48 protein-coding genes, 5 tRNA genes and 1 pseudogene (1 of these 54 cut by a window edge) are annotated in these 56,701 nt (G+C 71.0%); 36 read left to right on the top strand and 18 right to left on the bottom strand.

What is annotated here, in order from left to right:
* Positions 1–48: 48 nt before the first annotated feature.
* Positions 49–333, bottom strand: a complete 285-nt coding sequence (locus AB0D59_RS30345) for a hypothetical protein (protein WP_362572035.1) — start codon at positions 331–333, stop codon at positions 49–51.
* On the opposite strand from AB0D59_RS30345, the gene AB0D59_RS30350 reads away from it, so the two are divergent.
* From AB0D59_RS30350 to AB0D59_RS30375, 6 genes are all read left to right on the top strand, one after another.
* Positions 332–1,078, top strand: coding sequence for an HAD family hydrolase (locus AB0D59_RS30350; protein ID WP_362572038.1), 747 nt, complete (start codon positions 332–334; stop codon positions 1,076–1,078). The genes AB0D59_RS30345 and AB0D59_RS30350 overlap by 2 nt on opposite strands.
* Positions 1,079–1,169: 91 nt before the next feature.
* Positions 1,170–1,241 (top strand) — tRNA-Gln (locus tag AB0D59_RS30355).
* Positions 1,242–1,280: 39 nt separating this feature from the next.
* Positions 1,281–1,353, top strand: a tRNA-Glu gene (locus AB0D59_RS30360).
* Positions 1,354–1,375: 22 nt separating this feature from the next.
* A tRNA-Glu gene (locus AB0D59_RS30365) sits at positions 1,376–1,448 on the top strand.
* A gap of 21 nt (positions 1,449–1,469) precedes the next feature.
* A tRNA-Gln gene (locus AB0D59_RS30370) sits at positions 1,470–1,541 on the top strand.
* A 28-nt stretch (positions 1,542–1,569) separates the two neighbouring features.
* Positions 1,570–1,642: transfer RNA gene (locus AB0D59_RS30375), tRNA-Glu, on the top strand.
* Positions 1,643–1,710: 68 nt separating this feature from the next.
* Here AB0D59_RS30375 and AB0D59_RS30380 read toward each other — a convergent pair.
* A complete protein-coding gene (locus AB0D59_RS30380; RefSeq protein ID WP_362572041.1) occupies positions 1,711–2,355 on the bottom strand; it encodes a MerR family transcriptional regulator in 645 nt (214 codons plus the stop codon).
* A gap of 90 nt (positions 2,356–2,445) precedes the next feature.
* Here AB0D59_RS30380 and AB0D59_RS30385 point away from each other — a divergent pair, with 90 nt between their 5' ends.
* Entirely contained in the window at positions 2,446–2,955 is a 510-nt protein-coding gene (locus AB0D59_RS30385; RefSeq protein ID WP_362572044.1) for a DUF4188 domain-containing protein, read from the top strand.
* A gap of 186 nt (positions 2,956–3,141) precedes the next feature.
* Here the strand turns inward: AB0D59_RS30385 and ndgR are convergent, their stop codons facing one another.
* On the bottom strand, positions 3,142–3,858 hold the full coding sequence (gene ndgR / locus AB0D59_RS30390; RefSeq protein WP_003993203.1) for an IclR family transcriptional regulator NdgR: 717 nt from the start codon (positions 3,856–3,858) through the stop codon (positions 3,142–3,144).
* Between the two features lie 205 nt (positions 3,859–4,063).
* On the opposite strand from ndgR, the gene leuC reads away from it, so the two are divergent.
* From leuC to AB0D59_RS30410, 4 genes are all read left to right on the top strand, one after another.
* Complete coding sequence (leuC, locus tag AB0D59_RS30395; RefSeq protein ID WP_362572047.1) at positions 4,064–5,494, top strand: 3-isopropylmalate dehydratase large subunit; 1,431 nt, start codon at positions 4,064–4,066, stop codon at positions 5,492–5,494.
* A gap of 6 nt (positions 5,495–5,500) precedes the next feature.
* A complete protein-coding gene (leuD, locus tag AB0D59_RS30400) occupies positions 5,501–6,094 on the top strand; it encodes a 3-isopropylmalate dehydratase small subunit (RefSeq protein WP_362572050.1) in 594 nt (197 codons plus the stop codon).
* A 288-nt stretch (positions 6,095–6,382) separates the two neighbouring features.
* Positions 6,383–6,613, top strand: a complete 231-nt coding sequence (locus tag AB0D59_RS30405) for a hypothetical protein (RefSeq protein WP_362572053.1) — start codon at positions 6,383–6,385, stop codon at positions 6,611–6,613.
* A gap of 140 nt (positions 6,614–6,753) precedes the next feature.
* Entirely contained in the window at positions 6,754–7,377 is a 624-nt protein-coding gene (locus AB0D59_RS30410; RefSeq protein ID WP_362572056.1) for an HU family DNA-binding protein, read from the top strand.
* A gap of 169 nt (positions 7,378–7,546) precedes the next feature.
* Here the strand turns inward: AB0D59_RS30410 and AB0D59_RS30415 are convergent, their stop codons facing one another.
* Together AB0D59_RS30415 and cofC are read right to left on the bottom strand one after the other, a co-directional pair.
* On the bottom strand, positions 7,547–7,750 hold the full coding sequence (locus tag AB0D59_RS30415) for a hypothetical protein (protein ID WP_362572059.1): 204 nt from the start codon (positions 7,748–7,750) through the stop codon (positions 7,547–7,549).
* Positions 7,751–7,759: 9 nt separating this feature from the next.
* Positions 7,760–8,398 carry a 2-phospho-L-lactate guanylyltransferase gene (cofC, locus tag AB0D59_RS30420; protein WP_362572061.1) on the bottom strand — a complete coding sequence of 213 codons (639 nt, stop codon included), beginning with the start codon at positions 8,396–8,398 and terminating at the stop codon, positions 7,760–7,762.
* 177 nt (positions 8,399–8,575) lie between these two features.
* Between cofC and AB0D59_RS30425 the strand changes: the two genes are divergently transcribed.
* From AB0D59_RS30425 to AB0D59_RS30435, 3 genes are read left to right on the top strand one after another with little or no spacing between them, the layout of a single operon-like run.
* Positions 8,576–9,340 (top strand): 1-acyl-sn-glycerol-3-phosphate acyltransferase, encoded by a 765-nt coding sequence (locus AB0D59_RS30425; protein ID WP_362572064.1) that lies wholly within the window; start codon positions 8,576–8,578, stop codon positions 9,338–9,340.
* A complete protein-coding gene (locus AB0D59_RS30430) occupies positions 9,337–10,347 on the top strand; it encodes an NAD(P)H-dependent glycerol-3-phosphate dehydrogenase (protein ID WP_362572067.1) in 1,011 nt (336 codons plus the stop codon). The genes AB0D59_RS30425 and AB0D59_RS30430 overlap by 4 nt, the downstream gene beginning before the upstream one ends.
* A 59-nt stretch (positions 10,348–10,406) precedes the next feature.
* Positions 10,407–11,564: a D-alanine--D-alanine ligase family protein gene (locus AB0D59_RS30435; protein WP_362572070.1), complete on the top strand. Its 1,158-nt coding sequence runs from the start codon at positions 10,407–10,409 to the stop codon at positions 11,562–11,564.
* A 117-nt stretch (positions 11,565–11,681) separates the two neighbouring features.
* On the opposite strand, the gene AB0D59_RS30440 is transcribed toward AB0D59_RS30435, so the two are convergent.
* Both AB0D59_RS30440 and AB0D59_RS30445 read right to left on the bottom strand, forming a co-directional pair.
* Positions 11,682–12,176 (bottom strand): DUF3515 domain-containing protein, encoded by a 495-nt coding sequence (locus AB0D59_RS30440; RefSeq protein ID WP_362572073.1) that lies wholly within the window; start codon positions 12,174–12,176, stop codon positions 11,682–11,684.
* 20 nt (positions 12,177–12,196) lie between these two features.
* Positions 12,197–12,430, bottom strand: a complete 234-nt coding sequence (locus AB0D59_RS30445; protein WP_352219363.1) for an Lrp/AsnC ligand binding domain-containing protein — start codon at positions 12,428–12,430, stop codon at positions 12,197–12,199.
* Positions 12,431–12,636: 206 nt separating this feature from the next.
* Here AB0D59_RS30445 and AB0D59_RS30450 point away from each other — a divergent pair, with 206 nt between their 5' ends.
* Positions 12,637–13,602 carry a thiamine-phosphate kinase gene (locus AB0D59_RS30450; protein WP_046733970.1) on the top strand — a complete coding sequence of 322 codons (966 nt, stop codon included), beginning with the start codon at positions 12,637–12,639 and terminating at the stop codon, positions 13,600–13,602.
* On the top strand, positions 13,599–14,396 hold the full coding sequence (thiD, locus tag AB0D59_RS30455; RefSeq protein WP_362572077.1) for a bifunctional hydroxymethylpyrimidine kinase/phosphomethylpyrimidine kinase: 798 nt from the start codon (positions 13,599–13,601) through the stop codon (positions 14,394–14,396). Before AB0D59_RS30450 ends, thiD begins: the two co-directional genes overlap by 4 nt.
* On the opposite strand, the gene AB0D59_RS30460 is transcribed toward thiD, so the two are convergent.
* The 3 genes from AB0D59_RS30460 to rpmB form a co-directional block, all read right to left on the bottom strand.
* On the bottom strand, positions 14,390–15,661 hold the full coding sequence (locus AB0D59_RS30460; RefSeq protein ID WP_362572080.1) for an FAD-dependent monooxygenase: 1,272 nt from the start codon (positions 15,659–15,661) through the stop codon (positions 14,390–14,392). The two genes, thiD and AB0D59_RS30460, sit on opposite strands and share 7 nt — an antisense overlap.
* A gap of 34 nt (positions 15,662–15,695) precedes the next feature.
* Entirely contained in the window at positions 15,696–18,761 is a 3,066-nt protein-coding gene (locus AB0D59_RS30465) for a BTAD domain-containing putative transcriptional regulator (protein WP_362572083.1), read from the bottom strand.
* Positions 18,762–18,975: 214 nt separating this feature from the next.
* Positions 18,976–19,161: a 50S ribosomal protein L28 gene (rpmB, locus tag AB0D59_RS30470; RefSeq protein ID WP_009190838.1), complete on the bottom strand. Its 186-nt coding sequence runs from the start codon at positions 19,159–19,161 to the stop codon at positions 18,976–18,978.
* Positions 19,162–19,420: 259 nt separating this feature from the next.
* On the opposite strand from rpmB, the gene AB0D59_RS30475 reads away from it, so the two are divergent.
* Positions 19,421–21,094 carry a DAK2 domain-containing protein gene (locus tag AB0D59_RS30475; protein WP_362572086.1) on the top strand — a complete coding sequence of 558 codons (1,674 nt, stop codon included), beginning with the start codon at positions 19,421–19,423 and terminating at the stop codon, positions 21,092–21,094.
* A gap of 19 nt (positions 21,095–21,113) precedes the next feature.
* On the opposite strand, the gene AB0D59_RS30480 is transcribed toward AB0D59_RS30475, so the two are convergent.
* Both AB0D59_RS30480 and AB0D59_RS30485 read right to left on the bottom strand, forming a co-directional pair.
* Entirely contained in the window at positions 21,114–24,032 is a 2,919-nt protein-coding gene (locus AB0D59_RS30480; protein WP_362572089.1) for a tetratricopeptide repeat protein, read from the bottom strand.
* Positions 24,032–25,858 carry an HSP90 family protein gene (locus tag AB0D59_RS30485; protein ID WP_362572092.1) on the bottom strand — a complete coding sequence of 609 codons (1,827 nt, stop codon included), beginning with the start codon at positions 25,856–25,858 and terminating at the stop codon, positions 24,032–24,034. Before AB0D59_RS30485 ends, AB0D59_RS30480 begins: the two co-directional genes overlap by 1 nt.
* A gap of 169 nt (positions 25,859–26,027) precedes the next feature.
* Here AB0D59_RS30485 and recG point away from each other — a divergent pair, with 169 nt between their 5' ends.
* The 8 genes from recG (at position 26,028) to mutM (ending at position 33,407) form a co-directional block, all read left to right on the top strand.
* Positions 26,028–28,232 carry an ATP-dependent DNA helicase RecG gene (gene recG, locus AB0D59_RS30490; RefSeq protein ID WP_362572094.1) on the top strand — a complete coding sequence of 735 codons (2,205 nt, stop codon included), beginning with the start codon at positions 26,028–26,030 and terminating at the stop codon, positions 28,230–28,232.
* A 139-nt stretch (positions 28,233–28,371) separates the two neighbouring features.
* Positions 28,372–28,959, top strand: a complete 588-nt coding sequence (gene rsmD / locus AB0D59_RS30495; protein WP_362572097.1) for a 16S rRNA (guanine(966)-N(2))-methyltransferase RsmD — start codon at positions 28,372–28,374, stop codon at positions 28,957–28,959.
* 26 nt (positions 28,960–28,985) lie between these two features.
* Complete coding sequence (gene coaD, locus AB0D59_RS30500; RefSeq protein ID WP_362572100.1) at positions 28,986–29,465, top strand: pantetheine-phosphate adenylyltransferase; 480 nt, start codon at positions 28,986–28,988, stop codon at positions 29,463–29,465.
* A gap of 58 nt (positions 29,466–29,523) precedes the next feature.
* Positions 29,524–30,627: an ATP synthase F0 subunit B gene (locus AB0D59_RS30505; protein ID WP_362572103.1), complete on the top strand. Its 1,104-nt coding sequence runs from the start codon at positions 29,524–29,526 to the stop codon at positions 30,625–30,627.
* A gap of 144 nt (positions 30,628–30,771) precedes the next feature.
* Complete coding sequence (locus AB0D59_RS30510) at positions 30,772–31,422, top strand: YceD family protein (protein ID WP_362572106.1); 651 nt, start codon at positions 30,772–30,774, stop codon at positions 31,420–31,422.
* A gap of 2 nt (positions 31,423–31,424) precedes the next feature.
* A complete protein-coding gene (gene rpmF / locus AB0D59_RS30515; protein WP_007493396.1) occupies positions 31,425–31,598 on the top strand; it encodes a 50S ribosomal protein L32 in 174 nt (57 codons plus the stop codon).
* Positions 31,599–31,606: 8 nt separating this feature from the next.
* Positions 31,607–32,464, top strand: coding sequence for a ribonuclease III (rnc, locus tag AB0D59_RS30520; protein ID WP_362572109.1), 858 nt, complete (start codon positions 31,607–31,609; stop codon positions 32,462–32,464).
* 82 nt (positions 32,465–32,546) lie between these two features.
* Positions 32,547–33,407: a bifunctional DNA-formamidopyrimidine glycosylase/DNA-(apurinic or apyrimidinic site) lyase gene (gene mutM, locus AB0D59_RS30525; protein ID WP_362572112.1), complete on the top strand. Its 861-nt coding sequence runs from the start codon at positions 32,547–32,549 to the stop codon at positions 33,405–33,407.
* On the opposite strand, the gene AB0D59_RS30530 is transcribed toward mutM, so the two are convergent.
* Together AB0D59_RS30530 and AB0D59_RS30535 are read right to left on the bottom strand one after the other, a co-directional pair.
* Positions 33,380–33,784, bottom strand: coding sequence for a helix-turn-helix domain-containing protein (locus AB0D59_RS30530; RefSeq protein WP_362572115.1), 405 nt, complete (start codon positions 33,782–33,784; stop codon positions 33,380–33,382). The genes mutM and AB0D59_RS30530 overlap by 28 nt on opposite strands.
* 82 nt (positions 33,785–33,866) lie before the next feature.
* The gene (locus AB0D59_RS30535; RefSeq protein WP_362572118.1) at positions 33,867–35,006 is read right to left on the bottom strand and encodes a CAP domain-containing protein; all 1,140 of its coding nucleotides are present in this window, start codon (positions 35,004–35,006) and stop codon (positions 33,867–33,869) included.
* 189 nt (positions 35,007–35,195) lie between these two features.
* Here AB0D59_RS30535 and AB0D59_RS30540 point away from each other — a divergent pair, with 189 nt between their 5' ends.
* From AB0D59_RS30540 to AB0D59_RS30555, 4 genes are all read left to right on the top strand, one after another.
* Positions 35,196–35,477: an acylphosphatase gene (locus AB0D59_RS30540; protein WP_351712561.1), complete on the top strand. Its 282-nt coding sequence runs from the start codon at positions 35,196–35,198 to the stop codon at positions 35,475–35,477.
* Positions 35,478–35,868: 391 nt separating this feature from the next.
* Positions 35,869–36,072, top strand: a complete 204-nt coding sequence (locus AB0D59_RS30545) for a hypothetical protein (protein WP_093498859.1) — start codon at positions 35,869–35,871, stop codon at positions 36,070–36,072.
* Between the two features lie 273 nt (positions 36,073–36,345).
* Positions 36,346–40,068 (top strand): AAA family ATPase, encoded by a 3,723-nt coding sequence (locus tag AB0D59_RS30550; protein WP_362572121.1) that lies wholly within the window; start codon positions 36,346–36,348, stop codon positions 40,066–40,068.
* A 296-nt stretch (positions 40,069–40,364) separates the two neighbouring features.
* On the top strand, positions 40,365–41,783 hold the full coding sequence (locus tag AB0D59_RS30555; protein WP_362572124.1) for a sugar porter family MFS transporter: 1,419 nt from the start codon (positions 40,365–40,367) through the stop codon (positions 41,781–41,783).
* A gap of 132 nt (positions 41,784–41,915) precedes the next feature.
* On the opposite strand, the gene AB0D59_RS30560 is transcribed toward AB0D59_RS30555, so the two are convergent.
* Positions 41,916–42,887, bottom strand: coding sequence for an LLM class flavin-dependent oxidoreductase (locus AB0D59_RS30560; RefSeq protein ID WP_362572126.1), 972 nt, complete (start codon positions 42,885–42,887; stop codon positions 41,916–41,918).
* Between the two features lie 58 nt (positions 42,888–42,945).
* Complete coding sequence (locus AB0D59_RS30565) at positions 42,946–44,418, bottom strand: cytosine permease (protein WP_362572129.1); 1,473 nt, start codon at positions 44,416–44,418, stop codon at positions 42,946–42,948.
* A 128-nt stretch (positions 44,419–44,546) separates the two neighbouring features.
* On the opposite strand from AB0D59_RS30565, the gene ftsY reads away from it, so the two are divergent.
* Entirely contained in the window at positions 44,547–45,740 is a 1,194-nt protein-coding gene (gene ftsY, locus AB0D59_RS30570) for a signal recognition particle-docking protein FtsY (protein WP_362572132.1), read from the top strand.
* Between the two features lie 274 nt (positions 45,741–46,014).
* On the opposite strand, the gene AB0D59_RS30575 is transcribed toward ftsY, so the two are convergent.
* Positions 46,015–46,671, bottom strand: coding sequence for a bifunctional DNA primase/polymerase (locus tag AB0D59_RS30575; RefSeq protein ID WP_362572135.1), 657 nt, complete (start codon positions 46,669–46,671; stop codon positions 46,015–46,017).
* 456 nt (positions 46,672–47,127) lie between these two features.
* On the opposite strand from AB0D59_RS30575, the gene AB0D59_RS30580 reads away from it, so the two are divergent.
* The 6 genes and pseudogenes from AB0D59_RS30580 to AB0D59_RS30605 form a co-directional block, all read left to right on the top strand.
* The gene (locus tag AB0D59_RS30580) at positions 47,128–48,612 is read left to right on the top strand and encodes a hypothetical protein (protein ID WP_362572138.1); all 1,485 of its coding nucleotides are present in this window, start codon (positions 47,128–47,130) and stop codon (positions 48,610–48,612) included.
* 409 nt (positions 48,613–49,021) lie between these two features.
* Complete coding sequence (locus tag AB0D59_RS30585) at positions 49,022–50,359, top strand: ammonium transporter (protein WP_362572141.1); 1,338 nt, start codon at positions 49,022–49,024, stop codon at positions 50,357–50,359.
* The gene (locus AB0D59_RS30590) at positions 50,356–50,694 is read left to right on the top strand and encodes a P-II family nitrogen regulator (RefSeq protein WP_093498850.1); all 339 of its coding nucleotides are present in this window, start codon (positions 50,356–50,358) and stop codon (positions 50,692–50,694) included. The genes AB0D59_RS30585 and AB0D59_RS30590 overlap by 4 nt, the downstream gene beginning before the upstream one ends.
* A 35-nt stretch (positions 50,695–50,729) precedes the next feature.
* Entirely contained in the window at positions 50,730–53,186 is a 2,457-nt protein-coding gene (locus AB0D59_RS30595) for a [protein-PII] uridylyltransferase (RefSeq protein ID WP_362572144.1), read from the top strand.
* 93 nt (positions 53,187–53,279) lie between these two features.
* Positions 53,280–54,830, top strand: coding sequence for a signal recognition particle protein (ffh, locus tag AB0D59_RS30600; protein ID WP_362572147.1), 1,551 nt, complete (start codon positions 53,280–53,282; stop codon positions 54,828–54,830).
* A 550-nt stretch (positions 54,831–55,380) separates the two neighbouring features.
* Positions 55,381–56,136: pseudogene (locus AB0D59_RS30605) on the top strand (AAA family ATPase); the annotation flags it as partial.
* 95 nt (positions 56,137–56,231) lie between these two features.
* On the opposite strand, the gene AB0D59_RS30610 reads toward AB0D59_RS30605, so the two are convergent.
* Positions 56,232–56,701: the 3' portion of a methyltransferase domain-containing protein gene (locus AB0D59_RS30610; protein WP_362572150.1), read on the bottom strand. It continues 391 nt past the right edge of the window; only the last 470 of its 861 coding nucleotides appear in the window; the start codon falls outside the window, past its right edge — the gene reads right to left on this strand; the stop codon is at positions 56,232–56,234.

The raw sequence follows: 56,701 nt of genomic DNA on the forward strand, positions 1-56,701 counted from the left end.
GCGGCCCCCCCCCCGATCGCCCCGCCCCCCGCCCCTCGTGCGTGCGGTTCACCCCGCGTCGTTCTCGTCCACCAGGTACGTGAACTCGTCGAAGATCTCCAGTACGACGATGACCATGATGGTCCCCGCGACCATGTATTCCAGCATCACGCCGGGGGCCACGTAGGCCTTCCTCAGGTGTTCGTCGGGGCCGAGTTGCGCCGTCGCAGCTTTGCGGAAGGGGTCACGCGCCAGTATCCGCACGGCCTTGTCCAGCTGGGCTCGACGCTCGCCGAGCAGGCCGTCGTAGGCCGCACGGGCCTCGACGGTGAACTGGACTCGGTACTCGCTCATGCCCCCAGTGTGCCAGTCTGTGAGGGTGATCAGAGCTGTGGTGTGGGACGTTGACGACACCCTCTTCGACTACACGAGTGCCGACCGCGAGGGCATGCGGGCGCATCTGGCGGCGGAGGGGCTGCTCGCGCGCTGGGAGAGCGCGGAGGCGGCGCTGGTGCGGTGGCGGGAGGTCACCGACGAGCAGTGGGCGCGGTTCTCGGCGGGCGAGGTCAGCTTCGAGGGACAGCGGCTGGACCGGGTACGGGTGTTCCTGGACAGGGAGCTGACCGACGACGAGGCCGGCGCCTGGTTCCGCCGGTACCGGACCCACTACGAGGCCGCCTGGACCCTCTTCCCGGACGTCCTGCCCGCCCTGGACGCGCTCGCGGCCAGCCACCGACACGCCGTGCTCTCCAACTCCAGCCTCCACGTCCAGGACCACAAACTGCGCACGCTCGGTGTCCACGACCGCTTCGAGGCGATCCTCTGCGCCGCCGAACTGGGCGTCTCCAAGCCCGCGGCCGCCGCCTTCCTCGCCGCCTGCGAGGCGCTGGAACTCGCCCCGCACCAGGTCGCGTACGTCGGTGACCACCCGGAGATCGACGGACGCGGTGCCGCGGACGCCGGACTGCTGTCCGTCTGGCTGGACCGGCAAGGGGCCGGGAGCGCGCCGGCCGGCGGCCACCGGATCGGCTCCCTCGCCGAACTGCCCGCGATCCTCCGCGCCGATACCCGTTTTGGAGCCCCGTCCACCTTCAGGTAATGTTCTTCCTGCGCCGCCGGGGAGCGGGCCGAAAGGCCGGAACCGGAGACGCGAAACTAGAACAAGATCCCCTCAGGGGCTTGCGTTCCAGTGGCCTATGGTGTAATTGGCAGCACGACTGATTCTGGTTCAGTTAGTCTTGGTTCGAGTCCAGGTAGGCCAGCTCGCAGAGCTCATCTGCACGCGCGGATCACATCCGCAAGCCCCCGTTGTGTAGCGGCCTAGCACGCTGCCCTCTCAAGGCAGTAGCGCCGGTTCGAATCCGGTCGGGGGTACGGTGATCGAAGGATCGCTAGGGCCCCCGTTGTGTAGCGGCCTAGCACGCCGCCCTCTCAAGGCGGTAGCGCCGGTTCGAATCCGGTCGGGGGTACGAACTGGTCTAAACCATCATTGGTCTATGGTGTAATTGGCAGCACGACTGATTCTGGTTCAGTTAGTCTTGGTTCGAGTCCAGGTAGACCAGCTCGGATCTGCGGAAACGTAAGATCCATGCCCCCGTTGTGTAGCGGCCTAGCACGCCGCCCTCTCAAGGCGGTAGCGCCGGTTCGAATCCGGTCGGGGGTACAGAGAAGAAGAGCGAGGCCCCTCACTTCGGTGAGGGGCCTTCGTCGTACCGCCGCATGTCGTGCGGCTCACTCGAAGCCGTAGCGGCGGGCCGTCTCCTCCTCCTGGGCCAGCCGGTGCAGCGCCTGGAGCATCGGCTCCACCAGGACCGCGCTGGCCACCGCGACCTCCACCTTCTCCTCTTCCGACGGACGCGTCTCCAGGAAGTCCAGGTCGGTGATCGCCGCCTGGTGCATCAACTTCGCGTGCGAGACGAGGAGTTCGGCGTCCCAGTCGTAACCGAGCCGGCGGAACGCGGCCACCGCGACCACGAGCTGGCGGTACGCGGGGGAGATGGTCGTGAGCTGCTTGGCGTTCTCCCAGCCGAGGACGTCCAGCAGCGTGCCGACCTCCCGGTGCGCGCTCCGCACGAACTCGTCCTCCTCGTCCGGCTCCGGGACCTGCGGCAGCGCCCACAGCGCGGCGCCCACCCTGATCGTGCGGCCCAGTGAGCTGTCGTCGACATGCCCGAGCACCTCGCGGACCGTCGCGACGGGGATCCGGCCGACCTGGATCATCGCGCGGACCAGGCGGAGCCGGCGCAGATGCTCCTCGTCGTACTCGGCGGTGGTGGCGTTGACCTGGCGGCCGGGCGGCAACAGGCCTTCACGCAGGTAGTACTTGATCGTCGCGGCGGACACGCCGCTGCGCTCGCTCAGCTGGGCAAGCCGCATGTCTTGCGCCCTTCCTTGGTAAGTGCCACTATCCAAGCATCCGAGAGAAGGATAGTGCCGCTATCCGATGAAGATCCGGGGGGTGTCGTCATGTTCGCCAAACCGATTCCGGGCCGTATGACCGCGGCTCGTGAGGGCGACGCGGTGGTCCTGTTGATCGGCATGCGCGTCCATCACTTCTGGGCGGTCCACCAGTGGCTGCCGGTCGCGTTGTCGATGTTCCGCATGCTGCGGGAGCTCGAACGGGACCCCGGCCGGGGGCTGCTGGGGCGGGTCCTGCTGACGGCTTCGCCGCGGACGTACTACGTCGTCCAGTACTGGGAGTCGAAGGAGAAGCTGTACGCGTACGCGAGCTCGCCCGACCTGTTCCATCGCAAGGTGTGGGGCATCGTGAACCGCAAGGAGCGCGCGGGGAGGCTCCACGGGCACGTGGGGCTGTGGCACGAGGCGTATGTGGCGCCCGAGGGTTCGTACGAGTCGATCTACTTCGACATGCCGGAGTTCGGCCTGGGCGCGGCGAGCGGGGTCGTACCGGTGGAGCGGCGCGGACGGTACGCGAAGGACCGGTTCGCCTATCGCTCGGGGAGTGCAACCCCCTAGGGGCCGCGGGGAACTGCGCGACAAGCCACGATGGCGCGGCGGACGGCGGACGGCCGGCGGTGGCGGATGCCGCACCGTGGGAGCTCCGGTCACTGACAGTCCCCGTGCGGACAAGTCTCACTTCCTGGGAAAGGGCCTGCCGCGGCGTTGAGGCCGGCCCTTTCTCGTGTGAGGGTCCCGTGGGTGTCAGCCCGTGCGGCGCAGGGCCTCCGACAGGCGGCCCGCCGCGTCGATGACCGCCTGGGCGTGCATGCGGCCGGGGTGGCGGGTCAACCGCTCGATCGGTCCGGAAACGGACACCGCCGCCACCACGCGGTTGGAGGGCCCCCGCACCGGCGCCGAGACCGACGCGACCCCCGGCTCGCGCTCGCCGATGGACTGGGCCCACCCGCGGCGGCGGACACCCGACAGGGCCGTCGCCGTGAAGCGCGCGCCCTGGAGGCCGCGGTGCAGGCGCTCCGGCTCCTCCCAGGCCATCAGGATCTGCGCGGAGGAACCCGCCTTCATCGTCAGTGTCGAGCCGACCGGGACCGTGTCCCGAAGACCGGACAGGCGTTCCGCCGCGGCCACACAGATCCGCATGTCGCCCTGCCGGCGATAGAGCTGCGCGCTCTCGCCGGTGATGTCCCGGAGGTGCGTGAGCACCGGGCCCGCCGTCGCGAGCAGGCGGTCCTCGCCGGCCGCCGCGGCCAGTTCCGCGAGTCGGGGACCGAGAATGAAACGGCCCTGCATGTCGCGTGCCACCATGCGGTGGTGTTCCAGAGCCACGGCCAGCCGGTGGGCCGTGGGTCGTGCCAGTCCGGTGGCCCCGACCAGACCCGCGAGGGTGGCCGGACCGGACTCCAGAGCGCTCAGGACAAGGGCCGCCTTGTCCAGAACGCCGACGCCGCTACTGTTGTCCATGCAACGATACTCACGTCTCACTCTGTGAAACGCAAGTTCAATTTTCGGTGGAACGCGCCACTCTGGAGAGACACAGTGGCCCGCGGACCAACGGGCCCGGCGGCGGACGCCCGGAACCACGACTTCAGGGGCCCGGAGAACGGGCAGCCGCTACCTCAAGATCTCTAGTTGGGCCGGTGCACGTCTGCCGGCCGGAGGGAAAGCGATGGGTAGGACACTCGCGGAGAAGGTCTGGGACGACCATGTCGTCCGGCGCGCCGAGGGCGAGCCCGACCTCCTCTTCATCGATCTGCACCTGCTGCACGAGGTGACCAGCCCGCAGGCCTTCGACGGGCTGCGCCAGAACGGCCGCCAGGTGCGCCGCCTCGACCTCACCATCGCGACCGAGGACCACAACACCCCCACCCTCGACATCGACAAGCCCATCGCGGACCCGGTCTCCCGGGTCCAGCTGGAGACGCTGCGCAAGAACTGCGCCGACTTCGGCGTGCGGCTGCACCCGCTGGGCGACGTCGAGCAGGGCGTCGTGCACGTCGTCGGCCCGCAGCTGGGTCTGACCCAGCCCGGCACGACCGTCGTCTGCGGTGACTCGCACACCTCCACCCACGGCGCCTTCGGCGCGCTCGCGTTCGGTATCGGCACCTCCCAGGTGGAGCATGTGCTGGCCACTCAGACGCTGCCGCTGGCCCGCCCGAAGACCATGGCCATCACGGTCGACGGCGAGCTGCCCGAGGGCGTCACCGCCAAGGACCTGATCCTGGCGATCATCGCCAAGATCGGTACCGGCGGCGGCCAGGGCTACATCCTGGAATACCGCGGCTCCGCCATCGAGAAGCTCTCGATGGAGGCCCGCATGACCATCTGCAACATGTCGATCGAGGCCGGCGCCCGCGCGGGCATGATCGCCCCGGACGAGACCTCCTTCGCGTACATCAAGGGCCGCGCCCACGCCCCCGAGGGCGCCGACTGGGACGCGGCGGTCGAGTACTGGAAGACCCTGAGGACGGACGAGGACGCGGTCTTCGACGCCGAGGTGCACATCGACGCCGCCGCCCTCTCGCCGTTCGTCACCTGGGGCACCAACCCCGGCCAGGGCGCACCGCTTTCGGCGGACGTCCCCGACCCGGCTTCGTACGAAGACGCTTCGGAGCGCCTCGCCGCCGAAAAGGCCCTGGAGTACATGGGGTTGGAGGCCGGTCAGTCGCTGCGCTCCATCAAGGTGGACACCGTCTTCGTAGGCTCCTGCACCAACGGCCGCATCGAGGACCTGCGCGCCGCCGCCGCGATCGTCGAGGGCCGCAAAGTCGCCGACGGCGTACGGATGCTGGTCGTCCCCGGCTCCGCGCGGGTCGGGCTGCAGGCCGTCTCCGAGGGCCTGGACGTCGTCTTCAAGGACGCCGGCGCCGAATGGCGGCACGCGGGCTGCTCGATGTGCCTCGGCATGAACCCCGACCAGCTGGCCCCGGGGGAGCGCTCCGCGTCCACCTCCAACCGCAACTTCGAGGGCCGGCAGGGCAAGGGCGGCCGTACCCACCTGGTGTCGCCGCAGGTCGCGGCCGCCACGGCGGTCCTGGGCCACCTGGCCTCGCCCGCCGACCTGTCCGACGCCGACGTTCGTACGCCCGCTGGAGTCTGATCAGCCATGGAAGCATTCACCAAGCACACCGGCCGGGCCGTCCCGCTGCGCCGTTCCAACGTCGACACCGACCAGATCATCCCTGCTCACTGGCTCAAGAAGGTCACCAGGGACGGCTTCGAGGACGGGCTGTTCGAGGCCTGGCGCAAAGATCCCGAGTTCGTGCTCAACCGGCCCGAGCGGCAGGGGGCGACCGTCCTGGTCGCCGGCCCCGACTTCGGCACCGGCTCCTCCCGTGAGCACGCCGTCTGGGCGCTGCAGAACTACGGCTTCAAGACCGTGATCTCGTCCCGCTTCGCCGACATCTTCCGGGGCAACTCGCTGAAGAACGGCCTGCTCACGGTGGTTCTGGAGCAGAAGATCGTGGAGGCGCTCCAGGAGCTCACCGAGAACGACCCGCAGGCCGAGATCGCCGTCGACCTGGAGAACCGCGAGGTGCGCGCCGAGGGCGTCACCGCCTCCTTCGAGCTGGACGAGAACTCCCGCTGGCGGCTGCTGAACGGGCTGGACGACATCTCCATCACCCTCCAGAACGAGGCCGACATCGCCGCGTACGAGGCCAAGCGGCCGTCGTACAAGCCGCGGACGCTCCAGGCCTGATCCGGAGCCCGCTTCCGGCCTGATCGACCACATCTGAATACGGCTGGTTTCAGCCACCGCCGCGCCCCGCCTGTACCCCCGATCGCCACGATTGGGGGTACAGCCATGTCTGCACCCGAACGGACGCTCGCGTTGTCGCAGGTCTTGCCAACTTCCCACGTTAGGAAGGATGTTGTGGGGGTACGTGAGTGCTGTGTCCGTGGCTTCCGCAAGTGCTCGGAAGGCCATTTGAGGCGGCAGTTGCCCCCTGCGCAGGCGACAACTCGCCCCAGATGGCACAATCTGTGCATGGAACACGACGGCCAACTCCAGCTCTATGCGGCGGTCGCGGGCCAACTGAAGGAAGCGCACACAAGAGTGCGCGCACTGCAAGTCCCGGAGGGCGTACGGATGGCGCTGACCCGGAAGCTGCTGGTCATTACGGCCGCGGCCAAGCACGACCTCGCCGACGCGGCAAGGCGGCTGGAACGGTTCAACACGGACCTCGACGCGGGTCGATTCCCCGAAGAGGACCGCTGACTGGACCGTCCTGGACGACCGAATCCGTTGCGGCACAAGGGTGATAAGCCCGTTTCGTGTTTGATTTGCGGTATATATCTGCCTAACGTGCGAAAAAGCTTGAACACTTTCGTTCTGGCGATGTCTCCGAAGGGGAAGACGTGAACAAGGCGCAGCTCGTAGAAGCGATTGCCGACAAGATGGGCGGCCGCCAGCAGGCGGCCGAGGCTGTCGACGCGGTCCTGGACGCCATCGTCCGTGCGACCGTCGCGGGTGACCGGGTCTCGGTCACGGGCTTCGGGTCCTTCGAGAAGGTGGACCGTCCGGCCCGTTACGCCCGCAACCCCCAGACGGGCGAGCGGGTTCGGGTCAAGAAGACCTCCGTGCCGCGCTTCCGTGCCGGTCAGGGCTTCAAGGACCTGGTGAGCGGCTCGAAGAAGCTCCCGCGTGGCGGTGAGGTCGCGGTCAAGAAGGCGCCCAAGGGCAGCCTGACCGGCGGTGCTTCGGCGACGGTCAAGAAGGCGGCGGCCAAGAAGAGCACCGCCAAGAAGGCCACCGCGAAGAAGGTCACCGCGAAGAAGACGACGGCTGCCGCGAAGAAGACGACGACGGCGGCCGCCGCCAAGAAGACCACGGCGAAGAAGGCGACCGCGAAGAAGGCCACGGCCACGGCCAAGAAGACGGCCGCGAAGAAGGCTCCGGCCAAGAAGGTCACCGCCAAGAAGGCGCCGGCCAAGAAGTCGACGGCTCGCAAGGCCACCGCGAAGAAGGCCGCCGCTCGCTAGGAAGCGGGGGCGTCGGGGTACTCACGCGACGGGCCGGACTCCTGGGGGAGTCCGGCCCGCGGTGTGTTCGACACCGGTGGTGTTTTTGGTGCGGTGGGGTGGGGGCTGGTCGCGCCCGCGCGGCGGTGGCCCCACATGGATACAGCCGCGCGCCCCCTCGGTTCCCGCCTCAGAGTGTCTGCAAGGTCACCAGGGTGATCCGGAGGCTGTCTCCGGAGCCCTCCGTCTCGATCCGTACCCGCTGGCCCGACCTGAGCAGTCGTAGGCCCCCCGCCTCGAAGGCCGCCCCGTCGAAAGGCACCGGAGTCCCGTCGTCCAGCAGTACCTGGCCGCTTCTGCTGTCAGGGTCGTAGGTGTATGCGGTCGCCTGCATGAGCGCAGCCTACTGGTCGGGGATCAGCAGCCGCGCTGCCACCGCCGCGGTGCGCGGTCCCACGCCCAGGGCAAGGGCCGTGCGCAGGTCCGCGCCGGTGTCCACGTCCTGGCGTACCGACTCCACATCGGCCAGTCGCAGTTCCGCGGCGCCCGAGGCGGTGTGGCGGGCGCGGGAATCCGGGCCGAATGCGGGCGCCAATTCATTGCCGGGGGTCGCGGCCAGCAGGGTGGTGCCGACAGCCGCCGAGTCCGGGAGAAAAGCGCGCGGGAATTCCGCGGCCGCGTCGAGCACCCGGGACAATTCCAGCGGACGCAACGCCGGCAGATCGGCGTTCAGGGCCGCCACCGCGCTTTCCGGACGCGACGCGCGTACGACCGCCGCGCCGTGCCGCAGAGCGGCGTTCAGGCCGCCTCCCGGCGTGTCCGGGACGATCCGCGCGCCCAGCGCCGAGAGTTCGCGCCCGGCCAGCGTGTCGTCCGTGACGACCGCCACATCCTTGACCGCCTGGCAGGCCAGCGCCGCGGCCACCGTGTCCTGGGCGAAGGCGAGGGCCAGTCCCGGCCGCAAACCGTCCGTCGCGGTGTCCGCGAGCCTGCTCTTGGCTCGCGCCAGGGGCTTGAGGGGTATCACCAAGGTCCACTGCACCGACGTACCGTCCCTCTCTTGTTGCCTCATTGTCACCCGGGCCCCGAGGCAGGCGCGGCAGCGAGGCGTACGGTGTTCCTCGACAGACCGGCGGACCGGGGCGACACTTCTCCCGGCCACCTCTCCGGGAGAAGAAGTCCCGGAGACCGGGAAGAAGTCCTAGAGGAAGGTGTGAGCGTGCCCCGCCGGAGAATCGGCTTCTGGTACCGCTTCGCTGCGGTGCTCTGCAAACCGCCGCTGGTGGTCCTGATCAAGCGGGACTGGCGTGGAATGGAGAACATTCCGGCCGAGGGCGGATTTATCACCGCGGTGAACCACAATTCCCACATCGACCCCTTCGCCTACGCGCACTATCAGTACAACACCGGGCGCGTTCCGAGATTCCTGGCGAAGAGCGGGCTTTTCAAGAAGGGATTCGTCGGCGCTGCCATGCGGGGCACCGGCCAGATCCCCGTCTACCGCGAGTCCACCGACGCCCTCAGCGCCTTCCGGGCCGCGATCGACGCCGTGGAACGCGGCGAGTGCGTGGCTTTCTACCCTGAGGGAACGATCACCCGCGACCCGGACCAGTGGCCCATGACCGCCAAGACCGGCGCCGCCCGGGTCGCCCTGCAGACCAAGTGCCCGGTGATCCCGGTCGCCCAGTGGGGCGCCAACGAACTGCTGCCGCCGTACGCGAAGAAGCTCAACCTGCTGCCCCGCAAGACGCACCACGTCCTCGCGGGCCCGCCGGTCGACCTCTCGCGCTTCTACGGCAAGGACATGACCCAGGACGTCCTGAAGGAGGCGACCGAGGTCATCATGGCCGCCATCACCCGCCAGCTGGAGGAGATCCGCGGCGAGAAGGCCCCCGAGACCCCCTACGATCCACGCCAGGTGCGGATCGAGCAGCGGCGCCGGACGCGTGCGCAGAGCGGTCTGGAAGAGGAGAGCGGCAAGTGAGCAAGCCTGCCAAGGCGGCGGTCTTCAGCGCGGGTTCGTGGGGTACGGCCTTCGGGATGGTGCTCGCCGACGCCGGGTGCGAGGTCACCCTGTGGGCGCGGCGGGCGGAGGTGGCCGAGGCCATCAACTCCGGCCGTACCAACCCCGACTACCTGCCCGGCGTGGAACTCCCCGAGAACCTGCGGGCCACGACCGACCCCGCCGAGGCCGCGGCCGACGCCGACTTCACCGTCCTGTCGGTGCCGTCCCAGACCATGCGCGCCAACCTCGCGGACTGGGCGCCGCTGCTCGCGCCCGGCACCATCCTGGTGTCCCTCATGAAGGGCATCGAACTCGGCACCACCATGCGGATGAGCGAGGTCATCGCGGACGTCGCCAAGGTCGGCCAGGACCGTATAGCAGTCGTCACCGGCCCCAACCTGGCCCGTGAGATCGCTGCCCGGATGCCGGCCGCCGCCGTGGTCGCCTGCACCGACGACGCCGTCGCCCAGCGCCTTCAGGCCGCCTGTCACACGCCGTACTTCCGGCCGTACACCAACACCGACGTCATCGGCTGCGAACTCGGCGGCGCGGTCAAGAACGTCATCGGGCTCGCGGTCGGCATCGCCGACGGCATGGGGCTCGGCGACAACGCCAAGGGCTCGCTGATCACCCGCGGCCTCGCCGAGACCACCCGCCTCGGCGTCGCGCTCGGCGCCGACCCGCTGACCTTCGCCGGCCTCGCCGGCCTCGGCGACCTGGTGGCGACCTGCTCCTCGCCGCTGTCCCGCAACCACACCTTCGGCACCAACCTCGGCAAGGGCATGACCCTCGAGGAGACCATCGCGGTCACCCGGCAGACCGCCGAGGGCGTCAAGTCCTGCGAGTCCGTGGCGGATCTGGCCCGCCGGCGCGGCGTGGAGATGCCGATCATCGAGACGGTGGTCGACATCGTGCACGAGGGCAAGCCGCCCGTGGTCGCCCTCAAGGAGCTGATGTCGCGCAGCGCGAAGCCCGAGCGACGCTGAGCGAACGCACCCCGCGGACGCTGTGTCGGGGCCCTACCACCGGGTACTCTCAACGCGATATGAGCACCGAGAACCTCCCCCAGAGCCCTGAGCAGCCCGCTCGCAAGCCGCGTGTGGCCGTCGTGTTCGGCGGTCGCAGCTCCGAGCACGGGATCTCCATGGTCACCGCCGGAGCCGTCCTGAGCGCCATCGACCGGACGAAGTACGACGTCCTGCCGATCGGCATCACCAGGGAAGGCCGCTGGGTGCTCACCGCCGACGCACCGGAGCGCATGGCGATCAGCGACCGCCGTACGCCGGAGGTCGGGGACCTCGCCGAGTCCACCGACGGCGGCGTGCTGCTCCCCGTCGACCCCGCCAACCGCGAGGTCGTCTACAGCGAGCCCGGCTCCGTGCCCAAGGCGCTCGGCGAGGTCGACGTCGTCTTCCCGATGCTGCACGGCCCGTACGGCGAGGACGGCACCCTCCAGGGTCTCCTGGAGCTCTCCGGCGTCCCCTACGTCGGCTCCGGCGTGCTCGCCTCGGCCGTCGGCCAGGACAAGGAGTACATGAAGCGGGTGTTCACCTCCTTCGGGCTCAAGGTCGGCCCGTACCTGGTGATCCGGCCCCGCGAGTGGAAGCAGGACGAGTCCGCCGCCCGCAAGAGGATCGTCGACTTCGCGGGCGAGCACGGCTGGCCGCTGTTCGTGAAGCCCGCCCGGGCCGGCTCGTCGATCGGCATCACCAAGGTCGACGACCTCGCCGGCCTGGACGAGGCGATCGCCACCGCCCAGACCCACGACCCGAAGATCCTGGTCGAGGCGGCGCTGCGCGGCCGTGAGATCGAGGTCGGTGTCCTGGAGTTCGAGGACGGCCCGCGCGCCTCGGTCCCGGCCGAGATCCCGCCGGCCGACACGCACGCGTACTACGACTTCGAGGCCAAGTACATCGACTCCACCCCCGGCATCGTCCCGGCCCCGCTGACCCCCGAGGAGACCGCCGAGATCCAGGCGCTCGCGGTGGACGCCTTCGAGGCCGCGTCCTGCGAGGGCCTGGTCCGCGCGGACTTCTTCCTCACCGAGGACGGCGATTTCGTGATCAACGAGATCAACACGATGCCCGGCTTCACCCCGATCTCGATGTACCCCCAGATGTGGCAGGCGACGGGTGTCAGCTACCCCGACCTGATCGACCGCCTCGTCCAGGCGGCCCTGAACCGGTCGACGGGCCTCCGCTAGAAAACGCCCCGAGCTGAAGCGCCCCGAAAGGGGCGCGGGGCTGTTCCGATGTGCGGCTACCGCCGCGTGGGCGGGAGTAGCCATGTACATCCCGCACCCGACGGATCGGCCGCGGTGCTATGGCGACTGGTCGGCAATCCCTTCCGGAATCGCCTTCTTGATGGCAGGCGCCAGGCTCACCAGCGGTGCCATGCCATCCCCGGTCCGCCCCGCAGGAATCGTCACCTCGACATACGCCTTCCGCAACGTCGTGGTGAACCGGAACGATTTGTCGGCCTCCTGCTCCAGCAGCCACCCGACCCCGTTGACCTCGACCCCGTCGGCCTCCGGATCGGCCATCTTCGCAGGCCGCTCGATACCGCAGCGCAGTATGATCGCGGGGTCCCCCCAGCCCGCCGTCAGCGCGGAGGCAGGCTCGGGGTCACGCCGGGCGAGCTTGTCCACCTTCTTCGGCAACCCCTCGTCGAGGTTCCGGCACAGCTTGGCAACCGCCGCGCCCGGACTGGGAACCGCCGCCGACGGGGCGTCGTCTGCTGAGGAGCAGCCCGCCGCCGCGATCATCAGCACGGCGAGCGCGGGCAGACCGAATGGCCGGTGACGGAAAATGTTCACCGGCCAAGCGTAGACGGGGGCTACAGATGGACGACCGGGCAGGTCAGGGTACGCGTGATGCCCTCCACTTGCTGGACTCTCGCGACTACGAGCCGACCGAGTTCGTCGACCGTCTCCGCTTGTGCGCGCACGATGACGTCGTACGGTCCTGTCACATCCTCGGCCTGGATGACTCCAGGGATCTTGCTGATGATCTCGGCGACGGTCGACGCTTTGCCGACCTCCGTCTGGATCAGGATGTACGCCTGTACCACGGAACCTCCAGGGCGGCCACGAGGATCATGTGGGGAAAAGGAACGCCACGGTATCGCGTCGCCGCTCACCGCGGGGAGACCTGCGCGGACAGGGGCTTGCGCGCCAGGGTGCAGCCACGACAGAAGTTGACGGTCACCTCGACCGTATCCAGGACGACGATGACGCGCGAGCGGGCACGGCAAGGCAGAGAAGGGGCGTAAGGGCAATGAAGGGCACTGTTGGTGAGCTCGGGGAGTTCGGGCTCATCAGGGAGCTCACCTCCCGTCTCACCACCACTCCGGCGGTCCGGGTCGGCCCCGGCGACGACGCCGCGGTGGTCGCCGCGCCCGACCGCAGGGTGGTGGCCAGCACCGACATCCTGCTGGAGGGCCGGCACTTCCGCCGCGACTGGTCCACGGCCTACGACGTGGGCCGCAAGGCGGCCGCGCAGAACCTCGCGGACATCGCCGCCATGGGCGCCGTGCCGACCGCGCTGCTGCTCGGCCTGGTCGTCCCCGCCGAACTGCCGGTGACCTGGCCCAGCGAGCTGATGGACGGCATCCGGGACGAGTGCCAGGTGGCCGGCGCCTCGGTGGTCGGCGGCGACGTGGTCCGCGGCGACACGATCATGGTCTCCATCACCGCGCTCGGCGATCTGCGCAACCAGGAGCCGGTCACCCGGGCCGGCGCCCAGCCCGGCGACCTGGTCGCCGTGACCGGCTGGCTGGGCTGGTCCGCGGCCGGCTACGCGGTGCTCTCCCGGGGCTTCCGCTCGCCGCGCGCCTTCGTGGAGGCGCACCGCCGCCCCGAGCCGCCGTACCACGCGGGCCCGGCCGCCGCGGGCCTCGGCGCGACCGCGATGTGCGATGTGAGCGACGGGCTGATCGCCGACCTCGGGCACATCGCCGAGGCCAGCAAGGTCCGCATCGACATCCGCTCGGGCGCGATCGACGTCCCGACCCAGATGAACGACATCGGGCAGGCCGTCGGCGTCGACCCGATCCAGTGGGTGCTGACCGGCGGCGAGGACCACGCGATCGTGGCGACCTTCCCGCCGGACGTGAAGCTGCCCGCCCGCTGGAAGGTCATCGGCGAGGTCCTCAACCCGTCCGCGCTGCCGCAGGTGACCGTCGACGGAGCGCCCTGGACCAGCAAGGGCGGCTGGGACCACTTCGGGGACATCGAGTCATGAGCCTCCCGCGCGTGCTGACGGTCGCGGGCTCCGACTCCGGTGGCGGGGCCGGGATCCAGGCCGACCTGAAGACGATGCTGGCACTGGGGGTGCACGGCATGAGCGTGATCACGGCGGTGACCGCGCAGAACTCCGTGGGCGTGCAGGGCGCTTGGGAGCTGCCGGTGGCGGCGGTGCGGGCCCAGTACCGGAGCGTGGTCGACGACATCGGTGTGGACGCGGTGAAGACCGGGATGCTCGCCTCGGCCGAACTCGTCGAGACGGTCGCGGAGTTGATCGCCGGGACCGACGCGCCCGTGGTCGTCGACCCGGTGGGCGTCTCCAAGCACGGCGACTCCCTGCTCGCCGCCTCCGCCCTCGAGTCGGTCCGCACCAAGCTCCTCCCGCTGGCCACCGTGGCGACCCCCAACCTCGACGAAGTGGCCCAACTCACCGGCGTGCGGGTCGGGTCGGAGACGGAGCTGCGCCGGGCGGCGGCGGCCGTGCTGTCGTACGGGCCGAAGTGGGTGCTGATCAAGGGCGGGCACCTGCCCGGCGAGGCCGTGGACCTGCTCACGGACGGCACGGACGAGTTCCGGCTCCGCGCTCCCCGGCACGACAACCGGCACACGCACGGCACGGGCTGCACCCTCGCGTCCGCGATCGCGTCGCAGCTCGCGAAGGGGCGGTCCGTGCCGGAGGCGGTGGCGGCGGCCAAGGAGTACGTCACCGGGGCGATCGCCGCCGGGTTCGCACTCGGCGCCGGGATCGGGCCGGTGGACCACGGCTGGGCTTTGGGCAGGGGCCCTCAGTAGGGGTACTCCCGCAGCTTGATGTCGGTGGCCGCCTTCTCCGTCATCTTCTTGAAGAAGCGGGCCAGCGGGCGTGAGCCGAGGACCCGGTACATGCGGTCCCGGTTGCGGATGCGCCGCTCGGTCGGCGGGGCGAAGAACGGGCCCGCGTTCCCGGAGATCTTCTGGCAGCCCTGGGCGAAGTCCCGGATCCGGGACTCGTACTCGGCGAACGCGGTGCGGTGGTCGCCGCCCGCGAGGGCGAGTTCACCGGCGAGGACATGGGCGCCGACGATCGCCACACCCGTGCCCATCCCGCCCATGGTCGCCCCGTAACCGGCGTCCCCGAGCAGCGCCACCCGCCCCTCGACCAGGCGGTCGACGTGGATCTGGGCGATCGCGTCGAAGTACAGGTCGTCGGCCTCCTCAAGAGCCTTGAGCAGGGTCGGGCCCTCCCAGCCGAAGCCGGCGAAACGTTCCGCGACGATCCGCTTCTGCGCCGTGACGTCCCGGCGGTCGTACGACAGCTCCGCGGACCGGAAGACCAGCAGCGCTCCCGCGCGGTGCGGGTCGCCGTCGTAGTTGCCGATGACCGCCGCGCGGCCGGGCTCGCTGTGGACCCGGCCGGTGCGGTCCAGGCCGAGGTGGTTGGGGACGTCGAAGCCGGCCACGTAGTGGTCGAAGAAGCGCAGGTAGCGGGCCTCGTCGCCGAAGGCGAGCCGGCGGGTGTTGGAGTGCAGGCCGTCCGCGGCCACGACCAGGTCGAAGCGGCGGGGAGCGCCCTGCTCGAAGGTGACGTCGACACCGTCGGCGTCCTGGGCGAGGGAGGCGATCGAGTCGCCGAAGACATACTCGACGTCGTCCTCGGTGCGCTCGAACATCAGCCGTGCGAGGTCGCCGCGGAAGATCTCCACGTCACCGCTCATCAACTCGGCGGGCAGGTCCACGCGCGGGCTGCCGTCGGCGGCCACGACGGTCTGGCGGCCCATGTGGGTCTGACGGGCGTGGATCTCGTCCCAGATGCCCATGGAGGTCAGGACGGTGCGGTGGACATGGCCGCGGAAGTCGACCGCGAAGCCGCCGCCGCGCAGTTCCGGGGCCTTCTCGACGACGGTGACGCGGGCCCCGAGCCGGACGAGGTTCAGGGCGAGGGCCGGGCCGGCGACGCTGGCGCCGGAGATCAGGACGCTGAGGTGGCCGAGGTCCTTCGGGGCGGGGCTCTTCGGTGTGGGGTTCTTTGGTGTGGGGTTCTTCGGGTTGGGGTTCTTCGGTGTGGGCTTGTTGGTCATGCGATGAGCTTCGGCGGTGCCGCTGACCGTCCTCCTACCGTTCGCTGACCGCGGCTGACCGCTGCCGTAGGCCCTGGGCGAAGGCCTGGTCGTAGGCTTCGGCGGACAGTTTCGCGCGTACGTCCCGCTCCACGCGTACGACGTCCGGGTCGGCCTCGGCGCGGGCGCCCCGCAGGGCCGTCGCCGCGCCGAGCAGTACGGCGGCCCGCACGGCCGAGTCGGCGACCGACGCCGACGCCTCCGCCGCGTCGGCGAGTTCGAGGGTGCCCGGCCCCTCGACGGCGAGTTCGGCGGCCTGCCGGAACCAGTCGCGGGCCTCCTCGGTGTCCCCCTCGGCGGCGGAGGTGCGGCCGAGCCCGATGAGGATGCGGACCGTCTCGCCGACGCTGAACCAGTTGGCGGCACACTCCCTGAGGGCGTTCTCGTAGTGCACGCGCGCGCGTGCCGTGTCCCCGGAGAGCCGGGCGGCGTCGCCGAGACCGCGCCGGGCGCCTGCCACCTTGTCGGGGAGCCCGGCACCACGGGCGAGGGTCAGCGCCTGCTCGAAGTGGGCCTCGGCGCCCGCCGCGTCACCCTGGTGCAGCAGCACGGTGCCCCGGGTGCGCAGCAGGTCGGCGGTCTCCTCGGGGGCCGCCAGCTCGCGCATGTACGCCAGCCCCTCGTCCAGCAGCTCCAGGGCGCGGCGCGAGTCTCCGCGCGCGTGGGCGGACATGCCGAGCGGGTCGAGGCAGTTGGCCATCCCCCAGCGGTCACCCGTCGCCCGGAATCCTTCCAGCCCGCGGCCGAAGCACTCCTCCGCCTCCCGTGGCCGGCCCGCGAGCATGTCCCGGAAACCCAGGCCCACATCGAGCAGCGCACGCGCCCAGGGGTCGTCGCCGGCCAGGGCGAGGGCCCGCTCGTCGGTCGCCGGCCGGGGGCCGGCCGCCACCGACCACAGCATGAGGATGTACGGCAGCCGCAAGGGGACTTCGCACCCGGCCATCAGAGCGTCCACGCGCGCGACCAGCTCTTCGTCGCCGCCCGCCGGACCGCCGCCCGCCGGACCGCCGCCCGCCGCACCGCCGGCCGCGTGGACGCCGTCGCCCAGGAGCACATTGATGGCGCACAGCACGTACTCCTCCGTCAGTCCCGGTGGCGGCGCGTCCCCCACCGCGGCCAGCAGTTCGCGTGCGGACGTCACCTGTTCGCCGTGCAGCCCGCGCAGCCGCCAGAAACAGGACAGGACGGCCATCAGGCGCAGGGCGTCCTCGGGGCCGTGGCGTACGAGATGGCGCAGGGCCGCGTCCAGGTTGCCGTGCTCGGCGGACAGCCGTTCCAGCCAGGGCAGCTGCCCGCCGCCACGCAGCTTCGGCTCTGCCTCCTCGGCCAGCCCAAGGAAGTACCCGGCGTGCGCGTCCCGCAGGCCGCCCGGGTCGGGCAGGTCCTCGGCGGCGAACGCGCGGATCGTCTCCAGCATCCGGTAGCGGCCCTCGGACACCTCCAGGAACGACTTCTCCACCAGCGAGGCCAGCAGGTCCTCCGGATACGGCAGCCCGCACACCGCCTCGACGGCTGCCAGCGTCGCGCCCCCGGAGAACACCGTCAGCCGGCGCGCCAGCTCCCGCTCCTCCTCGTCCAGCAGATCCCAGCTCCACTCGACGACCGCGCGCAGGGTGCGGTGCCGGGGTGCCTTGGATCGGTCGCCGCGCGACAGGAGCCGGAAGCGGTCGTCCAGGCGGTCGGCGAGTTCGTCGGGGGTCAGGGTGCGCAGCCGGGCCGCCGCCAGTTCGATGGCCAGTGGCAGCCCGTCGAGGGCGGCGCAGATGTGCGGCACGCGCGCGTGGCCGCCGAAACCGGGGCGCACCGCGCGGGCCCGGTCCAGGAAGAGCCGCTCCGCCGGTTCCGGCGGCAGCGGGGGCACCGGGACCAGGACCTCGCCGGTGATGTTCAGGGACTCCCGGCTGGTGGCGAGGATCCGCACGCCCGGGCAGGAGGCGAGGAGCAGGGCGGCCGTCCCGGCGGCCGCCTCGACCAGGTGCTCGCAGTTGTCGAGGACGAGCAGCAGCTCGCGCTCCTCCAGGGCGGCCAGCAGCCGGTCCGTGGTGTCGGCTGCGGGGCTGCGCAGACCCTCGCGGACGCCGAGGCCGGTGAGGACGGCGTACGGGATCTGGGAGCCGTCGCCCAGCGGCGCCAGCTCGACGAAACAGACGCCGTCGCCCGTGCGCGCGGCCTCGATCTTGTTCGCCGCCTCGACCGCCAGCCGGGTCTTGCCCGCACCGCCGGGACCGGTGAGCGTGACCAGGCGGGAGCCGGCCAGGAGGTCGGCGATCCGGGCCAGCTCGGGCTCGCGGCCGATGAACCGGGTGAGCTGGCCCGGGAGCCCGGTCCGCTCGGGCTCCGCGCCCCTGAGCAGCTCCAGGTGCAGCGCGGACAGCTCCGGCGAGGGATCGGCGCCCAGCTGGTCGGCGAGGGCACGACGGGCCTCCTCGAACACCCTGAGCGCCTCGGCGGGCCGCCCGCCGGCGTGCAGGGCCCGCATCAGCTGCCCGTACAGCCGCTCGCTCAGCGGATGGGCGGCCAGCAGCGCCCGCACCTCCGCCACCAGCCCGGCACCCTCGCCGAGCGCCAGATCCGCCTCGATCCGGTCCTGTACGGCGGCCAGCCGCAGCTCCTCGAGCCGCGCGGCCTCGGCGTACGCGTCAGGGAGGTCGGGCAGCGCGGGGCCGCGCCACAGGGCGAGCGCCTCCCGGAGCCGGGCCGCCGCGTTCCGGTGGTCGCCGGCGGCGAGGGCGGCGCGGCCGGCCGCGGACCGGGTTTCGAACTGGTGTACGTCCACGGTGTCGGGGGTGACGGCGACCCGGTAACCGGTGGCGGTGGCCTCGATCCCGGCGTGTGGCGCCAGACGCCTGCGCAGCCGGGAGATCTGGGACTGGAGGGCGTTGGCGGCTCCGGCGGGCGGCTCGGCGCCGTACAGGCCCTCGGCGAGGCGCTGCGCGGAGACCGCGCGGCCGGCGTCCAGGAGCAGCAGGGTGAGCAGCGCGCGGGGGCGGGGGCCGCCGGGGTCGACGGGGGTGCCGTCGTCGGTGCGTATGTCCAGGGGGCCGAGGATGCCGAAGCGCATGCGCCCAGCTTGGCAGGGCCCGGTTTGCCGGGGTTCCGATTTCCGGGCACGGCTGATCGGGCGGGCTTCCGTTCCGGGCGCGGCTGATCGGGCGGGCTTCCGTTCCGGGCAGGATTTCGGGCGGGCTTTCGGGCACGGCAAAAAGCCGGTCCACCCACAGGTGGACCGGCTCAGTGCGGCGAACCGGCTGTGGCCGCGCGCTAGCAGCAGTGCGTCAGCGCGAGACCTTGCCGGCCTTGATGCACGAGGTGCAGGCGTTCACGCGCTTCGGCGTCCCGCCGACCACGGTACGCACACGCTGGATGTTGGGGTTCCAGCGACGGGACGTACGGCGGTGCGAAAACGAGATGTTGTTGCCGAAGCCCGGCCCCTTGCCGCAGACGTCGCAGTTGGCAGCCACGGGTCACTCCAAAGACTTCAGATGCACTTACGGTTGAATCCCGGCGTGCCGGGATCGAGATTCAGGGATCTGAGATCTTGAGTGGCATTGCCAGGGGTAATGGCCCGATCGGATCGGGCAACCGGAGCAGCATACAACGGCCGCGTCGGTTAGACGAAACTAGCATGGCAGCTCAGGGGCCGGCTCCCGGCCCACTTCCGGTGGACACCCTCCCGGGGTCTACGCTGCGACCACGTCGGGCCAGCTCAAGGAGGCGCAGGTGGCGCAGGTGCCGCAGACATTCTTCGATGCTCTCGCGGTACGCACCTGGTGCGCTCTCGCGCTCGGGGCGATCGGCCGGGCGCGCGAGGAGATCGACGCGATCAACGTCTACCCGGTGGCCGACGGCGACACGGGTACGAACCTCTATCTGACGGTGGAGTCGGCCACCGGGGCCGTGGAGGCCGTCTTCGCCGGTTACGAGCTGGGCGAAGAGATCCCCACGCTGGCCGACGCGGTCCGCGCGATGGCGCACGGGGCCCTGATAGGCGCGCGCGGCAACTCCGGCACGATCCTGGCGCAGCTGCTGCGCGGCATGGCCCAAGTCCTCACCGAGGGTGAAGCGGCTCACATCGACGGCGAGGGGCTGCGGCTCGCCCTGCGGCACGCGGCCGCCGCCGCCCGCGAGGCCGTGGCCCACCCCGTCGAGGGCACGGTGCTGTCGGTCGCGGCGGCGGCGGCCGACGCCGCCGACGCGGCCGAGGGCGACTGCGGGACGATCGCAGGGGTCGCCTACGAGGGCGCGTGCAAGGCGCTCGCGGAGACCCCGGGACAGCTGGCCGCCCTGGAGCGGGCCGGGGTGGTGGACGCCGGCGGGCGGGGCCTGGTCGCGGTGCTCGGGGCGCTGGTGGAGGCGTTCACGGGGGAGACCCCGACGCCTTTCGACGCGCACGCGTACGGGGCGGTACCGGTCGTCCACGCGCGCGTGGACACCGTTTCCGACGCCCGGGCCGACGCCTGCGCCGAGTCGGCCGGGGGCCCCGCCTTCGAGGTCATCTACCTCCTGGAGGCCGAGGACGCCGCCGTGGACCGGCTGCGGACCCGGCTCGACGCCCTGGGCGACTCCCTGGTCGTGGTCGGCGGCGACGGCCTGTGGAACGTCCATGTGCACGTCGACGACGCCGGTGCCGCCGTGGAGGCGGGCGTCGAGGCGGGGCGGCCGTACCGGATCCGGATCACGCACTTCGGCGTGGGGGACGTGCACACCGGCGGGGAGCCGCCGCGCGAGCGGGTGCAGCGCGCCGTGGTGGCCGTGGTGCCGGGGGAGGGGCTGGTCGGGCTGTACACCGAGTCCGGCGCGACCACCGTGCTCGCGCGCCCCGGGGAGCCGCCCGCCAGCGGGGAACTGGTGGCCGCCGTACGACGTGCCCACGCGCGCGAGGTGGTGCTGCTGCCCAACGACGCCGACCTGCGGCACACCGCGGCCGCGGCCGCCGAGCAGGTCCGCGCGGAGGGCATCCGGGTCGCTCTCATCCCGACCCGCTCGGCGGTCCAGGGCATCGCCGCGCTCGCGGTGCACCAGCCGGACCGCCGCTTCGACGAGGACGTCGTCCAGATGACCTCGGCGGCCGGCGCCACCCGCTACGCCGAGGTCGTGGTCGCGGAACGGCAGTCCTGGACCATGGCCGGCATCTGCCAGACCGGCGACGTGCTGGGCCTGGTCGACGGTGACGTGGCGGTGATCGGCTCGGACGTGACGGCCACCGCCGAGACCGTCCTCGACCGCATGCTCCAGGCCGGCGGCGAGCTGGTCACCCTCGTCCTCGGCGACGAGGCGCCCGAGGGCGTCGCCGAACGCCTGGAGGCACGGGTGCGCGAGGCGTACCTCGCCGTCGACACGGTGGTCTACAACGGCGGCCGGCAGGGGGCCCCGCTCCTCATCGGCGTCGAGTGAGCCCCCTGCGCACGCCCCTTCACGCCTCCGTGGGCTCCAGCAGCTGCCGTGCCTCCGCCCGCCGGGCCCGGACGGTGTCGTCGTCCGGGTCGGCGCCCTCGTAGGCGTCCAGCACCGCACGCGCGCGTGCCGCCGCGTCCGCCGGCCGGCTCAGGTCGGCCTCCAGCCAGCCCGCCGCGAGTTCGGCGCCGGTACGGCTGTGCAGCCCGTCCTCGCCCAGCTCGGCGAAGACCGCGATCGCCGCCGTCATCTCGGCCAGCGCCGCCTCGAACGCGTCCTGGATCGCCGCGTCCTCCGCCTCCTCGGGCACCGACCGGGCCAGCAGATCACCGAACTGCCGGCGGGTGTGCCCGAGTTCACCGGTGAGCCGCTCCCGGGCCGCCGGGTCGGCGGGCGTGGGGAGTGCCGCCAGCGCCGTCTCGCACTCCGCCACCGCGGCCGCCATCAGCCGCCGCGCGCCCTCCACGCCCGCCTCCGTGCGCAGCGCCAGCCAGGCGCGCGCCCGCAGCGAGCGGACCAGGAAGTGCACATTGCCCACGGCCCGCCACAACTCGCCCGCGCGCCTGTACGCCTGGTCCGCCTCGGCGGGCAGCCCCGCGTTGCCCAGCGACTCGGCGGCCAGGTGCGCCAGGGTGGCGTGGTCGTGCTGCTCGGGCCAGTGCCGGGCGATCTCGGCCGCCTGGAGCCGCCGTTCGGCCGCCGCGTGGTGCTCGCCGAGCTCGCTCAGACAGTCCCCGAGCCACCACTGGGTCTGGACGACCGCGCCGTCGCCGTGCGTCTCGGCGCTCAGGTCGGCCAGCGCCGACTCCAGCACCTCGGCGGCCTCCGCGAACCGCCCCTGCCGCAGCAGGAAGCCGCCCAGCTGGTGCCGTGCCCAGGCGCCCAGGGTGCCGCTCTCCCCGGCCTCGTCGGCCCAGTGCGCGGCCTCCAGGGCGTGCTCGGCGGCCTCCTCGGCCCCGCCCCGGCCGCCGAGGACCTCGGCGAGCTGGAGATGCAGCTGGGCCCGCCCGACCGGCTCCACATACGGCCCGCCGTGCTCCAGGGCCGCGCGCAGCGCCCGCTCCGCCTCGGCCATGTCGCCCTGTTCATGGGCGAGCGCGGCCACCCGCACCTCGTACTCCACCGCGAACCACGGCAGCTCCGCGCCGACGAACTGCGCCGACGCCTGCCGGAACAGCTCGCCCGCCCGCTCCCCGTCACCGGCGTGCTCGGCCAGTTCGGCGAGCATCGCCCGCCCCTCGGCGGCCCGGGACACCAGCCGGAGGTCGGACCCACCGCGCCCGCCGACGAGCGCCAGCAGCTCCCGTACGGCCTGCTCGGCGTCGGCGGCGCCCTCGGACCGCTCGTGCACCCACCGCATCAGGATCCGCGCCCGGCTCATCAGCACGGACGCCGTCTGCCGCACGCCGGTGGCGTCGTCGGCGTACAGCGCGAGGATCCGGTCGTAGGGCTCGTCGATCGCGGCCGTCGCCTCGTCCAGCTCGCCGGACAGCGCGCGGACGTAGGCCGCACGCGCGCGTGCCGCGATGGCCTCGCCCTCGTCGCCGGCCTCCGCGTACAGTTCCGCCGCCTGTTCGAACAGTCCGACGCCGTCCGGGCCGCGGCCCATCGCCGTGTGGTCGGCGATCTCCGCGCGGACGTACGTGTCCACGTCGGTGCTCTCGGCGGCCTCCGCGACCGCCGCCCAGGCTTCCAGGGCGTGCGGCTGGAGCGTGTCCGACAGCCGGCGCGCCTCGGCGAGCAGCGCGGGCAGCGACGGCCGCTCCGGTGCGGGCGCCCGCACCACCGGCGCGACCGGTCCGGCGGGCGCCGTCCGCACCGCGCGCACGCCCAGCGGCAGCCGGTCCATCAGCGGCCGCTGGGCCATACGCTCGCGCACCTGGTCGCCGACGTACGAGGTGCCGTTGCGGGCGTCGAACCGCGCGGCCAGCTCCAGGGCCTCCGCGCGCGCGTGGACGGCGAGTTCCCCGGCGCTCCACGCCCGCCCGTCGGGGCCGGGCACCCGCTGGTCACCGAGGCCGAGCTCGGTCAGCCGCTCCATCAGCAGCGTCACCACCGCCATGAAGTCCAGCCGGCTGCGCGGCTGCCCGGTGTCCGTGAAGTAGGCGGGACGTTCCGCCAGCAGCTCGAGACCGCGCGCCTCGTTGCCGGTCAGCGCGCAGAACTCCACATGGTCCGCGTACGCGCCGCGCATGCTCTCCATGGGGCGGACCAGCCGGAAACCGCGCAGGTGGTGGGCGCGCGCCTCGTCGACCCGGCCAAGGCGCAGCAGCGGCACCAAAGAGGAGGCGAGGACCGTGTGCGGCTCGTGGGCGCAGCTGTACTCGCCCTCCAGGACCGGCCGCCACAGCTCCAGGGCCTCCGCGTCCCGGCCGTTCCGCAGCTGCCAGCTGCCCTGCCCGTGCAGCTCGCACGCGTGGCAGTCGGCCATCCGGTCCCGGTCCGCCGCCAGCCAGGCCGTGTACGCCCGCTCCGCGCGCGTGAAGTCACCGATGTGCCCGGCGACGCTGAACTCGGCGCTGCGCACCGCCCGCTCGGAGTGCCCGGCGAGCCGGTAGCGGTGCTCCATCTCGCCCAGCCACTTCTCGATCGAGGCGAGCGGGATGTGCGGCTGGTCGAGCATGCCGGCCGACATCCACTTGAAGACCCAGTACAGCGAATGCGTCTCGTACTCGTCGAAGTCCCCGGGCCGCTCGTCCCACAGGCGCAGCAGCCGCGCGAAGGGGACGAACATCTTGTCCTTCTCGGAGCTGTAGTTGTAGACCTTCAGCTGATGCCCGAGCGCCTCGATCACGGCGAGCGGGATGTTCAGCTTCTCGGCCTCCAGCAGCAGCTGCTCCGCACGCGCGTTACGGGCGGGCCCCTCCGGCTCCTCGGAGTTCTCGGCCAGCGCGCGGCGCAGCGAGTCGAAGTCCGCGATCCCGCCGGTTTCGTCCATCAGCGGTCACTCTCCCCATGAGTGGCCCACTCCAGGAGGCCGATGAACGAGCGGTTGATCAGCGCCGAGTCGGCGGGCCGCAGCGGGCGCTGGGCCATCAGCAGCGCCTGCCCGTAGAGCGATTCGCTCGCGGTGCCGATCAGTTCCGGATCCGTCAGGGAACTGATCCGCCGGATCAGCGGGTTGAGATGGTTGAGCACCAGACGCGCCCGGGGCGCGCTGCCGCGCAGCGAGCCCAGGATGCCCGCCCACAGGTCGTCGGCCTGCTCCTCGGCCTCCGCGCGGGCCTGCTCGTGCCGGGCCGCCCGGTCGTCCAGGTGCAGCGCGGGCACGGAGAGGGGGTGGAAGGCGCGCAGGACGACATCACAGCCCAGCGGGTCCAGCTTCGCCCGCGCGGCCGCGAGGAAGCCCGCCAGCGCCAGCTCCTCCGCGGGATCCACCGTGTCCAGATGCGCGGTCACGGTGTCCGCGTCCAGCTCCGCGACCACCGTCCCGGGCCGCACCGACGGCAGCGCCTCGACCAGCTCGCTGTCGTACGTGTAACCGCCGTTGATCACCCCGACGCCCTGTGCGGAGGCGATCGGCGCGACCTGCCGGTACTCCTCGACCGTCCGCGTGAAGTGCACCACGGGGTGCCGCTGCGCGAACTCCTCCAGGGACAGCTGCCCGTCCGTGGTCTCGAAGGGGAGCCACGGCAGCATGGTGCGCAGCATCTCCTGGTCGTGCCGGGCCAGCGACTTCACGCCGAGGTGGTGCACGGACAGGAACGCCGAGAGCCGTTCCGGATCGCCGGCGGCCAGCCCGGTCAGCCAGGACCGAATCCTTTCGCCGAGCGCCTCCCGTACGGCGGCCAGCGTCTCGTCCTCGTACAGCGACTCGCGCGAGGCGGTCGGCCGCAGACTGTCCGTGTCCAGGACACAGCGCACGAAGAACGCCCAGTCCGGCAGCAGCTGTTCGGCCCGCTCGGTGAGCAGCATGCCCTTGAGGTGCACGCGATGGGTGGCCCGCTGGGCGGGACTGACCGCCGACGGCAGCACGTACGCCACCCCCCGGATCCCCGCCAGCGGCACGTCCAGCGCGATCGAGTCCAGCGGTGCGAACCCGAACAGCTCCTGACAGTGCCGGGCCAGCGCCACCCGGCGGGTGCTGGGGGAGGGGTACGGCCGGTCCCAGGGCGCGGGCAGGTCGGTGACCGCCTCGTCGCCCACCCGGACGTCGTAGGGCAGCAGCGAACCGAAGTCCCGCGCCAGCGCGAGCACCCGCCGCTCGTCCAGCCACTCCGCGGCCCCCGCCCGCGCCACCAGATGCACGGTGGTGCCGGGCTCGGGCCGCGCCTCGGGCGCCAACGTCCTTACGGTGTACGACCCGTCGTCGCGGGCCGTCCACTCCACGGGCGGCGCGTCCGGCGTGCGGGCACTGCGGCTGACCACCCGGATCCGCTCGGCGACCACGAAACAGGCCAGCAGCCCGATGCCGAACTGGCCCAGGAAGTCGGAGCGGGCCTCCTGCAGCCCCTCCGCCCGCTTGGAGCTGCGCCCGATGGTCGCGAGCAGACTGTGCACGTCCGACTCGGTGAGCCCGACGCCGCTGTCCTCCACCCGAAGAGCACTGCCGTCGGCGTAGAGCCGCACCCGCGCCGGGGCGTCGGGCTGCTCGGCCCGTCTGGCGGTGATGGCGTCCACCGCGTTCTGCAGCAGCTCGCGCAGGTAGACCTTGGGGCTGGAGTACAGATGGTGGGAGAGCAGGTCCACCAGACCACGCAGGTCGACCTGGAACGTATGAGGTGACTGTGATGCCTGGGATGACTGTGAGGTCTGGGAGTCCATCGTCGCTGCGCCGGAGGGGGGAAGAGGTGGTCGGCGCGGGGTCGGGCGGTCCCTGGTGGGGTGGTGACCGCGGAAGGATGGCCGGAGCGCGCCATCCTATGACTCAAAACGGCCGTCTGACCAGGGGTTTCCCGAGACATATACGGCATTGTCAGTGGCGTGGTGTGCAATGGATCTCGTGCCCGCACTGGAAGAACCACTGAAGAAGGTGCTCGGCCCAGCCACCGCGAAGGTGATGGCCGAGCATCTCGGCCTGCACACGGTCGGCGATCTCCTGCACCACTACCCCCGCAGATACGAGGAGCGCGGCCAGCTCACCCACCTCGCGGACCTGCCCATGGACGAACACGTGACCGTGGTCGCCATGGTGGCCGACGCCCGCCTGCACACGTTCGCCTCCGCCAAGGCACCCCGTGGCAAGGGCCAGCGGCTGGAGGTCACGATCACCGACGGCAGCGGCCGGCTCCAACTGGTCTTCTTCGGCAACGGCGTGCACAAGCCCCACAAGGAACTCCTGCCGGGCACACGCGCGATGTTCGCCGGCAAGGTCTCGGTCTTCAACCGCCGCCTCCAACTGGCCCACCCGGCCTACGAACTGCTCCGCGGCGACGACCCGGCCGAATCGGTGGAGACCTGGGCCGGAACGCTCATCCCGCTCTACCCGGCCACCGCCAAGCTGGAGTCCTGGAAGATCGGCAAGGCGATCCAGACGGTCCTGCCGAGCGTCCAGGAGGCCCTGGACCCCCTTCCGCCGACCCTCCGCGAGGGCCGCGGTCTGGTCTCCCTGCCCGAGGCCCTCCTCAAGATCCACCGCCCGCACACCAAGGCGGACATCGAGGACGCCCGCGCCCGCCTCAAGTGGGACGAGGCCTTCGTCCTCCAGGTCGCCCTGGCCCGCCGCCGCCACACCGACGCCCTGCTCCCGGCGGTGGCCCGCAGACCCAGCCCCGACGGCCTTCTCACGGCCTTCGACGACCGTCTCCCGTTCACCCTCACGGACGGCCAGCAGAAGGTCTCGAAGGAGATCTTCGACGACCTGGCGACGGAGCATCCGATGCACCGCCTCCTCCAGGGCGAGGTGGGCAGCGGGAAGACGCTGGTCGCCCTGCGCGCCATGCTCGCGGTGGTCGACGCGGGCGGCCAGGCGGCCATGCTCGCGCCCACCGAGGTGCTGGCCCAGCAGCACCACCGCTCGATCACCGAGATGATGGGGGAGTTGGCGGAAGGCGGCATGCTGGGCGGCGCCGAGCACGCCACCAAGGTCGTCCTGCTCACCGGGTCTATGGGCACGGCCGCCCGCCGCCAGGCGATGCTCGACCTCGTCAGCGGCGACGCCGGCCTGGTGATCGGCACCCACGCCCTGATCGAGGACAAGGTCCAGTTCCACGACCTGGGCCTGGTGGTGGTGGACGAACAGCACCGCTTCGGCGTGGAACAGCGGGACGCCCTGCGCGGCAAGGGCAGACAACCACCCCACCTCCTCGTCATGACCGCGACCCCCATCCCGCGCACGGTCGCGATGACGGTCTTCGGCGACCTGGAGACCTCGGTCCTGGACCAGCTCCCGGCCGGCCGCTCCCCGATCGCCACGCATGTCGTCCCCGCCGCCGACAAGCCCCACTTCCTGGCCCGTGCCTGGGAACGGGTCCGAGAGGAAGTCGGGAACGGCCACCAGGCGTACGTCGTCTGCCCCCGCATCGGAGACGAGGAGGAGGACCCGAAGAAGGCGAGGAAAACGGCCGAGGACGAAGCCGAGAAGCGCCCCCCGCTGGCCGTCCTGGACGTCGCCGACCACCTCGCCAAGGGCCCGCTGACCGGCCTGCGGGTGGAGGTCCTGCACGGCAGGATGCACCCGGACGACAAGGACGCGGTGATGCGCCGCTTCGCCACCGGCGACACGGACGTCCTGGTCGCCACCACGGTCATCGAGGTCGGCGTGAACGTCCCCAACGCCACCGCCATGGTGATCATGGACGCCGACCGCTTCGGCGTCTCCCAGCTGCACCAGCTGCGCGGCCGGGTGGGCCGAGGCTCCGCGGCCGGCCTCTGCCTCCTGGTCACGGAGATGCCCGAGGCGAGCCCGGCCCGCCAGCGCCTGACGGCCGTCGCCTCGACCCTGGACGGCTTCGAGCTGTCGAGGATCGACCTGGAGCAGCGGAGAGAGGGCGACGTGCTGGGCCAGGCCCAGTCCGGAACCCGCTCCAGCCTGAGGGTCCTCGCGGTCATCGAGGACGAGGAGATCATCGCGGAGGCACGGGAGGAGGCGACGGCGCTGGTGGCGAGGGACCCGGAGCTCGCCGACCTCCCCGGCCTGCGAACGGCCCTGGACGCCCTTGTGGACGAGGAGAGAGAACAGTTCCTGGAAAAGGGCTGAAGCTGCAGCGCCCCGCAAGGGGCGCGGGGAACTGCGCGACAAGCCACGGTGGACCCGCAGCCGCTGTCCCGGACCAGGCCCCACCCCGTTAGGCCTGCCAGACTGAACCGAAAAGCCGTCCACGACGAAGGACCCTCGAATGACCCGCGTGATCGCCGGCGCAGCCGGCGGACGTCGGCTGACGGTGCCGCCAGGCACAGGCACCCGGCCCACATCCGACCGCGCACGCGAGGGCCTGTTCTCCACCTGGCAGTCCCTCCTCGGCGGCCCCCTGGACGGCGAACGCGTCCTCGACCTCTACGCCGGTTCGGGAGCCGTGGGCCTGGAGGCCCTCTCCCGGGGCGCCTCCCACACCCTCCTCGTCGAAGCCGACGCCAGAGCCGCCCGCGTCGTACGGGAGAACGTCAAGAACCTGGGCCTGCCCGGCGCCGAGGTGCGGGCGGGCAAAGCGGAACAGATCGTCCAGTCACCGGCGCCCGCGCAGCCGTACGACCTCGTCTTCCTCGACCCCCCGTACGCCGTCTCGGACGACGATCTTCGGGAGATTCTCCTCACACTCCACTCGGGGGGCTGGCTAGCGCCGGAGGTGCTCGTCACCGTGGAGCGCAGCACCAGAGGCGGTGACTTCCCCTGGCCGACCGGCTTCGAGGCCCTCCGGTCCCGTCGCTACGGCGAGGGAACGTTTTGGTACGGTCGCGCCGCCTCTACGTGCGAAGACGCACGATGACCGGACCGGAGAGCGAGGGATCACAAGTGCGCCGCGCCGTCTGTCCCGGGTCGTTCGACCCGATCACCAACGGACACCTCGACATCATTGCCCGTGCGTCCCGTCTCTACGACGAGGTCTACGTCGCGGTGATGATCAACAAGTCCAAGAAGGGCCTGTTCGAGATCGACGAGCGGATCGACCTGATCCGCCAGGTCACCGCCGACTACGGAAACGTCCGTGTCGAGGCGTTCCACGGCCTCCTCGTGGACTTCTGCAAGCAGCGCGAGATCCCGGCCATCGTCAAGGGCCTGCGGGCCGTCAGCGACTTCGACTACGAGCTGCAGATGGCCCAGATGAACATCGGCCTGTCGGGCGTGGAGACACTCTTCGTGCCGACCAACCCCACCTACAGCTTCCTCTCGTCCTCCCTGGTCAAGGAAGTCGCCCAGTGGGGCGGGGACGTGTCCCACCTGGTTCCGGAGGCCGTTTTCGAGGCCCTCAACAAGCGTATTCGCAGGGACTGATGGGGCTACAGTCGTCCCGTCCGTCTCCAACACAGCTGTAGAGAGTGGCGAGCGCAGGGTGGACGTACAGAAGAAGCTCGACGAGATCGTGGCCACGGTCTCCGGTGCCCGGGCCATGCCCATGTCGGCATCGTGCGTGGTCAACCGTGCCGACCTGCTCGCGCTGCTCGAAGACCTGCGCCAGGCGCTGCCCGGCTCCCTCGCCCAGGCCCAGGAGCTGATCGGTGACCGCGAGCAGATGGTCGAGCAGGCGCGCATGGAGGCCGAGCGGATCATCGAGACCGCGCACGCCGAGCGTGGCTCGCTGATCTCCGACACCGAGGTGGCCCGCCGCTCCCAGGCGGAGGCCGACCGGATCCTCGGCGAGGCCCGCAGGGAGGCCGAGGAGGTCCGCGCCGACGCCGACGACTACGTCGACTCCAAGCTCGCCAACTTCGAGGTCGTCCTCACCAAGACCCTCGGCTCGGTCGGCCGCGGCCGCGAGAAGCTCCTCGGCACCGGCCCGGGCCTGGACGAGCAGGGCTACGAGGACGAGGACGCCCCCGAGCGCAGCCACGACCCCGAGACCCTGCGCCGGGACGCCGACGCCTACGTCGACGTCAAGCTCGGCGCCTTCGAGGCGGTCCTCGCCAAGACACTGGAGGCCGTCGGCAAGGGCCGCGCCAAACTGCACGGCCGGATCGCCTCCGACGCCCTCGGCGCCCTGGCCGACGACAACACGACCTTCCAGCACTCCAGCGACGCCGACTACCTCGCCGACCTCGCGGCCCTCGCCGACCAGGACGCCCAGGCGGCCCAGGCGGCACAGGCCGAACAGCAGCCCGCCGCCGCCCAGCAGCAGCCGCAGTACGACCAGCAGCCGGTGCAGCATCCCGTGGCGCAGGATCCGTACGGCTACCCGCAGCAGCAGGACCCCTACGGCGGCTACCCCCAACAGCAGCCCGCCTACGCCCAGCAGGACCCCTACGGCTACCAGCAGGCCGACCCCTACGCCTACCAGGGCTACGACACCGGTCAGCAGCCGGTCTACGACCCCCAGCAGCAGCCGGCGGCCCAGCACCAGGCGCAGCAGTCGTACGCCCTCGACGAGACCAGCCTCTTCGACACCGGCATGATCACGCCGGAGCAGCTGAGGGCGTACGAGCAGGGCCGGGGCCTCTAGGAAACCGGCCGAAGGCCAGCGGATTGGGCCGACAGCGAAAGGTCCAGTATCCTGGCTCTTCGGTCGCGTCTGCGTACGCGATCAACGCTGCCCGGAGGAATCTTCCGGACGGCGTCCCTCTGAACTCGAAGATCGAAAGCAGGAATGGCTCCTCACGCACGCCTAGACCACCGCAACCCGTTCGTGTTCGACACGCACGAGCTGGGGCGGCGTCCTGGCGCGCTGCAGCGCCTGACCCGCACGATCGACGCCCCCGAGGACTTCGGTATCAAGGGGGTCATCGGAGTGCCGGAAGGCGTCCCGGTGGAGTTGGACCTCCGGTTCGAGTCGGTCATGGAAGGGGTGCTCGTCACAGGCACCGCCCGTGCACAGGCCGAGGGGGAGTGCGTAAGGTGTCTGGAGCCGGTCGAGCAGGAGCTCGAAGCGGACTTCCAGGAACTGTTCTCGTACCCTGACGCCGACGACCGGGGCCGCGTGATCGCGGAACCGGGCGACGACGCCGAGGACGACGAGGACAGGTACTTCATCGAGGACGGCTTGTTCGACCTCGAACCCGTGCTGCGTGATGCGGTGGTGCTCGCACTGCCGATGCAGCCGGTGTGCCAGGACGACTGCGCAGGGCTGTGCTCCGAGTGCGGAGCCCGCCTCGCGGACGACCCGGACCACCAGCACGACGCCGTCGACATCCGTTGGGCGGCTTTGCAGGGACTCGCCGGTTCCACCAAGGACGGCGAGAAGGACGAGATGAGCGGCGCTGACGCGCAAGCGGGCGTCGACGAGAAGCAGGAGAAGTAGCCGTGGCTGTTCCGAAGCGGAAGATGTCGCGCAGCAACACGCGCCACCGCCGGTCGCAGTGGAAGGCTGCGGTCCCCACCCTGGTTGCGTGCGAGCGCTGCCACGAGCCCAAGCTGCAGCACATCGCGTGCCCGTCTTGCGGCACCTACAACAAGCGCCAGGTCCTCGAAGTCTGAGCGGCCAGGTGAGAGGCACTGTGTCCAGTCCCAAGAAGGCGGAAGACGCCAAGGCGGATCCAACCGCCAAGAAGAAAACGGACAACACGGCCTCGTCCCACACGCTTCTGGAAGGGCGGCTCGGCTACCAGCTCGAGTCCGCCCTTCTGGTGCGTGCGCTGACCCACCGTTCCTACGCGTACGAGAACGGCGGCCTGCCGACGAACGAGCGGCTGGAGTTCCTCGGTGACTCCGTCCTCGGCCTCGTCGTCACGGACACGCTGTACAAGACCCACCCGGACCTGCCCGAGGGCCAGCTGGCCAAGCTCCGGGCAGCGGTGGTGAATTCTCGTGCGCTCGCGGAGGTGGGCCGAGGTCTCGACCTGGGTTCCTTCATCCGGCTCGGCCGCGGTGAAGAGGGCACGGGCGGCCGGGACAAGGCGTCCATCCTCGCCGACACCCTGGAAGCGGTGATCGGCGCGGTCTATCTCGACCAGGGCCTCGACTCGGCGTCCGAGCTGGTGCACCGGCTCTTCGACCCGCTGATCGACAGGTCCTCGAACCTCGGAGCCGGCCTGGACTGGAAGACCAGTCTCCAGGAGCTCACCGCGACGGAGGGCCTCGGCGTGCCCGAGTACCTGGTCACGGAGACCGGCCCCGATCACGAGAAGACCTTCACTGCTGCCGCCCGCGTCGGAGGCGTCTCGTACGGCACCGGCACCGGCCGCAGCAAGAAGGAGGCGGAACAGCAGGCCGCCGAGTCCGCCTGGCGCGCCATCCGCGCCGCCGCGGACGAGCGAGCCAAGGCAGCCAAGACGGCAGCGGCAGCCGAGCAGGCCGCCGCGGCCGAGGAGGACGACGGCTCGTCGTCCGCCGCCTCCGCCTGAAGAACAGCGCGACGATCCGAGCGCCCGGTCCCTTCCCAGGGCCGGGCGCTCGCATCGTCCAGGGTCCTGCACGGGAGACGCGATGCCCGAATTGCCCGAGGTCGAGGTCGTACGGCGTGGCCTGGAGCGATGGGTCGCCCATCGTGTCGTGGCCGAGACCGAAGTGCTGCACCCGCGTGCCGTACGACGGCACCTCGCCGGCGCCGACGACTTCACGCACCGGCTCAAGGGCCATCGCGTCGGCACCCCGAGCCGGCGCGGCAAGTACCTGTGGCTGCCGTTGGAGGACACCAACCAGTCGATCCTCGCCCACCTCGGCATGAGCGGTCAGCTGCTGGTACAGCCGCACGAGGCACCGGACGAGAAGCACCTCAGAATCCGCGTCAGGTTCGCCGACGGCCTTGGCACCGAACTCCGCTTCGTCGACCAACGCACCTTCGGTGGACTGTCGTTGCACGACAACACCCTCGACGGGCTGCCGGACGTGATCGCGCACATCGCCCGCGACCCCCTCGACCCGCTCTTCGACGACGAGGCCTTCCACCAGGCACTGCGCCGGAAGCGTTCGACCATCAAGAGGGCGCTGCTCGACCAGTCCCTGATCAGCGGAGTCGGCAACATCTACGCGGACGAGGCCCTCTGGCGGGCCCGGGTCCACTACGAGCGACCGACCGCCGGCTTCACCCGCCCGCGCACCGCCGAACTCCTCGGCCATGTACGGGATGTGATGAACGCGGCCCTGGCCGTCGGCGGCACCAGCTTCGACAGCCTCTACGTCAACGTCAACGGCGAGTCGGGGTACTTCGACCGCTCGCTGGACGCCTACGGCAGGGAAGGGCTGCCCTGCCGACGGTGCGGCACGCCGATGCGCAGGCGACCGTGGATGAACCGGTCCAGCTACTTCTGCCCGAAGTGTCAGCGGGCGCCGCGCGTCTCGTCGTAACGTGCGCGGGCGGCCAGCACCTCGTCCATCCGGCTCTCCACGAAGTGGACGACGGACAGCAGGCGTTCGGCGACCTCGCGACCGAGCGGGGTGAGTTCGTAGTCGACCCGCGGCGGGTTGGTCGGCTGGGCCTCGCGGTGCACCAGGCCGTCGCGCTCCAACGCCTGAAGGGTCTGCGAGAGCATCTTCTCGCTGACGCCGTCCACGCGCCGGCGCAGCTCGTTGAACCGGAACGACCCTTCGTACAGCGCGCTCAGCGTCAGCCCGCCCCAGCGGCCCATGACGTGTTCCAGCGTGGTGCGCGAGGGACAGGCCCGGGCGAAGGCGTCGTACGGAGGATGCGTCTCCTCGGGACGGTCCTGGGTGCTGATGGTCATGGGCCAAGCGTAAGCGAGCACGGCGCTAACCAACAGGGTGCGCTAACTGTCGGTTAGCGCACCCCGGAGTGGCAGGTACGGCTCAGTACCCGAAGTCCTGCGTCCACCAGGGGCCGCCCGAACCGAAGTGCACCCCGACCCCGAGGGTCTTGAAGTCGCAGTTCAGTATGTTCGCGCGGTGGCCCTCGCTGTTCATCCAGGCGTCCATGACGGCCTGGGCGGTGGCCTGGCCCCGGGCTATGTTCTCGCCGCCCAGGTTGGCTATGCCGGCGGCCGCGGCCCGGTCCCACGGCGTCTTGCCGTCCGGGTCGGTGTGGTCGAAGAAGTCCCGCGCGGCCATGTCCTCGCTGAACGACTCGGCCAGCTCGGACAGCGAGGAGCTCGCGGACAGCGCGCTGCAGCCGACCTTGGACCGCTCCTCGTTCACCAGCTTGAGCACCTCGGCCTCGGCGGCGGCCGCCTGGGACACGGTGATCGGCGCGGCGGTCTTCACCGGCGCCTTGGTGGCCGTCCTGGTCGGATTGGGCGTCGCCTTCTTGGACGGCGTGGCGCCGGGCGTCGGCTTCTCGGTGGCCGTCTTCGTCGGCGCGGGCGACGCGGAGGCGGAAGTGGAGGTGGACGGGGAGGCGGACGCCGTCTCCGTGGGCGAGCCGGAGCGCTGGGTGTCACGGCTGGTCGAGGAGCCGGTGTCCCGGCTCTCGGCGCTGCCGGAGGTGCCGCCCTGCTCGGCGGCCGTGTTGCTGGGCGCCCCGTCGGCCTGCACCTGGTCGCCGCCGGTGGTGCTGCTCTTCCCGCCGAGCTTGTAGTTCTCCAGGCCCGGCACCACACCGGTGGCCACCGCGACGGTGCCGATGGCGACGGCGGCCGAGACCCCGAGCAGACCCGTGCGCACGGGTCGCCCGGCCTTCTTCCTGCGCCGGTGCCCGCTGCCGCCCGCCGGGGAGCCGCCGATGACCGGGGCGAACTCCTCAGTGGAGAAGACGGCCGTTTCGTCGGCCCGGGCGTAGTCGTTGCCGGTCGCGTACAGATAGGCGGAGCTGCGCGCGTTGGCGTCGGCGTAGTCCTCCTGGTGCAGGTAGGCCGCGGTGCCCGTCCCGAAGCGGAGGCCCGCGTACGAGTCCTGCGGGTCGTGGCCGCCTGTGTACGGGTCGTCGTCCTCGGTGGCCCCCGTGGCGCGGCCCGTGGCGGCGCGGCCGGCGGCGGAGCGTCGGTGGCGTCCCATGTCCTTGCCTTCTTCCCTCGTCCTCGCGGTCCGGGTCGACCAGGTGCCGGTGTGGCCAATGACTCCTTCTGGTCCACCAGACTCACCCGATCGAGTGAGTTTCAGATGAGATTCATTGGGTGGGGACGGTACCGCATGGCGGTGGAGGCGGAAGTGTTCCCAGTGACATTGGCCGGTTAGGTTGCACCCATGAGCGAGGATGTACGACTGGTCGCCTGGGTCCGTGGGCGCGTGCAGGGAGTGGGATTCCGCTGGTTCACGCGGGCCAAGGCACTGGAGATCGGCGGCCTGAGTGGTTTTGCTCTCAATTTGGGCGACGGTCGCGTCCAGGTGGTCGCGGAGGGTTCCCGGACGGGCTGCGAAGGGCTGCTCGCCTGGCTCCAGGGCGATGACACGCCCGGGCGGGTCGAGGGTGTCACCGAGATCTGGGACACACCCCGCGGCGGTTACGAGGGCTTCGCCATCCGCTGACCCCGCTCCGGGAAACCCCGCAGGTGGAAGCGGAGTGAACTGCCACCGGCATGTGCCCGAAGCAGAAAGAGCCTGGTGGTTGCCAAGAATCGCTTGTCGTGGCAGGCTCCGCAGATAAAGCAGATAAAGCTGATCGCCACGTCCTGAGGGCCCCGCAGGAGTCGCAGCGCCGCCGGTCCTGAGCCGCGCGCGCCCGGGTTCGCCCGCCAATACAGGGCGTGATCGTGTTGACCGTCAAACTTTTTGGTGAGACGCTGAAAGCCCCGCGCACCTTAGCTGTTTGGCATGGAGCAACAAGCGAGTAACACTCGAATGTGTCAAGCACCGCGGGTGCGATCCCTCACGACCCACACCGCTTCGGTCGGTCACTCAGTGTGGAGGACCATCCATCATGGCAAAGGCGCTTCTCGGTTACGTCGGCGGCTCCGACCCGCGACTCCTCGCCGAGATGCGACGGCTCCAGCAGCGTGTCCAGGACCTCGAATCCGAGCTGGTACGGATTCAGGCCGAGAACGACGCGCTGACGGCTGCCGCTTCTCCCGACAGGATCATGGAGAGCATCGACGCAAACCAGGCGGAGCCTGCGCTCACCTGATCGCTGCATCGCTCCACAACAGCACATGCGGCGGTTGGGCAGCCCTTTCAACCGCTAAGTTGTCAAGATCTGCAAGGGACGCCCCGGCGTCCCTTCTTTTCTTTCTTCGCTGTCCCTCTTGCTGCCCCCGCACCCCTGCGCCCGGCCCTTTCCAGCCCCGCGCATCCTTTCACCCTCTTTAACGTCTGGTGTGCCCTGCATGTTCATGCGCGAAACCGCGAGGTTGCGAGGCTTCGTGGAGTGCGGTAGCGCCGCCGGGTAAAGTCCGACGGCGTGCATCTCAAGGCCCTGACCCTTCGCGGGTTCAAGTCGTTCGCCTCGGCGACCACGCTCCGGTTCGAGCCGGGGATCACGTGTGTCGTCGGTCCGAACGGCTCGGGCAAGTCCAACGTCGTGGACGCGCTCACCTGGGTCATGGGAGAGCACAGCGCGAAGTCGCTGCGCGGCGGCAAGATGGAGGACGTCATCTTCGCCGGCACCACGGGCCGCCCGCCGCTGGGCCGCGCCGAGGTGTCCCTGACCATCGACAACTCCGACGGCGCGCTGCCCATCGAGTACGCCGAGGTCACCATCACGCGGATCATGTTCCGCAACGGTGGCAGCGAGTACCAGATCAACGGCGACACGTGTCGCCTCCTCGACATCCAGGAACTGCTCTCCGACTCGGGCATCGGCCGCGAGATGCATGTCATCGTCGGCCAGGGTCAGCTCGACTCCGTCCTGCACGCGGACCCGATGGGCCGCAGGGCCTTCATCGAAGAGGCGGCCGGCGTCCTCAAGCACCGCAAGCGCAAGGAGAAGGCGCTGCGCAAGCTGGACGCGATGCAGGCCAATCTCGCGCGCGTGCAGGACCTCACCGACGAACTCCGCCGCCAGCTCAAGCCCCTCGGCCGCCAGGCGGCGGTGGCTCGCAGGGCCGCCGTCATCCAGGCGGACCTACGCGACGCCCGGCTGCGCCTGCTCGCCGACGATCTCGTACGACTGCGCCAGGCACTGCAGACCGAGATCGCCGACGAGGCCGCCCTCAAGGAGCGCAAGGAAGCCGCCGAGCAGGAGCTGAAGAAGGCCCTCCAGCGCGAGGCGCTCCTGGAGGACGAGGTTCGCCGGCTCACCCCGCGCCTCCAGCGCGCCCAGCAGACCTGGTACGAGCTGTCCCAGCTGGCCGAGCGGGTGCGCGGCACCATCTCGCTGGCCGACGCCCGGGTGAAGAGCGCCACCTCCACGCCGCCCGAGGAGCGGCGCGGCCGCGACCCCGAGGACATGGAGCGCGAGGCCCACCGCATCCGTGAGCAGGAGGCCGAGCTGGAGGCGGCCCTGGAGGCGGCCCAGCACGCCCTCGACGACACCGTCGCGCACCGCGCCGAACTGGAGCGCGAACTGGCCCAGGAGGAACGGCGCCTGAAGGACGTGGCCCGCTCCATCGCCGACCGTCGGGAAGGCCTGGCGCGGCTGAACGGCCAGGTCAACGCGGCCCGTTCGCGTGCCGGCTCGGCCCAGGCCGAGATCGACCGCCTGGCCGCCGCCCGCGACGAGGCCCAGGAGCGGGCGGTGTCGGCGCAGGAGGAGTACGAGGCGCTGAAGGCGGAGGTCGACGGCCTCGACGCCGATGACGAGGAACTGGCCGAACAGCACGAGCAGGCCAGGCTGCGGCTCGCCGAGGCGGAGGCGGCGCTGACCGCGGCCCGTGAGGCGAGCACCGCGGCGGAACGCAGCCGCGCCGCGACCCAGGCCCGCCACGAGGCGCTGGCGCTGGGCCTGCGCCGCAAGGACGGCACCGGGATACTGCTCGGTGCCCGGGACCGTCTCACCGGAGTCCTGGGCCCGGCGGCGGAACTGCTGACGGTGACCCCGGGCCACGAGGTGGCTCTGGCGGCGGCCTTCGGCACGGCGGCCGACGCCATCGCGGTCACGACCCCGGCCTCGGCAGCCGACGCGATCCGCCTCCTCCGCAAACAGGACGGCGGCCGAGCAGCCCTCCTCCTCTCGGGCGCCCCTGAACTACCCCAGCCTGAAGCGCCCTACAGGGGCGCGGGGAACGGCGCGCCCGGCCGCGACGGCGTGGCAGACGACCGACGACCGGCGATGGCGCTGGAAGAATCCGGTGACTCGACTGTGCCCTACAGGGGCGCGGGGAACGGCGCGCCCGGCCGCGACGGAGCCGCACCCGACCCGCGACCCACCCCGGCGCCCCCCTCCGGGACACCCGCCGCCGATCTCGTCCGCGGCCCCGCCGACCTCATGCCCGCCGTCCGCCGCCTCCTGCACGGCATCGTCGTGGTCGACACCCTCGAAGCCGCCGAGGAACTCGTCTACCGCCACCCGCACCTCACCGCCGTCACCGCCGAAGGCGACCTCCTCGGCGCGCACTTCGCCCACGGCGGCTCCGCGGGCGCCCCGAGCCTTCTCGAAGTACAGGCCTCCGTCGACGAGGCCGCCGCCGAACTGGAAGAGCTCGCGGTCCGCTGCGAGGCGCTGACCGAGGCCCAGCAGACGGCCCAGGATCACCGCAAGGCGTGCACCGCCCAGGTCGAGGAGCTGGGGGAACGCCGCCGCGCCGCCGACCGGGAGAAGTCGGCCGTCGCCCAGCAGCTCGGCCGGCTCGCCGGGCAGGCGCGCGGCGCGGCCGGCGAGGCGGAGCGTTCCACGGCCGCCGCCACCCGCGCCCAGGAGTCCCTCGACAAGGCTCTGGAAGAGGTCGAGGTACTGGCCGAGCGGCTCGCCGTGGCCGAGGAGATGCCGGTCGAGGAGGAACCGGACACCTCGGTGCGGGACCGGCTGGCCGCCGACGGCGCCAACGCCCGCCAGACCGAGATGGAGGCCCGCCTCCAGGTCCGTACCCACGAGGAGCGGGTCAAGGGCCTCGCCGGCCGCGCCGACTCCCTCGACCGCGCCGCCCGCGCGGAACGCGAGGCACGCGCGCGTGCGGAACAGCGCCGGGCCCGGCTGCGCCACGAGGCCGCGGTCGCGGAGGCCGTCGCCTCCGGCGCCCGCCGGCTGCTCGCGCATGTCGAGGTCTCGGTCGGCCGGGCCGACGGGGAGCGGGACGCCGCCGAGGCCGCGAAGGCCCGGCGTGAGCAGGAGCTGACCGCCGCCCGCAACACCGGCCGTGAACTCAAGGCGGAACTTGACAAACTCACGGATTCAGTTCACCGGGGTGAGGTACTCGGCGCCGAGAAACGGCTGCGGATCGAGCAGCTGGAGACCAAGGCGCTGGAGGAGCTCGGTGTCGAACCGGCGGGACTCGTCGAGGAGTACGGCCCGCACCAGCTGGTGCCGCCCTCGCCCCCCGCCGAGGGCGAGGTGCTGCCGGAGGACCCCGAGCATCCGCGCAACCAGCCCAAGCACTTCCACCGGGCCGAACAGGAGCGGCGGCTCAAGGCGGCCGAGCGGGCCTACCAGCAGCTCGGCAAGGTCAACCCGCTCGCCCTGGAGGAGTTCGCGGCCCTTGAGGAACGGCACAAGTTCCTCAGCGAGCAACTGGAGGACCTGAAGAAGACCCGCTCCGACCTGCTTCAAGTGGTGAAGGAGGTCGACGAACGCGTCGAACAGGTCTTCACGGAGGCGTTCCGGGACACGGCGAGGGAGTTCGAGGGCGTCTTCAGCCGGCTGTTCCCGGGCGGCGAGGGACGGCTGATCCTCACCGACCCCGACAACATGCTCACCACGGGCGTGGACGTCGAGGCCCGGCCGCCGGGCAAGAAGGTCAAGCGGCTCTCCCTGCTGTCGGGCGGCGAACGCTCGCTGACCGCCGTCGCGATGCTGGTGTCCATCTTCAAGGCGCGGCCCAGCCCGTTCTACGTCATGGACGAGGTCGAGGCGGCCCTGGACGACACCAACCTCCAGCGGCTGATCCGCATCATGCAGGAGCTCCAGGAGTCGTCGCAGCTGATCGTGATCACGCACCAGAAGCGCACGATGGAGGTCGCCGACGCGCTCTACGGCGTCTCCATGCAGGGTGACGGTGTGTCGAAGGTCATCAGTCAGCGGCTGCGCTGACGCTGGGTCTCGGCCGGCGGTCTCGGGCGCGGCGCCGTTGTGGCTGGTCGCGCCGTTCCTCGCGCCCCGTGGGCGCATCACCTTCGCCCCTTCTTCAAGAAGTGAACGCATTTCCCTTGCGTGGCATCTGCAACTTCACAGCCTGCCCCCTATTGACTTCGAAACTTGAAGGCATAGTCTCTGCAACGTTGCTTTTACCTTCAGGTGTGAGCGGCGTGATGTTGTGCGCCACTTGTTCCTGAGAGGGCTCACCCCCACCCCCCGGCAGCGCTGCCGGGTGGCCCGAGGAGTTTCTTGTGACCAGCACTGCGCAGGCACCCAATTCAGGAGCCGGGACGGCTCACCCCGAACATCTCGGGCATGTCATCTTCATCGCGGCGGCCGCCGCGATGGGCGGTTTCCTCTTCGGCTACGACAGCTCCGTCATCAACGGCGCCGTCGAGGCCATCCGAAGCCGCTATGACATCGGGTCCGCCGCCCTGGCCCAGGTCATCGCCATCGCCCTGATCGGCTGCGCCATCGGCGCCGCGACCGCCGGCCGGATAGCCGACCGGATCGGCCGTATCCGCTGTATGCAGATCGCCGCCGTGCTGTTCACCATCAGTGCCGTCGGTTCGGCACTGCCCTTCGCCCTGTGGGACCTCGCCTTCTGGCGGATCATCGGTGGCTTCGCCATCGGTATGGCCTCCGTGATCGGCCCCGCGTACATCGCCGAGGTCGCCCCGCCCGCCTACCGAGGCCGCCTCGGTTCCTTCCAGCAGGCCGCGATCGTCGTCGGCATCGCCATCTCCCAGCTGGTCAACTGGGGTCTGCTCAACGCCGCCGGCGGCGACCAGCGCGGCAAGCTGATGGGCCTGGAGGCCTGGCAGGTCATGCTGGGCGTCATGGTGATCCCCGCCGTCCTGTACGGCCTGCTCTCCTTCGCCATTCCCGAGTCCCCGCGCTTCCTGATCTCCGTCGGCAAGCGCGACCGTGCCCGTGAGATCCTCGAAGAGGTCGAGGGCGGCAAGATCGACCTGGACGCCCGCGTCGCCGAGATCGAGCACGCGATGAAGAGCGAGCACAAGTCGACGTTCAAGGACCTGCTCGGCGGCTCCTTCTTCTTCAAGCCGATCGTCTGGGTCGGTATCGGTCTCTCGGTCTTCCAGCAGTTCGTCGGCATCAACGTCGCGTTCTACTACTCCTCGACGCTGTGGCAGTCGGTCGGTGTGGACCCGACGGACTCGTTCTTGTACTCCTTCACGACGTCGATCATCAACATCGTCGGCACCGTGATCGCGATGATCTTCGTGGACCGGATCGGCCGCAAGCCGCTGGCCCTCATCGGCTCGGTCGGCATGGTCGTCGGCCTCGCCCTGGAGGCCTGGGCCTTCTCCTACGACCTGGTCGACGGCAAGCTCCCGGCCGCGCAGGGCTGGACCGCGCTGATCGCCGCCCACATCTTCGTCCTCTTCTTCGCCCTGTCCTGGGGTGTGGTCGTCTGGGTCTTCCTCGGTGAGATGTTCCCGAACAAGATCCGCGCCGCCGCGCTGGGTGTGGCCGCCTCCGCACAGTGGATCGCCAACTGGGCCATCACCGCGAGCTTCCCGTCGCTGGCCGACTGGAACCTCTCCGCGACCTACGTGATCTACACGGTCTTCGCGGCCCTCTCCATCCCGTTCGTCCTCAAGTACGTCAAGGAGACGAAGGGCAAGGCCCTGGAGGAGATGGGCTGACCCTCGTCACGAGGCCCCCGACTCGAGGAGAAGGGCCAAGTCCCCGCTGCCCCTCTCCTCGTACCCTCCGCCGCCCCGCCCGGTCACTGCCCGGGCGGGGCGGCGGTTCACGCTTCTCCTGCCTTCCCCTCCCTACGCCGGCAGCGCCGGAAGTACGGCCTCTCCGAACAGCCTCAGGCTTCGCCAGCCCTCCTCCAGGGGCATGCCGCCCGCCAGTGGGTGGAGGACCAGGTTGTCCAGGCCGGCCGTCACGCACTCCTGTGGCGTGAGGATGCGGTAGACGCCCTCCACGCGGAGTTCCTCCACCGTCGTGGCCGACGAGCGCACCGCGGAGTGGATGTCGCCGGACTGCCAGGACGCGTAGGTCCTGGCCTCGTGCAGGAAGTGCTTCCCGTACTGAGCCCACGCCCGGTCCGGGTCCTCGGCGATGTGCAGCAGCGGCGTCTGGGCCGTGGGCATCATCGTCCAGCCCTCCGTGCCGTACTCGGTGAGCTTCTCCTTGTAGTACGCCTCCAGCTCCGGCAGATGCGCGCTGGGGAAGAACGGCAGGCCGAGCCGGGCGGCACGGCGGGCGGCGGCCTTGGAGGAGCCGCCGACCAGCAGCAGCGGGTGCGGATCGGTGAAGGGGCGCGGTGTGATCCGTACCGTACGGCCCCGGTACTCGAACTCCTCCCCGGTCCAGGCCTTGAGCACCGTCTCCAGCACCTCGTCCTGCAGCCGGCCCCGCCGCTTCCACTCCACGTCGAACAGGGCGTACTCCTCGGGCCGGTAGCCGATCCCGGCCACCGTCACCAGCCGTCCTGCGCCGAGCAGGTCGAGCACCGCGATGTCCTCCGCCAGCCGCAGCGGATCGTGCAGCGGGCCGATCACCGCCGACACGGTCACCGCGATGTTCCGGGTCGCCCCGAACACCGCGCCCGCGAAGGCGAACGGCGACGGCAGCCAGTTGTTGTCGACCCCGTGGTGTTCCTCGGTCTGGACCGTGGTGACCCCGTGCTCGTCGGCGTACGCGGCCATCTCCACGGCGGCCCGGTAGCGGGCGCCCAGCGAAGCAGAGTCGGCTCCGGGCTCGACGAGGTTGAAGCGGACGACCGAGACGGGCATGGGAGTTCCCCTTCACCTTGGCCGGGCGGGTGTGGCGGGGACAGTAGCTGACGGTGCGTCAGATGGCCACAGGCGCGCGCTCCCCGGCCGCGGCCGGCGCCACCGCCGGCTTAGGCAGCAGCGCGTACAGCAGACCCGAGACGACGATCGTCGCGATCCAGCCCAGCCCGTACCGGCCGACGGGGTTGTTCGCGGCGAGCGGGCCGGTGAACCAGTCGGACCTGGTGAACAGGGACCCGGCCAGCAGGCCCAGCGCCCAGGCCGTGACGGCGGCGGGGGAGAAGCCCGCCCGGTACCAGTAGGCGCCGGCGCGGGTGGTGTCGAGGAGCGCCGTGGCGTCGTACTCCCGCCGCCGGAGCATGTCGATCCCGAACACGCCCACCCATGCCGAGAACGCCACCGCCAGCAGCGACAGGAAGGCGATGAACGAGCTCATGAACGAGGTCGCCGCCAGCATCAGCACCCCGCCGAGGACCAGCGAGATCACCGCGTTGACGGAGACCGCCCAGTGGCGGGGGATCCGGAAGCCGAGCGTCTGCGCGGTGAAGCCCGCGGAGTACATCGACATCGCGTTGATCAGCACCATCCCGACCAGCGCGATCAGCAGATAGGGGACCGCGAGCCACAGCGGGAGGATCTCGCCGAGGAAGGAGACCGGGTCGCTCGCCTTGGCCAGGCCCGGCACGCCGGACGCCACCACCGCACCCATCAGGACCATGGGGAGGACGACGATCACCGCGCCGCCGACCGTGTTGCGTACGATCGCCGCCGAGGACGCCGTACCCGGCAGATACCGCGTGAAGTCCGGCGAGGCCGGAGCCCAGCTCATCCCGCCCGCTGCGATCAGCCCGACCCCGGTGATCATCGCCGCCGTGGGACCGGCGGGCTGCCCGAGCACCCTGCTCCAGTCCGTCGCCACGATCAGACGGCCGAGGACCAGCAGGGTGAAGGCACCGAACAGCCAGGTCGCCCACCGGTTGCAGCGTTGCACCGCGCTGATGCCCATGCCCGAGATCACGAACGTGGTGATCACGAAGAGCAGCAGGGTGACGACGATCAGGGCGGTGTTGCTCCTGATCCCGAAGAGGATGTCCAGGACTGTCAGCAGCGCATAGGCGCCGGTCACCGCGTTGATCGTCTCCCAGCCCCAGCGCGCCACCCAGATCAGCGCGCCGGGCAGCAGATTGCCGCGCTGCCCGAAGACCGCGCGGGACAGGGCCATGCCCGGTGCGCCACCGCGTTTGCCCGCGATGCCGACCAGCCCGACCAGGCCGTACGACACGATCGGCGCGGCGGTGCCGACCACCAGCGCCTGCCAGAAGTTCAGCCCGAACGACACGGCCAGGCTCGCACCCACGGTGAGCAGCAGGACGCTGATATTGGCGGCGATCCAGGTGGGGAGCAGTTCGCGGGGTGTCCCGGTGCGCTCGGAGTGGGGGACCGGTTCGATACCCCGGGTTTCGAGGCCGTGGTGCTCCAGTGACTCTTCCAGATGTTCGAGGGCGCCATCGTGGTGGGCGGTGGAGCTCATGAGCAGTCATCGTACTTTAGTCGGACGAATACTCTCAAAGGGGATAATCCGGCTCGGAGAATCGTCCAGAAACTCCCTCGCGAGGGAACAAAGCCGTGCCCGGGGGAGGGATGGATACTGGACGGGTTATGGAAACCGTCATCCTTGCTGTAGTCATCGCCGTGGTCGTGCTCGGCGCGCTCGGCGGGCTCGTCATCGGCAGCCGGCGCAAGAAGTCGCTGCCCCCGCCGCCCCCCGCCGCGCCCGACATCACCGCGCCCCCGGCCGAGCCGCACGTCGGCGACGAGGCCGAGACGCCGCGCGACGAACCGCGCCGGACGATAGAGGAGGTCGACCTTCCCGACGGCTCGGCTCCCGTCGTCGTAGAAGAGCCCCCGGCTCCCGAGATCGAGATCCCCGAGCCCACGGCCGGCCGCCTGGTCCGGTTGCGGGCCCGGCTCTCCCGCTCCCAGAACGCCCTCGGCAAGGGGCTGCTCACGCTGCTCTCGCGCGAGCACCTCGACGACGACACCTGGGAGGAGATCGAGGACACCCTGCTCACCGCCGACGTCGGTGTGCAGCCCACCACCGAGCTGGTCGAACGGCTGCGCGAGCGCGTCAAGGTGCTCGGTACCCGTACCCCTGTGGAGCTGCGCGGGCTGCTGCGCGAGGAGCTGCTCAATCTGGTCGGCACCGATGCCGACCGCGTGGTGAAGACCGAGCCCGCCGACCGCAAGCCCGGCATCGTGATGGTCGTCGGCGTGAACGGCACCGGCAAGACCACCACCACCGGCAAGCTCGCGCGCGTGCTCGTCGCCGACGGCCGTACGGTCGTTCTCGGCGCCGCCGACACCTTCCGGGCCGCCGCCGCCGACCAGCTCCAGACCTGGGGCGAGCGGGTGGGCGCCTACACCGTGCGCGGGCCGGAGGCCGGTGACCCCGCCTCCGTCGCCTTCGACGCGGTGAAGGAGGGCAAGGAGATGGGGGTCGACGTCGTCCTCATCGACACCGCCGGGCGGCTGCACACCAAGACCGGCCTCATGGACGAGCTCGGCAAGGTCAAGCGGGTCGTCGAGAAGCACGCCCCGCTGGACGAGGTGCTGCTCGTCCTGGACGCCACCACCGGCCAGAACGGCCTGGTCCAGGCCCGCGTGTTCGCCGAGGTCGTCGACATCACCGGCATCGTGCTCACCAAACTGGACGGCACCGCCAAGGGCGGCATCGTGATCGCGGTCCAGCGCGAACTGGGCGTCCCCGTGAAGCTCATCGGCCTCGGCGAGGGCGCGGACGACCTGGCTCCGTTCGAGCCGGAGGCGTTCGTGGATGCCCTTATCGGTGACTGACCCCAGCCCGGTAAATTTACCCGCCGCTGTCGCGAGAACCTTCGTGAGCCTTCGTGAGAAGCGCCCGATCCCCACGGTGCAGGCGGGGACGGGCGCTTCGGCGTATGAGGAGCCCCCTGCGGCCAAGCAGGTCGGGTGAGGTCCGCTGTTGCTCGGCAGCTCCCCGAAGGGGGCGCGGGGTTGTATCGATATGCGGCTCCGCCGCGTGGGCGCGACCAGCCACGACGCCGCCGTGGACGAGCGACGGCGCATCGCGGCAATTCCAGCGGAGCGCTTACGCCCGCGACCGGTGCGCCACGTACGCCAGTGTCCCCAGCAGCAGCCTCGCCGCCGGCGGCTTCGTCGCCGAGTCCAGGGCCGGTGGCCGCAGCCAGCGCGCCGGGCCCAGGCCGCCCCGGTCGGACGGCGGCGCGGTGATGTACGCGCCCGGGCCGAGGCCGCGCAGGTCCAGGGAGGTCGGGTCGTCCCAGCCCGTGCGGTAGAGCAGTTCGGGAAGTTCGGCGGCGGCGCCGGGGGCGACGAGGAAGTGGGCGCGGCCCTCCGGGGTGGCGATGACCGGGCCGAGCGGCAGGCCCATCCGCTCCAGGCGGACCAGGGCCCGGCGCCCGGCGGGCTCGGCGACCTCGACGACGTCGAAGGCGCGGCCGACCGGCAGCATCACCGCCGCGCCCGGGACCTCGCCCCAGGCCTTGGTGACCTCGTCGAGCGTGGCTCCGGCGGACACCTGGGGCGCGAAGTCCAGCGGATGCGCTCCCGGCGCGGGACAGTCGGCGTGTCCGCACGAGCACGCGCCGACCGCGGCCCGGGCACCCGGGACCACGTCCCAGCCCCACAGGCCGGTGAACTCGGCGACGGCGGTGCAGTCCGATGACCGACCGCGCCGGCGTGTGCCGGAGCGGATCTCGCGAATGCCGCCGATCGTGAAGCCCATGCCCCCTCCAACGGGTTCGGCGCGCCGGTGGTTACGACACGGAACGAGACCGAAACGGAACGTGACGCTACGGCTCCGCCTTCCCTCGCGCCCGCAAGGTCAAGGCAGCGCCTGGAAGCGCTACCGGTGGTGCACCTGGGGCTGCGCGCCCCCGAGTGCATCGCTCCGCCTACTCCCGGCCGTCCTATGTCAAGTGAATCGCGCCAAGGCCATCGTGAGTTCATTCGAAGGGGTGGCGAATGGTGGCGTTTCCGGGATCGCCATGGCTGGAGCAGTGATCGTAGGATTACTTTGAGTGCACGAGGCCTGGGGGCACATGCACTCGTGGGTATGCCGGAGGCAACTCGGTATCCCGTTCGAAGGGTGAGAACTGCGGGCGGGCGGCCGTATTTACCGGCATTCTGATAGGGCTTGGCGCATCCGGCAACAAGTGGTCTCAGGGATGGGGGCGTTCCAGTGGGCGGCAACGGCGGAAGCGGGACGACCGCGGCCAGTACGGACAAGCGCCCCAATGAGCTGCTCAACTCGTGGTTCGTGCGCAGCGGCTGGTCCAAGGGCGAGCTGGCGCGGCAAGTGAACCGCAGGGCACGCCAGTTGGGGGCCAACCACATCTCGACCGACACGTCGAGGGTGCGCCGCTGGCTCGACGGGGAGAACCCGCGCGAGCCGATCCCGAGGATCCTCTCCGAGCTGTTCTCCGAGCGCTTCGGCTGTGTCGTCTCGGTCGAGGACCTCGGTCTGCGGGCCGCCCGCCAGTCACCCTCGGCGACCGGCGTCGACCTGCCCTGGACGGGCCCGCAGACGGTGGCCCTGCTCAGCGAGTTCTCGCGCAGCGACCTGATGCTGGCGCGGCGCGGCTTCCTCGGAACCTCGCTGATCCTGTCGGCGGGCCCGTCCCTCATCGAGCCCATGCAGCGCTGGCTCGTCCCCTCGCCCACCGCCCCACAGCAGGCCCCCGAGACGGCGGTCGACTCCCGCCGCCCCGGCCGCCTCTCCAAGCCCGAGCTGGAGCTCCTGGAGTCCACCACGGTGATGTTCCGCCAGTGGGACGCCCAGTGCGGCGGCGGCCTGCGCCGCAAGGCGGTCGTCGGCCAGCTGCACGAGGTCACCGACCTGCTCCAGGAGCCCCAGCCCGAGACCACCACCCGCAAGCTCTTCCAGGTCGCCGCCGAGCTGGCGGAGCTGGCCGGCTGGATGTCCTACGACGTCGGGCTCCAGCCCACCGCCCAGAAGTACTTCGTGCTCGCCCTGCACGCGGCCAAGGAGGCCGGCGACAAGCCGCTGGGCTCGTACGTCCTGTCCAGCATGAGCCGCCAGATGATCCACCTCGGCCGGCCCGACGACGCCCTGGAGCTGATCCACCTCGCCCAGTACGGCAGCCGGGACTGCGCGAGCCCGCGCACCCAGTCGATGCTGTATGCGATGGAGGCCCGCGCCTACGCCAACATGGGCCAGCCCGGAAAGTGCAAGCGGGCGGTCCGGATGGCCGAGGACACCTTCGCCGAGGCCGACGAGTGGGACGAGCCGGACCCCGACTGGGTCCGCTTCTTCTCCGAGGCCGAGCTCTACGGCGAGAACAGCCACTCCTTCCGGGACCTCGCCTATGTCGCCGGCCGCAGCCCCACCTACGCCTCGCTGGCGGAGCCCCTGATGCAGCGGGCCGTGGAGCTTTTCGCCAAGGACGCCGAGCACCAGCGGTCGTACGCACTGAACCTCATCGGCATGGCCACCGTGCACCTGCTGCGGGGCGAGCCCGAGCAGAGCACGGTTCTCGCCGCCGAGGCCATGGGCATCGCCAAGAAGGTGCGCTCCGAGCGCGTGAACACTCGTATTCGAAAGACGGTGGACTCGGCCGTCCGTGACCACGGCGATCTCGCCGCGGTCGTCGATCTCACCGAACAGCTGGCCGTCGATCTGCCGGAGACCGCAGAGGCGGTCTGAACCCCGGCACAGCCCGGACCCCGGCCGCGGCCGGCCCTCCCGAACCGCCCGACTCGGCTCCCCCACGCCAGGTCATCGGAGGGCCGCCCGCGGCCGGTTCTGCCTTCGCGCCCAAACCGGCGCCGCGCTCGCGGATGTGGCTGGTCGCCGTGGTGGTTCCTCAATCGATGGTTGCGCTGTCATTCAATGAGGTTGCGTCACGATAACGATCCGCACGGCGAACATCAGCCAGTTCACCCATGCGTAACACCCACGACTCCTTCGTCACGGCGGCGAAACAACGAGGGGCGGTGTCCGAAACCGCGCTGCGCCAATCTCATGGCGCATAACCGGCCCACCCCCCGCTTGACCGGACCGCACTCAGGCATCGCCCGCACGCAGGGCCGTACCAATCGACGAGGAGACGCCGATGGCACCAGCCATCATGCTTGCCGCGGAGGCACCCAAGCTGTCCTCCGCGAACACAGGCTTCATGCTCATCTGTTCCGCCCTGGTGCTGCTCATGACGCCGGGACTCGCCTTCTTCTACGGAGGCATGGTCCGCGTCAAGAGCACCCTGAACATGCTGATGATGAGCTTCGTCAGCATCGGGATCGTCACCATCCTGTGGGTGCTCTACGGCTTCTCCCTGGCCTTCGGCTCCAGCAACGGCTTCATCGGCTTCAACTCCGACTGGCTGGGCATGAGCAACGTCGGCCTGACGGAGCTCTGGGACGGCTACACGATCCCGATCTTCGTCTTCATGGTCTTCCAGATGATGTTCGCGGTCATCACGCCGGCCCTGATAAGCGGCGCCATCGCCGACCGCGTCAAGTTCTCGGCCTGGGCGCTCTTCGTCGCCCTGTGGCTCACGGTCGTCTACGTCCCGGTCGCCCACTGGGTGTGGGGCGCCGACGGCTGGGCCTACAAGCTCGGTGTGATCGACTTCGCCGGTGGTACCGCGGTCCACATCAACGCCGGTGCCGGCGCGCTCGGCGTGATCCTGGTCATCGGCAAGCGGGTCGGCTTCAAGAAGGACCCGATGCGCCCGCACAGCCTCCCGCTGGTCATGCTCGGTGCCGGTCTGCTGTGGTTCGGCTGGTTCGGCTTCAACGCCGGCTCCTGGCTCGGCAACGACGACGGCGTCGGCGCGCTGATGTTCGTCAACACGCAGGTCGCCACCGCCGCCGCCATGCTGGCCTGGCTCGCCTACGAGAAGATCCGGCACGGCGCGTTCACCACGCTGGGCGCCGCCTCCGGCGCGGTCGCCGGTCTGGTCGCCATCACCCCGTCCGGTGGTGCGGTCTCCCCGCTCGGCGCGATCGCCGTCGGCGCCATCGCCGGTGTCGCCTGCGCCGCGGCCGTCGGCCTGAAGTTCAAGTTCGGTTACGACGACTCGCTCGACGTAGTCGGCGTCCACATGGTCGGCGGCATCATCGGCTCCCTGCTCATCGGCTTCTTCGCCACCGGCAAGGGCCAGTCCGCCGCGACCGGCGTCTTCTACGGCGACCACTCCTTCACCCAGCTGTGGAAGCAGTTCGCCGGTGTCGGCGCGGTCCTCGCCTACTCCCTGGTCGCCTCCGCGGTCCTCGCCTTCCTCCTCGACAAGACCATCGGCATGCGGGTCTCCGAGGACGACGAGATCTCCGGCATCGACCAGGCGGAGCACGCCGAGACTGCATACGACTTCAGCGGGGCGGGCGGCGGTGTCGTCGGCACCGTCTCCGCCGCGGCCCTGGCCGGCACGAGCAAGAAGGTGGACGCATGAAGCTCATCACCGCCGTCGTGAAGCCCCACCGGCTCGACGAGATCAAGGAGGCCCTCCAGGCCTTCGGCGTCCACGGTCTCACGGTCACCGAGGCCAGCGGCTACGGTCGGCAGCGCGGCCACACCGAGGTCTACCGTGGTGCCGAGTACACGGTCGACCTGGTGCCCAAGATCCGCATCGAGGTGCTGGCCGAGGACGAGGACGCCGAACAGCTGATCGACGTCATCGTCAAGGCCGCCCGCACCGGCAAGATCGGTGACGGCAAGGTCTGGTCCCTCCCGGTCGAGACCGCCGTACGGGTCCGCACGGGTGAGCGCGGACCGGACGCACTGTAGAACAGAACCATCTGAATACAGGCAGGAGTCGCTGGGTGACGGGCACGGAAGTTCGGAACGACGCAGAGAACACGGGACCCAGCGGCTACGCGGCGGCCCGGCTGCGCCTCCTCACCGAGGGGGCGCGGTCCGGGCCGCCGCGCCGTACCGCCCTCGCCGAACTCACGGACGACTGGCTGACCGGCCTGTTCGCGGCGGCCACCGAGGGCGTCAAGGGCGGCGTCTCCCTGGTCGCCGTCGGCGGCTACGGCCGCGCTGAGCTGTCCCCGCGCAGCGACCTGGACCTTCTGCTGCTGCACGACGGCGGCGACTCCGGCGCGGTGGCCGCCGTCGCCGACCGGCTCTGGTACCCCGTCTGGGACCTGGGCCTGGCCCTCGACCACTCCGTGCGCACGCCCGCCGAGGCCCGCAAGACCGCCGGCGAGGACCTCAAGGTCCAGCTGGGCCTCCTGGACGCCCGCCACATCGCCGGCGACCTGGGCCTGACCTCCGCAATGCGCACCGCGATCCTCGCCGACTGGCGCAACCAGGCGCCCAAACGCCTCCCCGAACTCCAGGAACTCTGCGTCGAGCGCGCCGAACGCCACGGCGAGCTGCAGTACCTCCTGGAGCCGGACCTGAAGGAGGCCCGCGGCGGGCTGCGGGACGTCACCGCGCTGCGCGCCGTCGCCGCCTCCTGGCTGGCCGACGCCCCGCGCGAGGGCCTCGCCGACGCCCGCCGGCGCCTGCTCGACGTCCGTGACGCCCTGCACCTCGCGACGGGGCGCGCCACCGACCGCCTCGCGCTCCAGGAGCAGGACCAGGTCGCCGCCGAACTGGACCTCCTCGACGCCGACACACTCCTGCGCCAGGTCTACGAGTCCGCACGGGTCATCTCGTACGCCAGTGATGTCACCTGGCGTGAAGTGGGGCGCGTGTTGCGTTCGCGCGCCGTGCGGCCGCGGCTGCGCGCCATGCTGGGCGGCGGCAAGCCGGTCACCGAGCGCTCCCCGCTCGCCGAAGGGGTGGTGGAACAGGACGGCGAGGTGGTGCTCGCCCGCGCCGCACGCCCCGAACGCGACCCCGTGCTCCCGTTGCGCGCCGCGGCCGCCGCCGCGCAGGCGGGCCTCCCGCTCTCCCTGCACGCCGTACGGCGCATGGCCGCCACCGCGCGCCCCCTGCCCACGCCGTGGCCCGCCGAGGCGCGCGAGCAGCTCGTCACGCTGCTCGGCTCCGGCCGCCCCACGGTCGAGGTCTGGGAGGCGCTGGAGGCGGAGGGCCTGATCACGCGTCTCCTCCCGGACTGGGAGCGGGTGCGCTGCCGTCCGCAGCGCAACGCCGTGCACATCTGGACCGTCGACCGGCACCTCATCGAGACCGCCGTCCGCGCCTCCGAGTTCGCCCGCCGCGTGCACCGCCCCGACCTGCTCCTGGTCGCCGCCCTGCTGCACGACATCGGCAAAGGCTGGCCCGGCGACCACTCGGTGGCCGGCGAGATCATCGCCAAGGACGTGGCGGCCAGGATCGGCTTCGACCGCACCGAGGTGGCGGTCCTGTCGACGCTCGTACGGCACCATCTGCTGCTCATCGAGACCGCCACCCGGCGCGACCTGGAGGACCCGGCCACGGTCCGCCTGGTGGCCGAGGCGGTCGGCAGCCAGGGCACCCTGGAGCTGCTGCACGCCCTCACCGAGGCCGACGCGCTGGCCACCGGCCCGGCGGCCTGGTCGTCCTGGCGCGGCTCGCTCGTCGCCGACCTGGTCAAGCGGGTCGCGGCGGTCCTCGCCGGGGACACCGCCGAAGAGCCCGAGCCGGGCGCGCCCACGGCCGAGCAGGAGCGGCTGGCGATCGAGGCGTTCCGCACGGGCAGCCCGGTGCTGTCACTGCGGGCCCAGACCGAACCGGCGGCGACGGAGGACGAGCCGTCCGGCGACCCCGAGCCGCTCGGCGTGGAACTGCTCATCGCCGTACCGGACCAGCCGGGCGTCCTCCCGGCCGTCTCCGGCGTCCTGGCCATGCACCGCCTCGCCGTCCGCACCGCCGAGCTGCGCTCGCTCCGGCTCCCCGACGACGTCGACGACGGCGCCGTCCTGCTCCTGGACTGGCGGGTCGCCGCCGAGTACGGCTCCCTGCCCCAGGCGGCCCGCCTCCGTGCGGACCTGGTCCGTGCCCTGGACGGCTCCCTGGACATCGCCGGACGCCTCGCCGAGCGGGACGCGGCCTACCCGAGGCGCCGGGGCTGGGTGGCCCCGCCGCCGCGCGTGACGGTCGCCTCGGCGGCCTCCCGGCACGCCACGGTGATCGAGGTGCGGGCCCAGGACGCACCCGGCTTGCTGTTCCGCATCGGGCGGGCGCTGGAGGACGCCGAGGTACGGGTGCGCAGCGCGCATGTCAGTACGCTCGGGTCGAACGCCGTCGACGCCTTCTACGTGACCGGCACCGACCACGCGCCGCTGCCCGCGGAGGAGGCGAGCTCCGTGGCGCGCAAACTGGAGGAGACGCTGAGGGCCTGACCGTACGGTTGTGCAAGGCGGGGACCACTTGCTTGCGCGGCCGGATACCCTGGAAGACGCTCACCGCCCCCGACTCCGAGGACCGACGCCGCCGTGTTCGACACTCTCTCCGATCGCCTTTCAGCGACCTTCAAGAATCTGCGCGGCAAAGGGCGTCTGAGCGAAGCGGACATCGACGCCACGGCCCGGGACATCCGCATCGCGCTCCTCGAAGCCGACGTGGCCCTCCCGGTCGTCCGCACGTTCATCAAGAACGTCAAGGAGCGGGCGCTCGGCTCCGAGGTCTCCAAGGCGCTGAACCCCGCCCAGCAGGTCCTGAAGATCGTCAACGACGAACTGGTCACGATCCTCGGTGGCGAGACGCGTCGGCTGCGGTTCGCCAAGCAGCCGCCCACCGTGATCATGCTCGCCGGTCTCCAGGGTGCCGGTAAGACCACCCTCGCCGGCAAGCTCGGCCACTGGCTCAAGGAGCAGGGCCACTCCCCGCTCCTGGTCGCCGCGGACCTCCAGCGCCCCAACGCCGTCAACCAGCTCAGCGTCGTCGCCGAGCGCGCCGGGGTCGCCGTCTACGCGCCCGAGCCGGGCAACGGCGTCGGCGACCCGGTCAAGGTCGCCAAGGACTCCATCGAGTTCGCCAAGCAGAAGGTCCACGACATCGTGATCGTGGACACCGCCGGCCGCCTCGGCATCGACCAGGAACTGATGCAGCAGGCCGCCGACATCCGGGACGCGGTCAGCCCCGACGAGATCCTCTTCGTCGTCGACGCGATGATCGGCCAGGACGCCGTCACCACCGCCGAGGCCTTCCGCGACGGCGTCGGCTTCGACGGTGTCGTCCTCTCCAAGCTCGACGGTGACGCCCGCGGTGGTGCCGCGCTCTCCGTCCGCCAGGTCACCGGCAAGCCGATCATGTTCGCCTCGAACGGCGAGAAGCTCGACGACTTCGACGCCTTCCACCCTGACCGGATGGCCTCCCGCATCCTCGACATGGGTGACCTGCTCACCCTGATCGAGCAGGCGGAGAAGACGTTCAGCCAGGAAGAGGCCGAGAAGATGGCCTCCAAGCTGGCGTCCAAGAAGGGCCAGGACTTCACCCTGGACGACTTCCTGGCCCAGATGGAGCAGGTCAGGAAGATGGGCAGCATCTCCAAGCTGCTCGGCATGCTGCCCGGCATGGGCCAGATCAAGGACCAGATCAACAACCTGGACGAGCGGGACGTCGACCGCACCGCCGCGATCATCAAGTCGATGACCCCGGGCGAGCGCCAGGACCCCACGATCATCAACGGCTCCCGCCGCGCCCGTATCGCCAAGGGCTCCGGTGTCGAGGTCAGCGCGGTCAAGGGGCTCGTCGAGCGGTTCTTCGAGGCCCGCAAGATGATGTCCCGCATGGCCCAGGGCGGCGGCATGCCGGGCATGCCGGGGATCCCGGGCATGGGCGGCGGCCCCGGCCGGGCCAAGAAGCAGCCGAAGAAGGCCAAGGGCAAGCAGCGCTCCGGCAACCCGATGAAGCGCAAGCAGCAGGAGCTGGAGGAGGCCCAGCGCCGCGAGGCGGCGGCCCAGGGCGGCAACGCCTTCGGGGTGCCGCAGCAGGGCGCCCAGGACTTCGAGCTGCCGGACGAGTTCAAGAAGTTCATGGGCTGACGTTCCATGGGCTGAAGTTCATGGGAGTTCAAGGGCCGAGTTCACCTGTGCGCGTGCCAGGGGTTGCAAAGGCCGTTCGGCGAACGCACATGAGGGCGGTTTAGCTCGATCGTGTGATGGTCGGCCTTCAGTCTTGCTGTGTCCGGTGCGGTCCGGAGCAGCGTGGTCAGCACGATCTGGGACGCCGGGTGTGGTGCCGGCGTGCGGGGCCCCTGCTCCACCGGAGTGATGGTTCAGGGCCTCTCCGTCGTCTCTGACCACTTCCATTGGCCAGGTCGTGAGGGACTCCGCCCTTCTGGATCGGACCACCACGGACAGGATCCGTGTCGCCGCCCGGTTGCGAAAGCGGACGACCAGTGCGCCCAACACCGTTCGGGGCGTGCCAGTGCGCGGACTTGCCTCCGCTCACTGCAAAGGAACGGTTGGTCATATGCGGAATCGCTTGACCAACCCTGCGCCGCCACGCAGGTCGCCCGACCAGCCCTGGCGCACCGAGGGCGCCCCCGAGGAGTCGTAGCAGCCGCCCGAAAGGCGGAGATGCGCGGACCACGGCGGCGCCCTCGGCATGCTGGGCCGCAAGGCGCCGCCCAAGCCGGTCGAACCGGAGCCCGGACAGCAGCGGACCACCTTCGAGGACGTGGCCGGCATCGACGAGGTCGAGGGCGAACTCAACGACGTCGTCGACTTCCTGACGAACCCCGACGCCTATCGCAGGATGGGCGCCAGGATGCCGCGCGGTGTGCTGCTGGCCGGCCCGCCCGGCACCGGCAAGACCCTGCTCGCGCGGGCCGTCGCCGGCGAGGCGGGGGTGCCGTTCTTCTCGGCCTCCGCCTCCGAGTTCATCGAGATGATCGTGGGCGTCGGCGCGTCACGCGTGCACGAGCTGTTCGCGGAGGCCCGAAACGTCGCGCCGTCGATCATCTTCATCGACGAGATCGACACCATCGGCCGGGCCCGCGGCGGCGGTGCCTCCATGGGCGGTCACGACGAGCGCGAGCAGACCCTCAACAAGATGGTGTCCCGCTGGGGCATGAGCGAAGAGGTCGGCCGCCTCTCCGCTCTCCCGAACGACGCCCAGCAGGCCTACGGACTCGCCGCCGCCCCCCAGACCCTGGACGCGATCGACACCGAGATGCGCCGCATCGTCGACGAGTGCTACGAGGAGGCGCGCCGCAAACTCCGCGACCACCGGGACCAGCTGGACGCACTGGCCCAGGCACTGCTGGAACGCGAGACGCTGGAGGATGCGGACGCCTACCGGATCGCGGGGATCACCCGCCTGGCCAAGGACCCGGACGAGGCTTGAGCGTCCAAGCGCCCCACAGGGGCGCGGGGAACCGCGCCCAGCCACAACGGCACCGCAGACGAACGACGGCAGGTCACGGCGCTCACGGCGGAGCGTCAGCGCACGCGGGCGATCAGGTAGCGGAAGACGTTCGGCATCCACACCGTGCCGTCCGGGCGCTGGTGCGGGTGGAGCGCCTCGGTCAGCTCCTTGTCGACCTGCTCCTGGTCGGTCGCCGCGATCGCCGCGTCGAACAGCCCGGTCGACAGCAGCCCGCGCACGGCGCTGTCCGCGTCGGCGTACCCGAACGGGCAGGAGACCCGCCCGGAACCGTCGATCCGCAGCCCGGCCCGCTGGGCGACCTCCTCCAGGTCGTCGCGGCAGGCCGGCCGCCAACGTCCCGCGCTGCGCAAAGGATCCGCCAACTTCGCGGCCACCCGCAGGACGGACGAGGTCGCACAGCGCTCCGGCGGACCCCAGCCGACCAGGACCACGGCCGCCCCGCGCTCCGCCAGGGGCGTGGCCTCGGCGAGCAGTCCACCGACCCGTTCGGCGTCGCCGGCCAGGCAGCCGATCGGGTCGAAGG

This window comes from Streptomyces sp. NPDC048417, from assembly GCF_040651615.1.
Classification (GTDB): Bacteria; Actinomycetota; Actinomycetes; order Streptomycetales; family Streptomycetaceae; genus Streptomyces.

What these genes read in the sequence shown, in the direction of transcription:
- AB0D59_RS30350 (WP_362572038.1), top strand. Translation starts at nt 332, where the DNA reads ATGCCCCCAGTGTGCCAGTCTGTGAGGGTGATCAGAGCTGTGGTGTGG.
- AB0D59_RS30345 (WP_362572035.1), bottom strand. Translation starts at nt 333, where the DNA reads ATGAGCGAGTACCGAGTCCAGTTCACCGTCGAGGCCCGTGCGGCCTAC.
- AB0D59_RS30380 (WP_362572041.1), bottom strand. Translation starts at nt 2,355, where the DNA reads ATGCGGCTTGCCCAGCTGAGCGAGCGCAGCGGCGTGTCCGCCGCGACG.
- AB0D59_RS30385 (WP_362572044.1), top strand. Translation starts at nt 2,446, where the DNA reads ATGTTCGCCAAACCGATTCCGGGCCGTATGACCGCGGCTCGTGAGGGC.
- ndgR (WP_003993203.1), bottom strand. Translation starts at nt 3,858, where the DNA reads ATGGACAACAGTAGCGGCGTCGGCGTTCTGGACAAGGCGGCCCTTGTC.
- leuC (WP_362572047.1), top strand. Translation starts at nt 4,064, where the DNA reads ATGGGTAGGACACTCGCGGAGAAGGTCTGGGACGACCATGTCGTCCGG.
- leuD (WP_362572050.1), top strand. Translation starts at nt 5,501, where the DNA reads ATGGAAGCATTCACCAAGCACACCGGCCGGGCCGTCCCGCTGCGCCGT.
- AB0D59_RS30405 (WP_362572053.1), top strand. Translation starts at nt 6,383, where the DNA reads ATGGAACACGACGGCCAACTCCAGCTCTATGCGGCGGTCGCGGGCCAA.
- AB0D59_RS30415 (WP_362572059.1), bottom strand. Translation starts at nt 7,750, where the DNA reads ATGCAGGCGACCGCATACACCTACGACCCTGACAGCAGAAGCGGCCAG.
- AB0D59_RS30435 (WP_362572070.1), top strand. Translation starts at nt 10,407, where the DNA reads ATGAGCACCGAGAACCTCCCCCAGAGCCCTGAGCAGCCCGCTCGCAAG.
- AB0D59_RS30450 (WP_046733970.1), top strand. Translation starts at nt 12,637, where the DNA reads ATGAAGGGCACTGTTGGTGAGCTCGGGGAGTTCGGGCTCATCAGGGAG.
- thiD (WP_362572077.1), top strand. Translation starts at nt 13,599, where the DNA reads ATGAGCCTCCCGCGCGTGCTGACGGTCGCGGGCTCCGACTCCGGTGGC.
- AB0D59_RS30460 (WP_362572080.1), bottom strand. Translation starts at nt 15,661, where the DNA reads ATGACCAACAAGCCCACACCGAAGAACCCCAACCCGAAGAACCCCACA.
- AB0D59_RS30465 (WP_362572083.1), bottom strand. Translation starts at nt 18,761, where the DNA reads ATGCGCTTCGGCATCCTCGGCCCCCTGGACATACGCACCGACGACGGC.
- AB0D59_RS30480 (WP_362572089.1), bottom strand. Translation starts at nt 24,032, where the DNA reads ATGGACGAAACCGGCGGGATCGCGGACTTCGACTCGCTGCGCCGCGCG.
- AB0D59_RS30485 (WP_362572092.1), bottom strand. Translation starts at nt 25,858, where the DNA reads ATGGACTCCCAGACCTCACAGTCATCCCAGGCATCACAGTCACCTCAT.
- recG (WP_362572094.1), top strand. Translation starts at nt 26,028, where the DNA reads ATGGATCTCGTGCCCGCACTGGAAGAACCACTGAAGAAGGTGCTCGGC.
- rsmD (WP_362572097.1), top strand. Translation starts at nt 28,372, where the DNA reads ATGACCCGCGTGATCGCCGGCGCAGCCGGCGGACGTCGGCTGACGGTG.
- AB0D59_RS30510 (WP_362572106.1), top strand. Translation starts at nt 30,772, where the DNA reads ATGGCTCCTCACGCACGCCTAGACCACCGCAACCCGTTCGTGTTCGAC.
- mutM (WP_362572112.1), top strand. Translation starts at nt 32,547, where the DNA reads ATGCCCGAATTGCCCGAGGTCGAGGTCGTACGGCGTGGCCTGGAGCGA.
- AB0D59_RS30530 (WP_362572115.1), bottom strand. Translation starts at nt 33,784, where the DNA reads ATGACCATCAGCACCCAGGACCGTCCCGAGGAGACGCATCCTCCGTAC.
- AB0D59_RS30535 (WP_362572118.1), bottom strand. Translation starts at nt 35,006, where the DNA reads ATGGGACGCCACCGACGCTCCGCCGCCGGCCGCGCCGCCACGGGCCGC.
- AB0D59_RS30540 (WP_351712561.1), top strand. Translation starts at nt 35,196, where the DNA reads ATGAGCGAGGATGTACGACTGGTCGCCTGGGTCCGTGGGCGCGTGCAG.
- AB0D59_RS30545 (WP_093498859.1), top strand. Translation starts at nt 35,869, where the DNA reads ATGGCAAAGGCGCTTCTCGGTTACGTCGGCGGCTCCGACCCGCGACTC.
- AB0D59_RS30560 (WP_362572126.1), bottom strand. Translation starts at nt 42,887, where the DNA reads ATGCCCGTCTCGGTCGTCCGCTTCAACCTCGTCGAGCCCGGAGCCGAC.
- AB0D59_RS30565 (WP_362572129.1), bottom strand. Translation starts at nt 44,418, where the DNA reads ATGAGCTCCACCGCCCACCACGATGGCGCCCTCGAACATCTGGAAGAG.
- ftsY (WP_362572132.1), top strand. Translation starts at nt 44,547, where the DNA reads ATGGAAACCGTCATCCTTGCTGTAGTCATCGCCGTGGTCGTGCTCGGC.
- AB0D59_RS30575 (WP_362572135.1), bottom strand. Translation starts at nt 46,671, where the DNA reads ATGGGCTTCACGATCGGCGGCATTCGCGAGATCCGCTCCGGCACACGC.
- AB0D59_RS30585 (WP_362572141.1), top strand. Translation starts at nt 49,022, where the DNA reads ATGGCACCAGCCATCATGCTTGCCGCGGAGGCACCCAAGCTGTCCTCC.
- AB0D59_RS30590 (WP_093498850.1), top strand. Translation starts at nt 50,356, where the DNA reads ATGAAGCTCATCACCGCCGTCGTGAAGCCCCACCGGCTCGACGAGATC.